At 63.8% G+C, this 48,594-nt stretch carries 44 protein-coding genes and 2 pseudogenes; 26 read left to right on the top strand and 20 right to left on the bottom strand.

The features are described from left to right. The 4 genes from AC0L2J_RS29290 to AC0L2J_RS29275 form a co-directional block, all read left to right on the top strand. A partial coding sequence (locus tag AC0L2J_RS29290) for a cadherin-like domain-containing protein (protein WP_473395317.1) occupies positions 1–1,749 on the top strand: 1,749 nt, incomplete at its 5' end. 52 nt (positions 1,750–1,801) lie between these two features. After that, complete coding sequence (locus AC0L2J_RS29285; protein WP_473395316.1) at positions 1,802–3,118, top strand: HlyD family type I secretion periplasmic adaptor subunit; 1,317 nt, start codon at positions 1,802–1,804, stop codon at positions 3,116–3,118. Positions 3,119–3,141: 23 nt separating this feature from the next. Beyond that, positions 3,142–4,194, top strand: a complete 1,053-nt coding sequence (locus tag AC0L2J_RS29280) for a M23 family metallopeptidase (RefSeq protein WP_473395315.1) — start codon at positions 3,142–3,144, stop codon at positions 4,192–4,194. 974 nt (positions 4,195–5,168) lie between these two features. Further along, a complete protein-coding gene (locus tag AC0L2J_RS29275; protein WP_007610412.1) occupies positions 5,169–5,924 on the top strand; it encodes a DUF7168 domain-containing protein in 756 nt (251 codons plus the stop codon). Positions 5,925–5,953: 29 nt separating this feature from the next. Here AC0L2J_RS29275 and AC0L2J_RS29270 read toward each other — a convergent pair whose 3' ends face one another. Further along, positions 5,954–6,199 (bottom strand): hypothetical protein, encoded by a 246-nt coding sequence (locus AC0L2J_RS29270; RefSeq protein WP_156527180.1) that lies wholly within the window; start codon positions 6,197–6,199, stop codon positions 5,954–5,956. A gap of 244 nt (positions 6,200–6,443) precedes the next feature. Next, the gene (locus AC0L2J_RS29265) at positions 6,444–6,698 is read right to left on the bottom strand and encodes a DUF3551 domain-containing protein (protein WP_007610411.1); all 255 of its coding nucleotides are present in this window, start codon (positions 6,696–6,698) and stop codon (positions 6,444–6,446) included. Positions 6,699–6,910: 212 nt separating this feature from the next. Here AC0L2J_RS29265 and AC0L2J_RS29260 point away from each other — a divergent pair. After that, a pseudogene (locus AC0L2J_RS29260) lies at positions 6,911–7,297 on the top strand (DUF7168 domain-containing protein); the annotation flags it as partial. Between the two features lie 38 nt (positions 7,298–7,335). On the opposite strand, the gene AC0L2J_RS29255 reads toward AC0L2J_RS29260, so the two are convergent. Then, positions 7,336–7,542 (bottom strand): hypothetical protein, encoded by a 207-nt coding sequence (locus AC0L2J_RS29255; RefSeq protein WP_007591053.1) that lies wholly within the window; start codon positions 7,540–7,542, stop codon positions 7,336–7,338. 319 nt (positions 7,543–7,861) lie between these two features. Here AC0L2J_RS29255 and AC0L2J_RS29250 point away from each other — a divergent pair, with 319 nt between their 5' ends. From AC0L2J_RS29250 to AC0L2J_RS29235, 4 genes are all read left to right on the top strand, one after another. After that, a complete protein-coding gene (locus tag AC0L2J_RS29250; protein ID WP_473395314.1) occupies positions 7,862–8,158 on the top strand; it encodes a hypothetical protein in 297 nt (98 codons plus the stop codon). A 188-nt stretch (positions 8,159–8,346) separates the two neighbouring features. After that, entirely contained in the window at positions 8,347–10,380 is a 2,034-nt protein-coding gene (locus AC0L2J_RS29245; RefSeq protein ID WP_473395313.1) for a VTT domain-containing protein, read from the top strand. Next, positions 10,380–11,075, top strand: a complete 696-nt coding sequence (locus tag AC0L2J_RS29240; protein ID WP_007610392.1) for an endonuclease/exonuclease/phosphatase family protein — start codon at positions 10,380–10,382, stop codon at positions 11,073–11,075. The genes AC0L2J_RS29245 and AC0L2J_RS29240 overlap by 1 nt, the downstream gene beginning before the upstream one ends. Positions 11,076–11,204: 129 nt before the next feature. Then, entirely contained in the window at positions 11,205–11,396 is a 192-nt protein-coding gene (locus AC0L2J_RS29235) for a hypothetical protein (RefSeq protein ID WP_007610384.1), read from the top strand. 49 nt (positions 11,397–11,445) lie between these two features. Here the strand turns inward: AC0L2J_RS29235 and AC0L2J_RS29230 are convergent, their stop codons facing one another. After that, a complete protein-coding gene (locus AC0L2J_RS29230; protein ID WP_007610373.1) occupies positions 11,446–11,670 on the bottom strand; it encodes a hypothetical protein in 225 nt (74 codons plus the stop codon). Positions 11,671–11,920: 250 nt separating this feature from the next. Here AC0L2J_RS29230 and AC0L2J_RS29225 point away from each other — a divergent pair, with 250 nt between their 5' ends. Next, positions 11,921–12,238, top strand: coding sequence for a DUF1476 domain-containing protein (locus AC0L2J_RS29225; protein WP_007610371.1), 318 nt, complete (start codon positions 11,921–11,923; stop codon positions 12,236–12,238). A gap of 18 nt (positions 12,239–12,256) precedes the next feature. Here AC0L2J_RS29225 and AC0L2J_RS29220 read toward each other — a convergent pair whose 3' ends face one another. Continuing rightward, positions 12,257–12,841 (bottom strand): TIGR00645 family protein, encoded by a 585-nt coding sequence (locus AC0L2J_RS29220; RefSeq protein ID WP_007610369.1) that lies wholly within the window; start codon positions 12,839–12,841, stop codon positions 12,257–12,259. Between the two features lie 159 nt (positions 12,842–13,000). Here AC0L2J_RS29220 and AC0L2J_RS29215 point away from each other — a divergent pair, with 159 nt between their 5' ends. Then, positions 13,001–13,303 carry a hypothetical protein gene (locus AC0L2J_RS29215; protein ID WP_007610367.1) on the top strand — a complete coding sequence of 101 codons (303 nt, stop codon included), beginning with the start codon at positions 13,001–13,003 and terminating at the stop codon, positions 13,301–13,303. Positions 13,304–13,977: 674 nt separating this feature from the next. After that, positions 13,978–14,913: a septal ring lytic transglycosylase RlpA family protein gene (locus tag AC0L2J_RS29210; protein WP_473395312.1), complete on the top strand. Its 936-nt coding sequence runs from the start codon at positions 13,978–13,980 to the stop codon at positions 14,911–14,913. Here the strand turns inward: AC0L2J_RS29210 and AC0L2J_RS29205 are convergent. Further along, positions 14,910–15,863, bottom strand: a complete 954-nt coding sequence (locus AC0L2J_RS29205; RefSeq protein ID WP_473395311.1) for an alpha/beta fold hydrolase — start codon at positions 15,861–15,863, stop codon at positions 14,910–14,912. The two genes, AC0L2J_RS29210 and AC0L2J_RS29205, sit on opposite strands and share 4 nt — an antisense overlap. Positions 15,864–16,014: 151 nt before the next feature. Here AC0L2J_RS29205 and AC0L2J_RS29200 point away from each other — a divergent pair, with 151 nt between their 5' ends. The 9 genes from AC0L2J_RS29200 to AC0L2J_RS29160 all read left to right on the top strand — a co-directional run bounded on the left by AC0L2J_RS29200 (position 16,015) and on the right by AC0L2J_RS29160 (position 25,827). Next, positions 16,015–17,277 (top strand): D-alanyl-D-alanine carboxypeptidase family protein, encoded by a 1,263-nt coding sequence (locus tag AC0L2J_RS29200; RefSeq protein WP_473395310.1) that lies wholly within the window; start codon positions 16,015–16,017, stop codon positions 17,275–17,277. A 2-nt stretch (positions 17,278–17,279) separates the two neighbouring features. Next, entirely contained in the window at positions 17,280–17,966 is a 687-nt protein-coding gene (gene tmk / locus AC0L2J_RS29195) for a dTMP kinase (RefSeq protein ID WP_007610357.1), read from the top strand. Then, positions 17,963–19,009 (top strand): DNA polymerase III subunit delta', encoded by a 1,047-nt coding sequence (locus AC0L2J_RS29190; protein ID WP_473395309.1) that lies wholly within the window; start codon positions 17,963–17,965, stop codon positions 19,007–19,009. The genes tmk and AC0L2J_RS29190 overlap by 4 nt, the downstream gene beginning before the upstream one ends. A gap of 109 nt (positions 19,010–19,118) precedes the next feature. Next, positions 19,119–21,137 carry a methionine--tRNA ligase gene (metG, locus tag AC0L2J_RS29185; protein ID WP_473395308.1) on the top strand — a complete coding sequence of 673 codons (2,019 nt, stop codon included), beginning with the start codon at positions 19,119–19,121 and terminating at the stop codon, positions 21,135–21,137. 13 nt (positions 21,138–21,150) lie between these two features. After that, the gene (locus AC0L2J_RS29180) at positions 21,151–21,927 is read left to right on the top strand and encodes a TatD family hydrolase (protein ID WP_473395307.1); all 777 of its coding nucleotides are present in this window, start codon (positions 21,151–21,153) and stop codon (positions 21,925–21,927) included. A 13-nt stretch (positions 21,928–21,940) separates the two neighbouring features. Further along, positions 21,941–22,738, top strand: coding sequence for an MBL fold metallo-hydrolase (locus AC0L2J_RS29175; RefSeq protein WP_063996347.1), 798 nt, complete (start codon positions 21,941–21,943; stop codon positions 22,736–22,738). A gap of 165 nt (positions 22,739–22,903) precedes the next feature. Further along, complete coding sequence (locus tag AC0L2J_RS29170; RefSeq protein ID WP_473395306.1) at positions 22,904–23,497, top strand: TRAP transporter small permease; 594 nt, start codon at positions 22,904–22,906, stop codon at positions 23,495–23,497. Positions 23,498–23,499: 2 nt separating this feature from the next. After that, positions 23,500–24,813, top strand: a complete 1,314-nt coding sequence (locus tag AC0L2J_RS29165) for a TRAP transporter large permease (protein WP_007610345.1) — start codon at positions 23,500–23,502, stop codon at positions 24,811–24,813. A 36-nt stretch (positions 24,814–24,849) separates the two neighbouring features. Further along, the gene (locus AC0L2J_RS29160) at positions 24,850–25,827 is read left to right on the top strand and encodes a TRAP transporter substrate-binding protein (RefSeq protein WP_473395305.1); all 978 of its coding nucleotides are present in this window, start codon (positions 24,850–24,852) and stop codon (positions 25,825–25,827) included. An 88-nt stretch (positions 25,828–25,915) separates the two neighbouring features. On the opposite strand, the gene AC0L2J_RS29155 is transcribed toward AC0L2J_RS29160, so the two are convergent. From AC0L2J_RS29155 to AC0L2J_RS29145, 3 genes are read right to left on the bottom strand one after another with little or no spacing between them, the layout of a single operon-like run. Then, complete coding sequence (locus AC0L2J_RS29155; protein WP_473395304.1) at positions 25,916–27,565, bottom strand: acyl-CoA synthetase; 1,650 nt, start codon at positions 27,563–27,565, stop codon at positions 25,916–25,918. A 23-nt stretch (positions 27,566–27,588) separates the two neighbouring features. Continuing rightward, positions 27,589–29,478: a TRAP transporter large permease gene (locus AC0L2J_RS29150; RefSeq protein WP_473395303.1), complete on the bottom strand. Its 1,890-nt coding sequence runs from the start codon at positions 29,476–29,478 to the stop codon at positions 27,589–27,591. 15 nt (positions 29,479–29,493) lie between these two features. Next, positions 29,494–30,513, bottom strand: a complete 1,020-nt coding sequence (locus tag AC0L2J_RS29145) for a TRAP transporter substrate-binding protein (RefSeq protein ID WP_473395302.1) — start codon at positions 30,511–30,513, stop codon at positions 29,494–29,496. A 456-nt stretch (positions 30,514–30,969) separates the two neighbouring features. On the opposite strand from AC0L2J_RS29145, the gene AC0L2J_RS29140 reads away from it, so the two are divergent. Continuing rightward, positions 30,970–32,166 (top strand): M24 family metallopeptidase, encoded by a 1,197-nt coding sequence (locus tag AC0L2J_RS29140; RefSeq protein WP_473395301.1) that lies wholly within the window; start codon positions 30,970–30,972, stop codon positions 32,164–32,166. A gap of 83 nt (positions 32,167–32,249) precedes the next feature. Here the strand turns inward: AC0L2J_RS29140 and mdoH are convergent, their stop codons facing one another. The 10 genes and pseudogenes from mdoH to AC0L2J_RS29090 all read right to left on the bottom strand — a co-directional run bounded on the left by mdoH (position 32,250) and on the right by AC0L2J_RS29090 (position 44,792). After that, a complete protein-coding gene (gene mdoH, locus AC0L2J_RS29135; protein ID WP_473395300.1) occupies positions 32,250–34,394 on the bottom strand; it encodes a glucans biosynthesis glucosyltransferase MdoH in 2,145 nt (714 codons plus the stop codon). Then, positions 34,382–35,890 (bottom strand): glucan biosynthesis protein G, encoded by a 1,509-nt coding sequence (locus tag AC0L2J_RS29130; RefSeq protein ID WP_156527308.1) that lies wholly within the window; start codon positions 35,888–35,890, stop codon positions 34,382–34,384. Before AC0L2J_RS29130 ends, mdoH begins: the two co-directional genes overlap by 13 nt. Before the next feature lie 238 nt (positions 35,891–36,128). Next, on the bottom strand, positions 36,129–36,956 hold the full coding sequence (locus tag AC0L2J_RS29125; RefSeq protein WP_473249079.1) for a hypothetical protein: 828 nt from the start codon (positions 36,954–36,956) through the stop codon (positions 36,129–36,131). A 69-nt stretch (positions 36,957–37,025) separates the two neighbouring features. Then, positions 37,026–37,244 (bottom strand): DUF6894 family protein, encoded by a 219-nt coding sequence (locus AC0L2J_RS29120; RefSeq protein WP_007610326.1) that lies wholly within the window; start codon positions 37,242–37,244, stop codon positions 37,026–37,028. A 253-nt stretch (positions 37,245–37,497) separates the two neighbouring features. Next, positions 37,498–38,787 carry a siderophore utilization protein FsrB gene (fsrB, locus tag AC0L2J_RS29115; protein WP_473395299.1) on the bottom strand — a complete coding sequence of 430 codons (1,290 nt, stop codon included), beginning with the start codon at positions 38,785–38,787 and terminating at the stop codon, positions 37,498–37,500. An 89-nt stretch (positions 38,788–38,876) separates the two neighbouring features. Next, positions 38,877–40,865, bottom strand: a complete 1,989-nt coding sequence (locus AC0L2J_RS29110; RefSeq protein WP_035975010.1) for a TonB-dependent siderophore receptor — start codon at positions 40,863–40,865, stop codon at positions 38,877–38,879. A gap of 514 nt (positions 40,866–41,379) precedes the next feature. Next, a pseudogene (locus tag AC0L2J_RS29105) lies at positions 41,380–41,601 on the bottom strand (DL-methionine transporter permease subunit); the annotation flags it as partial. 7 nt (positions 41,602–41,608) lie between these two features. Beyond that, positions 41,609–43,081: a DASS family sodium-coupled anion symporter gene (locus tag AC0L2J_RS29100; RefSeq protein ID WP_007610318.1), complete on the bottom strand. Its 1,473-nt coding sequence runs from the start codon at positions 43,079–43,081 to the stop codon at positions 41,609–41,611. A gap of 112 nt (positions 43,082–43,193) precedes the next feature. Then, the gene (locus AC0L2J_RS29095; RefSeq protein WP_007610317.1) at positions 43,194–44,000 is read right to left on the bottom strand and encodes an enoyl-CoA hydratase/isomerase family protein; all 807 of its coding nucleotides are present in this window, start codon (positions 43,998–44,000) and stop codon (positions 43,194–43,196) included. Positions 44,001–44,033: 33 nt separating this feature from the next. Further along, complete coding sequence (locus tag AC0L2J_RS29090) at positions 44,034–44,792, bottom strand: hypothetical protein (protein WP_473395298.1); 759 nt, start codon at positions 44,790–44,792, stop codon at positions 44,034–44,036. A 63-nt stretch (positions 44,793–44,855) separates the two neighbouring features. Here AC0L2J_RS29090 and nthA point away from each other — a divergent pair, with 63 nt between their 5' ends. The 3 genes from nthA to AC0L2J_RS29075 are packed head-to-tail and all read left to right on the top strand — an operon-like array spanning position 44,856 to position 46,521. Then, the gene (gene nthA / locus AC0L2J_RS29085; RefSeq protein WP_473395297.1) at positions 44,856–45,485 is read left to right on the top strand and encodes a nitrile hydratase subunit alpha; all 630 of its coding nucleotides are present in this window, start codon (positions 44,856–44,858) and stop codon (positions 45,483–45,485) included. Next, positions 45,482–46,141, top strand: a complete 660-nt coding sequence (gene nthB, locus AC0L2J_RS29080) for a nitrile hydratase subunit beta (RefSeq protein ID WP_473395296.1) — start codon at positions 45,482–45,484, stop codon at positions 46,139–46,141. Before nthA ends, nthB begins: the two co-directional genes overlap by 4 nt. Beyond that, positions 46,141–46,521 (top strand): nitrile hydratase accessory protein, encoded by a 381-nt coding sequence (locus tag AC0L2J_RS29075; RefSeq protein ID WP_018457832.1) that lies wholly within the window; start codon positions 46,141–46,143, stop codon positions 46,519–46,521. Before nthB ends, AC0L2J_RS29075 begins: the two co-directional genes overlap by 1 nt. Positions 46,522–46,637: 116 nt before the next feature. Here the strand turns inward: AC0L2J_RS29075 and queC are convergent, their stop codons facing one another. Beyond that, a complete protein-coding gene (gene queC / locus AC0L2J_RS29070) occupies positions 46,638–47,390 on the bottom strand; it encodes a 7-cyano-7-deazaguanine synthase QueC (protein ID WP_473395295.1) in 753 nt (250 codons plus the stop codon). 139 nt (positions 47,391–47,529) lie between these two features. Here queC and mazG point away from each other — a divergent pair, with 139 nt between their 5' ends. After that, positions 47,530–48,384 (top strand): nucleoside triphosphate pyrophosphohydrolase, encoded by an 855-nt coding sequence (mazG, locus tag AC0L2J_RS29065; RefSeq protein ID WP_473395294.1) that lies wholly within the window; start codon positions 47,530–47,532, stop codon positions 48,382–48,384. Positions 48,385–48,594 lie beyond the last annotated feature (210 nt).

Here is a 48,594-nt window from a genome sequence, read left to right as displayed (position 1 = left end):
GGCGGAGGGTCTTCGGACGACCACACCAAGTCCCACGGTGATGAGCCAAAAAAGCCGCCGCCGACAAGCAAGGACCCGTCGCCCGATCCGACGAAACGGGTCAACCATGCCCCGGTGAGCGCCGGGCCGGTCAATCTCGGCAGCGGGCTCGTCAACGAAGCCTTCATCATCTCGCTCGGCCAATTGCTAAACGGCGCCAGCGATCCGGACGGCGACAGGCTTTCGGTGCAGGCCCTGCAGGTCGATCACGGATCGCTACAGGCGTTGGGAGCGGACCGTTGGCTCTACACGCCGGAACACGATAATGTCGGCCCGGTCCAGTTTAGCTACCGCATCTCCGACGGCACCGTCGCGATCGTCCAGAGGGCGCATGCGGATCTGCACGCTGCGCCCGGCGAAGATATCCACGGTACCGAGGGCGACGATTTCCTGATCGGAACGCCTCTGGTCGACGTGATCGACGCCGGTCCCGGCAATGACATCGTCTACGGCCGCGAAAGCGCCGATACGATCTACGGGGGCGAGGGCAACGACCGGCTGGTGGGCGGCGCCGGCGACGACACCCTGTTCGGGGGACCGGGCAACGATGTTATCTTCGGCGGGGCGGGCAACGACACGCTGTTCGGCGAAGCCGGCGACGATACCCTCTATGGCGAGGACGGGAACGACCTCATGCTGGGTGGCGAGGGCGATGACTTTGCGTCCGGAGGGCAAGGCAACGACACGGTCCTCGGCGGTCCCGGTAACGACACTCTCCATGGCGATGACGGGAACGACAGGATCGAGGGCGAGCAAGGCGACGACCACATCGACGGCGGCGCCGGCAATGACGTTCTACTGGGCGGCGCCGGAAACGACTGCATCGCAGGGGGTGCCGGCGACGATACGATCCATGGTGGGGAAGGCAACGACCGCATCGACGGCGGCGCCGGGAACGACACGGTGCGGGGCGAGGCCGGAGACGACCACATCGCGGGCGGTACCGGTGATGATGACCTGGACGGCGGGACCGGCGACGACGCGCTGGCGGGCGGCGCAGGCGACGACACCCTGAAGGGCGGTGATGGCGACGACCACCTCGACGGTGGCGCCGGCAACGACGTGCTGGCGGGCGGCGCGGGCAACGACTGCATCGACGCTGGCTGCGGCGACGACGTGATCGTCCTAGGCATTGAGGCGGGCCACGACGTCATTCACGGCGGAGACGGCGCGGACACGCTGGATCTGTCGCAGATCGTGTTCGACGAGAACGTAGACCTGCCCGATGGCATCGTCGAAATCTGCGACGGGCAGAGCGCGCAGATCTTCGAGATCGAGAACGTCCATGGCGGCCACGGTCGCGACCGTCTGGTTGGCGACGCCCACGTGAATATCATGGAGGGGGGCGACGGCAACGACACCTTCGTCTTTCAGGATCTCGCTTCCCTGAAGAACGATGGCGGACCGCGCGACCACATCGTTGACTTCAGCGTCGGCGATCGGCTTGACCTGTCTAGGGTGGGACAGGAGCTCGACGACTTCTCGGGCAAGATGCTGTTCTTCGCCGGCGCCGACCAGGCCACGTTCGAAGAGGTCGGCGCCGTCACCTACCGCCATGAAATCGTTTCGGACCAGGAGATCACGATCGTGTCTGGCCATCTCGACGATGGCGCGGAGCACGATTTCGAGATCGTGCTGGACGGCAACCTCGACCTGAACGAGAGCGATTTTGTTTTCACTGCCCCACAACAAGCGAACGCGCCCCACTGAACGTGGTTCGGCAGACACGTGCCGGCTCGCCCTAACAATCGGAGATCTAGCGATGAACCTGAAGCCCACGGAACGGCCCGCGCGCGCCGCGGAGCAGTCGTTCGGGATCCGCTCGCGCGTGGTGATGGTGGCCGTTCTCGCCATCGCCCTGATCGGGGGATGCGGCAGTTGGGCGGTGCATGCCCAGCTGACCGGCGCCGTGATCGCGCAAGGCAAGGTCGCAGTCAGGAAGCAGGTGAAGCTGATCCAGCACCGCGACGGCGGCATCGTTGCCGAGATCCTCGTCGCCAATGGCGACGCCGTGAAGGCGGGCGATGTCCTCGTCAAGCTCGACGAGACCCAAACCAAGGCGGAACTCGGCGTGCTGAAGGGACAGCGCGCGGAGCTGGAAGGCCGCAGGGCGCGGCATCTGGCCGAGCGCGACGGGGCCGCGGCGATCAGGTTCGACTCCCGGTTCGAGCACGACCCGTTCACCGCGGAGATCGCGCGGGGCGAGATCCGGCTCTTCAACGAGAACTTGGCCGTGCGGGAGGCCAGGCGCGATCAGTTGTCGCTGCAGATTGCGCAGTTCGAGGAGCAGGTCCGCGGGCTGAGCGCGCAGCAGGAGGCCAACTCCAACGAGCGCAAGATGGTCAAGGAGGATCTCGAGCGTCTGACGCCGCTTTATAACAAGGGTTTCATAGAAATCGGCAAGATCCGCACCATGGAGCGCGATCTCGTCAAGATCGACGGCCTCAAGGGCGAGATCGACGCCAACATCGCGCGCGTCAAGGGGCAGATCAGCGAATCGCGGATCAAGATCATCGAATTCGATCAGCAGGCGCGAACCGACGGTCAGCGCGACCTGCGTGAAGTCGACGGAAAGCTCGCGGAGCTTCAGGAACGGATCGTGGCGTCGCTGGATCGGCTGTCGCGCATGGTAATCCGTTCGCCCATCTCCGGCGCCGTCAACGAGCTCGCTGTCAATTCGGTCAACGGCGTGATCGCTCCAAAGGAGACGCTCATGTCCATCGTCCCCGAGAGCGCCGACCTTGTCGTCGAAGCGAAGCTGTCTCCGACCGACATCGATCAGGCCACCACCGGGCAATCGGCGAGGCTGAGATTCTCCTCCTTCAATCAGCGGACCACGCCGGAAGTGGCGGGTACGGTCGAAACGATCGGAGCGGCGGCGACCCTGGACCAGGCCACCGGCCAGACGTACTATCTCAGCACAATCGCGATAGCAGGTGGCGAAAAGCAAGTGGCCGGCAAGCCGATCGTGCCCGGCATGCCGGTCGAGGTTTTTCTCACGACCGGCGATAGGACGGCACTGTCGTACCTAATAAAGCCGTTTACCGATCAGATGATGAAATCGTTCCGGGAGGAGTAGTGCACCTGTTCCCTGCTGCGAGAATGTTCAAGCTCCAGTCCCATTGGGCGGCGCATAGCCAATACCGGCTGGCGCCGGCGTTGCTTGGGATCATGATTCTATCGGCGGCGATCACTCCGGCGCGCGCAGACGACCAGTCGTCTCCCAACCTGGGGCTGCCTGTCGACTGCCGCTTGGGCGTGGACTGCTTCGTGCAGCAGATGCCGGACGTCGATCCGGGCGATCAGGCTTTAGATCCGCTCTGCGGCAATGCCACGTACCAGGGGCATGACGGTTGGGACATTCGCATCCGCACGCTCAAGGATATCGACCGCCAAACGCCTGTGATCGCTACTGCGGACGGTACCGTCGCGCGTGTGAGGGACGGCATTCCAGACCGCATCTACGATCGCGCCGAGGACAAGGATACCGCGGGAAAGGAGTGTGGTAACGGAGTCCTTGTCGAGCATTCGGGGGGACTCGCCTCGCAATACTGCCACCTCAAGCAAGGCAGCATCGTCGTCCGACCTGGAGCGCCCGTGAAGAAAGGCGACCAGCTGGGGTCGATCGGAGCATCGGGATTGGCCGAATTTCCCCACGTGCACTTGTCGGTCCGAAAGGATGGCAGGACGCTCGAGCCCCTGACGGGCCGGCCACTTGGAATCGGTCGAGAAGCGTGCGGTGCAACCGGCGGAAGCCTGTTCGAACCGGCCGTGCGGGATGCACTTTCCCGGTCGGCTTCGGCGATCCTGTCGGTCGGGCTATCCAATGCTCCGCCCGAGCTTCCGAGGCTCGTTCGCGAAGGTGAACCGGCCGTGCCCAAGGCTTCGCAACCGGTCATCGCTTGGGTCTGGGCGATCAACGTCGAGGCCGACAGTGTTTTCAGAATGCGCATCGTCGACCCAGACGGAAAAACGCTGATGCACATCGAAACCAAACCGCTCGAAAGGCGGAAGGCGAACTACATTGCCTACGCCGGAGGCAAGTCCGCGCAGCGAGCAGGCGAATATCGACTGCAAGTCGAAATGGTGTGGGGTGGCAAGACGAGCTCATCGGCCACGCGATCGATCCTGATCCGAGGCGAAGGGGAACGGTAGCTTGATACGCTGCGAGAACTAACTGCACTTGGAAGAGCTGCCGCCCAGAATTCTCTTCGACCGCGGAATAATCCGGCGCTCGTGGTTTTCTAATTCTATGACGCCAGGAACGCGCAATGAGCCGCCCATCATCCAGGACACCAGCGGGCCGATGGCTACCCGGAAATATTCGGATCATGGGGCTAAAGCTCGTGGCCCTCACGGATGCGTTCAGGGGCTTTGTTGAACAGTACGGCATCAGGTACGGCCAACGCAGCGAAAAGCTGCGGGGACCTATCCTTTGGCTTGGAGACGTGCGCAAGCGCAACGACGCGGGCCAAGGCCCCGATGCAGATCCTGCAGTTTCCGATCCTCCGAGCGAAAAGCAGCGTTCACACGCGCGATGATGCCCGGCGCCCGCCTGATTTGAACAACAACTATCATTTGCGAAACAATTGCTGGTCTCTTTGAGAGACCCCGGCTCGATGCGACCCGGTTAGACCAATGCCGCTAGGCAGCGGCCTTGGGATTCTCTCGTTCATAAGCGTGTTTCGCAGGCGTCGCAATTGATCGGGGGTCGAGATGTGCGGTCGGCGGTCGGTCGGATCGTTTCGCCGTGAGCACGAGGAATTTTAGATCGTCTTCCGGTGTCCAATGGTCGGTACCGGTGATTGCGGCGGACTAGTTGGTAAGCGCGCTGGGGCTCGGACCTCTTGGTCCTTTAACGGTCAAATCGAGGCCGCCCCGGTCGGCTTTGCCGGTATTCATCCCCACTGGCCGCTTCCAAGTTAAAAAGGCGCCGCGACCCGAGCCGCGCTTTTCGCGAAAAACTACGGTTCTGATGCCATGAGAATGACCGTTCTAAGGACCGTAGCTAGTGCCGCTCAGCTCATCTAAATTGATGTTAGAACAATGGGGTTGACAGGCCCCCCTTCCGCCAATCCATCCGACCGGACCGGAGTCTCTCGGTCAGGCTTTCCCCGGACAGGTGATCCGTGAATCAAACATCCAATCCAGCCGGGCTCGACAAGCTGAAGCTCCGCATTCAGGCGCTGCGCGCCAAGACCATCGCCAATGGCTGCACCGAGGACGAGGCGCTGTCTGCGGCCGCCAAGGTCGCCGAACTGCTGGATCGCCACGATTTGTCGCTCTCCGACGTTGAACTGCGCGCGTCCTCGTGCGAACGCAGGGTGTACGAGACTTTTCGCAAGAAGCGAATTCCACTGGACGACTGCATCGGCGCGATCGCTCATTTCTGCGATTGTCGGGTCTGGCGCGAGAAGAACGCGGCCGGCGAGAACCACTATGTGTTCTTCGGTCTCGGTGCGGATGTCGAGGTCGCGCATTATCTGGCCGAATTGATCGACGGGGCCGTGCGCGCCGAACTTGGCCGGTTCAAGACGTCGGTCGAGTACAGCAGGTTCCGGCACCAGCAACGGCATCTGGCCAATGCCTCCTTCGCGCTCGGGATGGTGGCGTCGATCGCGGACAAGCTGGTAGCCATCAAGGCCGGTCGCGATCAGGTCAACGAAAGCACCGGCCGCGGGCTGGTGGTTCTCAAGACCTCGGTGGTTGATGCGGAGTTCGACAAGCTCGACCTGAAGATGCGGACCCAGCGCAGCGCCAGCCGGATGGTGTCGATGACGGCCTATGAAGCTGGCGGCGCCGCCGGAGCGTCGCTCGCCATCAACCCCGGCCTTGGCAAGTCCCTTGGCGAGCCGCAGTCAAGGACCACTCCCAAAGGAAGCTGAACGCATTGGGGGAGGCCTACGACCTCCGGTCAGTGCAGCGTCGGTTGACCTTGGTCGCTTGGAAGTCGCAACCGAGCATGGCAGGCGTCGACTTCCGATTGATGGGGCGCAGGAAGCGCAGCGAAGTTTTCCAGCGCTTCAATCAATTCTGGCAGCCAAGCAGCGCTGGTGACGGCGGCTCTCGAACGTGCAGCGCCTGCTCCCTGGGTCTTCATCCCAGGAACCGAGGCCGAAATGACGCCCCCGTAGATCGCGTCCATAAGCATATTCAACATGATCGCCGTCCCCATTGTTGATTGGCAACGAGGCTAATCGCGGATTGTTTCGGGGGTGCTTCGTGGCCCTGCGAAATGGCTTCGTGGGCTGCCCTGCACACGGCAGCGCGGGCGGGGCGCCTGGTCGTTCCTTGAGCCGCGCAGATTGCCCGCGCGGGAAGCGGAAAATACGAGCAGCGGTCAGGTCACCCATGCCAGTCGCGCCCGGGGGCGGCGCCTTGTCGACTTCCCGCCGGACCAGCCACTAATGCCCGCGTCGTTCCTGCAGCTTCTTTGTGGTGGGCTGGGCCTGCTGGTTGAACCTCACGCGCGGATTGATGTCGCACGTCGTATTCCAGCGGCCGGATGCCGAAGCCATGCATTGCTCCCGGGTCTCGTACATGCACTCGCCGGGCCAGCTGAGATCGTCGCCAACGACACACCAGGGATAGTCGCGCTCTGCACGCGCGGCAGATAGAAATCCCAGAAGCATCAATAGGACGAGGACTGTGGTGCGCATCTGAATTCTCCGAGTATGAAGCCCTCAAGGAGAGCTTTAAGGTGGCAGAAGCTAATGGCAGGTCTGGGCCTTGGTTCCCGCAAGGCCCAAAGCTCACCCAAGCGACCGGGCACGTTAAATCACGTCCGCGCTATCGCGGCAGATAATCAGTGCATCAGACCTCCAATCCGGCCACGCTCGACAAGCTGAAGCTCCGCATCCAGGCGTTGCGCGCCGAATTGATCGACAGCGCCGTGCGCGCCGAACTTGGACGCTTCAAGACCTCGGTCGAGTACAACAGGTTCCGGCACCAGCAGCGGCATCTGGCCAATGCCTCGTTCGCGCTCGGGATGGTGGCGTCCATCGCGGACAGGTTGCTGGCGATCAAGGCCAGTCGCGATCAGGTCAACGAAAGCACCGGCCGCGGGCTGGTGGTTCTCAAGACCTCGGTGGTCGATGCGGAGTTCGACAAGCTCGACCTGAAGATGCGGACCCAGCGCAGCGCCAGCCGGATGGTGTCGATGGCGGCCTATGAAGCCGGCGGCGCCGCCGGAGCGTCGCTCGCCCTCAATCCCGGGCTTGGCGAGTCGCAATCAAGGACCGCTCCCAAAGAGAGCTGAACGCGTCGGGGGGCGTGCAGCGTCATCGCCATTGCAGTTCAGTCGATGGACTTTTCGAGCTTCTGGGCTGCGCGGAAGTCGTCCATATGCTGCAGGTTCGGCCCATAGGCCGCCTCCTTGGTCAGCAGGTGGTAGATGCGGGCCACGACGGTTTGCAGATGTTTCATGCGTCCACGCGGCATCGCCCGGGCCTTGCAAAGCGCCCGGACCGCGTGCGCTCGGAAATAATCAAAAGCGTCTGACATCGCGGACTCAACGTCCCGCTCAATGAATGGTTCTTGGATTGGTTCTTGGATTGGTTCTTGTTCGCGCCTCCCAAAACCCTCCAGGAACGCTGTCGAATGGGAGAACTTAGCCCGTCACCAAGCTATGGGGATGGGCGAGCCATGTTCTTCTTTTTCTCGAACCGGCTGGGATGTCTCGGCTCGCTGCTGGTCTCGGGGTTGATCACGCTCGCGCTGCTGTTCATGTTCGGGATCGTCCGGTTCTAAACGCCCGCGCGTTCAGGAACCTGGCCCTCGCTGGCCTGTTGTTCGCACTCTGGTCCAGCCACGGAGGGCGCCCTTGGAAAGCACGATCATCGGAGAATTCGACACGCGCCGCGGCGCCGAGCTTGCGGTTGAGCATGTCGTGCAGGAATGCGGCGTGCCGCGAAGCGACGTCTTCGTCCAGGCCGCCGGTGGCGCGAACACGTCGGGGACACGCCCGGCCGGTCCTGACGCCAAGACCGCGCCTGCGCCGGAGGGGCATCAGAAGCTGGAAGGTCTGATCGAGGTCTCTGTGGATTTTCACGGCGATGCGCCCGAGAAGATTGCCGATGCCTTGAAAGGCGCAGGTGCAAAGGCGGTCCGAACCAAGTAGCGGCGAGGGGAGACTGTGGCGCCAGAATCCTCACACGCTGAACATTGACCCATGGTTCTGAGTTGGGGAACACGTTGCGTGCTCAGCGCGTTTCAACGGCGAACGCAAATTGCGAGGTCTCCCTGCGTCAGAGCTCATCGACCCTGATCCCCGGCGACACCGTCTGGCGGCGGTGCGAGGCGCGGCGTGTGGCGGTTCTCAACGATGCCGCCGCTTATTTCGCGGCCCTGCGGGAGGCCCTGCTGCAGGCGCAGGATCTCGTTTATATCGTCGGTTGGGATATCCACAGCGAGACCAGGCTGGTCGGAGAGTCCGGGCGAGCGGATGATGGCTTGCCGGAACAGCTCGGCCCATTCCTGGGCGCGCTGGTCCAGCGACGTCCGACCTTGCGGATCAACATTCTCGTCTGGGACTTCGTCTCGTTCTACGCTTCCGAGAGGGAATGGAATTCCGCGGCCAAGTTTACCGCCGACACAGATGGCCGCGTCCGGTTTCAGCTGGATTCCACGCTTCCATTTGGTTCGGCCCAACACCAGAAGATCGTCTGTGTCGACGGTTCGCTGGCGTTCGTCGGCGGACTCGATCTGACGATCAGGCGCTGGGACACCAGTGATCACCGCGCCGATCACGCATCGCGCTGTGATCCCCAGGGCAAGCCATACCTGCCGTTTCATGATGTTCAATGCGTGGTCGACGGGGATGCGGCGGCGTGGCTGTTCGACCTCGTGGAGCAACGCTGGCGCGCGGCAGGCCAACAGATTGATGATCGGGGTCCGCTGAAAAGCTTGCGCTGGCCGGCGAATGTGCCGGTCGAGGCTGAGCATATGCCGGTGGGTATCGCCAGGACCGAGGTGGTTTGTCCGGCAGGTTCGACGCTCAGGGAGGTCGAACGCTCATTGATCGCAGCGATCCGGTCCGCGACGAGCTTCGTGTATATCGAGAACCAGTTCACCAGCGCCACCAGGATCGCGCGCGAACTGGCGGAGCAGATGCTGCGCGTGCCTTCGCTTCGGGTTCTGGTCGTCACGCCAAAACTGCATTCCTCATGGTTGGAATCCCAAGCCATGCAGAACGGCCGGGGCGCTTTCATCGATTGCTTCAGTTCGGCCGGCGTCGCCGATCGCATCCGCTTCGTCTACCCGGTGTCGCGGAATGGGGACTCGGAAGCGGCCGTGATGGTGCACAGCAAGCTCATGATCGTCGACGATCGGATCTTGAGGATCGGTTCGGCCAATCTAAACAATCGATCGATGGGCGCCGACAGCGAGTGCGACCTGATCTTTGAAGCCGCATCAGACGAGCACCGCGAGTTCATCTCCTCGGTCCGCCGTCGCCTGATCGCCCATTTCTGCGATCTCGACGAACAGACCGTCGCGCAAAACGAAGATCGTCTTTTTGCGCTCCTGGACGACGTCTCGAGAACCGGTGGGACGAAGGCGCTGCGGCAAGTGGAGTCCTCGGTGCTGACCAGCACTCTGGCCACGATGGTTCAGCCCGTGGCGGACCCCGAGCGGCCTCTGCATCTGGAGCGGGCGGCATCGCGCATGTGGAGCACGAAGACGATCATCGGGATGGTCGCGATAGCCGTCGCGCTTTTGGGACTGGCGATGGCCTGGTCTTACACCTCCTTGAGCGATTTCGCCGACGCGGGCCGGATGTCGACATTCCTGTCCGCCTACGCGCACTCCATCTGGGGACCGCCATTCGCGATTGCAGCTTTCGTCGTCGGCGGGCTGGTGGTGTTTCCGGTTCTCGTGCTCATTGCGGCGACTGCTGCCGCACTCGGACCATGGCTGGGCTTCGCCACCGCCATGACGGGCGTCTCGCTCAGCGCCTTTGTCCTGTTTGCGATCGGACGGGCACTCGGCCGCGAACGTCTCCAGCGTTTGCTGGGGCGACGTACCGCGCGCATCCAGGAGCGTGTTGTCGGCAAGGGCATTCTGGCCGTCGTCGTCATCCGGATGATTCCGATCGCGCCGTTCTCGGTGGTGAATGTCGTGGCTGGCGCGAGCACGCTGCCGCTGCGTGACTTCCTGGTCGGAACGCTGCTCGGCATGACCCCCGGCATTCTCGCCATGGCAGTTCTGGGTGCTCAGATCGCAGATCTCGCCAATAACGCGTCCTGGGTCAACATATCGCTCCTCGCACTGGCGTTCCTGGGCTGGCTCGCGATCTGCGCAGGCGCGCAATTCGTCGCGACGTGGCTCGCCGGGAGGCGCTGATGCGCTTCATGACGTGGAATGTGCATGGCACCTTCAATCTCAATCCGAAATTCGATCTCGAGGGTATCTGTTCCATCATTCGCAAATGGGCTCCCGATGTCGTCGCGCTTCAGGAGGTGGATTCGCGATCGCGATCAGACGATCCGTTTGCGAAGCTGGCGAGTGTCGTCGGCGATCACCGTGTTCACGCCAAATCGATCGTCACGGCCGATGGCGACTACGGCCAGACGCTGCTGAGCCGCTTCCCATTCTCCGGCCCGCCCGAGATCGTCGACGTGTCGTATCGTGAGCGCGAGCCGCGCCGAGCGATCGCCGCGGGACTGCTGACGCCCGTCGGCGAGGTCCGCGTGGTGGCCACGCATCTCGGCTTGAGCATCCACGAGCGCCACGCGCAGGCTCAGGCGCTGGTGAGCCTGGTGAAGCCTGGAATGACCGTCGTCCTCGGGGATTTCAACGACTGGTTCTGGATCAAATCGGTGCGGCGCGTGCTCGCGCAGGTCTGCCCAAACCGGACGCGGCTGCGAACTTTCCCGTCGCGTTTGCCCCTGCTGCGGCTTGACCGGATCTATGCGACGTCCGACAGCCCGATCGGGAAGGTTTGGACCGACCAAGAGGCGAGGGCCTATTCAGACCATTTGCCTTTGATTGCAGACATCGAGATCGCTGCGGGGTCAAACGCATCAAAAGCGCGATAAAAAAGTGCTGTCTGCAGAAGGACTTGGCTACTGTGCATGGGGTTGTTTTCGCACATTTATGCAGTCCGCCCACACTGCCGCCCGGCGGGACCAAGGGGAACCCTTCCCTGACCTCCGCGTTATCTGGCCATGACGGAAGACATTTCCTACCGGCGCAAGCCCTTGACCCCCGAACAGCGGCAGGCGCGCGATGCGACACGCCGTATCGAAGCCGAAAAAGCCATGCGCGAGCACGAAGCGGCGCAGAAGGCGTTCTATGCCAACAAGGAACGGCTGAGGGCCGAACGGTTGGCTCGTGAACAGACGGAGGCGAAGGGCTGACCGCACGCGGTCGCCCCGTCAAAGATGTCCTTGCCCGCGAGCGCCAACCTCAGTGCCGGTGCGGGATGCGCGTCACGCTCAAAGCCTGCTTCAGCGCCTGAACGGCACTTGCAAAAGGTCTGCGAGGCGATTGCGCCTCGATCGCTTCGGCCGCGACGCGACAATCGTCGGCGACCTTGAGCAACCCGCTTCGCGCGAGGTCCATGGTGGAGAGGGCTGCCTGCTCCAGGCAGACCCGTTCAAGTCGTCGAAACTCCCGCAGTTCTTTGTTCATGCGTCAGCTCTCGATGTCCCCGGGCCATGCGGCGCTGAGTCTGCTTAACGAATAGTAAATATCCCTGCCTAGCCGAGCTGGCTGGCGTAGAGCTGGTCCGTGTCCTGCACGGGCCCGGTGGGCGCAGCCGAGCGGGCTTGACGGCGTTTGGCTTCCGCCGGAGACTTCATATGATCCTGATTTGAACCACGGAGACGTTCGCTTCCAGCCAGTCCGAACCCGATCAGCGAAAATGACAATGGAGCTGACCATGACCACGTTCGACAAGCGCGAGCAGGGCTTTGAGGCCAAATTCGTCCACGACGAGGAGCTCATGTTCAAGGCCACGGCCCGGTCCAACAAGCTGCTCGGGCTCTGGGCCGCAACCGAGCTCGGCCTCAGCGGCGATGCCGCAGCCGGCTACGCGACGGCGTTGGTGACGGACCATCTGGAGAACCGGACGATGGACGAGATCCTCGACAAGGTGTCAGGTGATCTTGCCGCCAAAGGCGTCGCCCGCGAACAGGTCGCAGCCAAGCTTCAGGAATGCTTGCACCAGGCGTTGCAGCAACTCGAAGCGGACAAGTAGCAAGCCGGCGCTCGAGGCTCACTCCGCATGGTTACGCGCCCCGGAGTCGCTCAGTCGGTCGACATAGGCAATGCCGATCGCCGAGACGACGAAGGTGAGGTGGATCAGCACCTGCCACATCACGCCGGTCTCGGTAAAGCCGGCGCGGTTCGATCCCAGATTGCCGGCCTCGATGAAGGTCCGCAGCAGCGCGATCGAGGAGATGCCGATGATGGCCATGGCGAGCTTGATCTTCAGGACGCTCGCGTTGACGTGGCCGAGCCATTCCGGCTCGTCGGGGTGGCCCTGGAGCTCGAGCCGAGAGACGAACGTCTCGTAGCCGCCGACGATCACCATCACGAGCAGGTTGGAGATCATCACGACGTCGATCAGCGCCAGCACGCTCATCATGATCTGCTGCTCGGTGAGGTCGAGGGCGTGCCAGGAGAGATGCCAGAGCTCCTTGAGGAACAGCGCGATGTAGACGCATTGCGCCACGATCAGCCCGAAATAGAGCGGCAGTTGCAGCCAGCGCGAGCCGAAGATCACCATTGGGATCAAGCCCAGGCGCGGCAACGGCAGGCGCGGTTCGGTGCGGAGTTCGGGTCCGGGCTCAACCGACATTCAGCAGCATCCTCGCACCAAGATCATCCTCCATTCCTGTAACCCGACAAGGTGGCCCGCGGAAGACGTGAGGCGCGTGTCGCTTTCCGAAGACCGTGCTGTTTCGTGCTATCGTGCCCGAGCGGCCTTCGTGCGACGGCCAGGATCGGGAGGCGGGGTGTGGCTTGCGGAGTATCTTGGAGCGGCTTTGGCAAATGGCCCGGCGCGATCGCGCTCGCCGTTGCGATCCTGGTCGGCTGCAGTGGCGCTGAGGTATCGGCCACACCGCTGACGCCATTTCGCTACGAGGCGCAGGCGCAGCGTCATTGCCCGCACGACCGGGTCGTCTGGCTCGATTTCAGCAAAGGTATCTACTACGGCAAAAGCCAGAAGCGGTACGGCCAGGGTTTTACCGGCAGCTTCGTCTGCCTGAACGAAGCCCGTGACAGCCTCTATCGGCGTTCGCTGCTTGGACTGCGGTAAACGTATTTCTCGGGAATTGCTGGGGTGCTCAGGCGAAGGCCAATGCCACGAGGCTGGAGCACAGCAGGACCAAACCACCGGCGGTCAATGCCAGGAAGCCATCGGATACGAGGTCATGGTTGCGCATGGGACACCTGCCGCTCTCGTCTGCGATGCTCGATCGGATCGATTAAAAATCTCCGAACGTGCCGTCTTGAAAGGGTGATGCTTGCCGTCCGCGCGAGCGCCTCAGGCCCTCGTGCGGTAACCTTCGAACGCATGGGCCAGGAAGATCCCCGCGCTTACCAAACCCATCAGTGCCGAAACCGTCTCGATCATCGTCTCATTCCATTCCGCCCTGCACGCGAGAAAACGCGGGCGGCCTTGCACAGTCAAAAGAATTCCAGTGAGCGGCGCGACAATGGGGGTGGAGTGAGGATTTGGCGCAACAGAATGTCCGGCCGCGGCACGGAGCAGGGTGCCCGTGCCCCGTAGTTCAACGGGGCGAACGCATACGCCCCGTTTACCATCCCGGCGTGAACGCTGTGCGCTCCCCATTTCCGCCGTGTTCGGGTTGCGTTATCGTTACCACGTTCGACGCGGTGGTGGGCCGCCTCGGAGCAAAGGACCGGACAGCGCTGCCCCGTAGCCAAAGCGGGTTAGGTACGCCTCCGGCAAAGTGGTATTTGGGGCGAATGGGGATCCGACGGTCAGATTCGGTGTTGCGGGTCGCGCGCGCTGCAGCGATGGCAGCGATCTGCCTTGCGCTCGCCAATTGCGCGTCCTCCAACAAATTCGCCAGCCGGGTCGATCCGAAATACGGCGTGTCCTCGAGCCCCCGGGTCGTGGCTTTCGGTGATCCGGTCCCGAAGGGCGGCGGCGCCTACCGCGTCGGCAAGCCCTATGTGGTGGGTGGCCGGACCTATGTGCCCGAAGAGGACGTCAACTACCGCGCCGAAGGCATGGCGTCCTGGTACGGCGACGATTTCCACGGCCGCCTGACCGCCAATGGCGAAGTGTTCGACATGGGCTCGCTGACCGCGGCGCATCCGACCCTGCCGATGCCGTCCTATGCGCGGGTCACCAACGTTTCGAATGGCAAGTCGCTGATCGTCCGCGTCAATGACCGCGGGCCCTATCACGGCAACCGGCTCATCGACGTCTCGAACAAGGCCGCTGAACTGCTTGAATTCAAAGGCAATGGGGTCGCCAAGGTCCGCGTCGAATATGTCGGCCGGGCGCCGCTGGAAGGCTCCGACGACCGCCAGTTGATGGCCACCTTGCGCACCGGGACTCCGGCGCCATCACCCTCGATGGTCCGGGTCGCCTCGGCGAGGCCCTTCGTGCCGGAGCTGCCATCGTCGAACCGCGGCGCCATGCGCGGCGAAATTCCGACCCCGGAGGGACGGCCCTACAATCTCGGCAACACCTCCGCCGACATGGCTTCACTCAATGCGACCTCGGAAATGTCGGCCTCGAGCCGCAACCGGGGCCGGGCGCTCCAGAACGCGCGCGCCGTGTCCTATGACGGGGACGGCCGCTACGCGAGCGAGAGCGCACCGTCCGGCGCCTACGCCTCGGACGGCGCCGCCGAGGCCCGCGGCATCCTGAGCGGCCGCGGCCTCTACTAGGCCGCGCTTTCCTTCAAGAACTTCACCAGCGCCGCATTCACCTCCTCGGGCCGCTCCTGCTGGACCCAATGGCCGGCGCCCTCGATGATCAGCTTTCGCTTCAGATTGGGCAGCACGCGCTCGAGCTCGTTGACACGCTTGGCTCCGATCAGACCGGTGATGACGGCGTCTTTCGAACCGGCAATGAAGAGCGAGGGCTGGTGGATTTGCGCGTCCTGCCAGGGCGCCGTCAGCTCCCAATTGCGATCGAGGTTGCGATACCAGTTCAGCCCGCCGCGGAAGCCGGACTTACGGAAGGCTTCGGTGAAATAGGCAAGGTCAGTCTCGCCGAGCCAGACCGGCAGAGGCTCCTCCGGATTACCGTGGCCGAGGAATCCCTTGCCCTCCAGCACGAACATGGCTGCGGAGGGATCGGCAAGACCGCGCCCGCCGAGCACGATACGCATGGTGCGCGCGACGTCACGCTCGAACTCGGCTTCGGCAACGCCGGGCGCCTGGAAATACTGCCAATAGAAATTGGTGATGCCGCCCTGGCGCAGGAGGTCGAGCGGCTTGCCGCGGCCGCGGAACGGCGGCGGCACGCTCAGGCCGGCGACCGCCGTGAAGATGTCCGGCCGGAACAGCGCCGCGTGCCAGGCCACCGGTGCACCCCAGTCGTGGCCGACCACCATGGCCTTGGTCTCGCCAAGCGCCTGCACGAGGCCGACGATATCGCCGACCGTGTCGAAGATCGAATAGGCCGTCGCTTCGGGCGGCGCTGAGCTCTGGCCATAGCCGCGCATGTCGGGGGCGACGACGCGAAACCCGGCCTGCGCCAGCGCCGGGATCTGGTGGCGCCAGGAGTAGCAGAGTTCCGGCCAGCCGTGGCACAGCACCACCAGCGGCCCCTGACCGGCTTCGCGGATGAACAGGTCGACCCCGTTAGCCTTGATCACGCGGGTGGAGGACATCGCTTTTCCGCCTTGTTTCAGGGGTTTGGTCAGAAAATCTGAGGTGCCACGATAGGGGCCGGACGAGAATCGTGCAATCTCCGGACAAGCGGCCACCCCGTGTTGTTCGCACCGGCTCCAACTGTTAGAACGCCGCTCTCAGGGCTTGGCCATGGAACTTCATCTTTCCTCGTTGGGGCGCAGCCGGTTCACCGCCGGAGCGCTGGCGCGTGGGCTGATCGCGACGGCTCTGGTGGCGACCATTGGCTGGGGCGGGGCGCTCTACGCGGCCAACCAGAGCGTCCAGGGCGCCAAGAAAACAGATGATGCCGGCTTCGACGGCGACGCCCCGACCGCGATCCTGATCGAAGCCTCCAGCGGCAGCGTGCTGTTTGAGAAGAACGCCGACGAGCTGCGCGCGCCCTCCAGCATGATGAAGCTGATGACCGCCGAGGTCGTCTTCAACGCGATCAAGAAGGGCGACATCAAGCTGACCGACGAATACCGGATCAGCGAGAACGCCTGGCGCAGGGGCGGCGCGCCCTCCGGCGGCTCAACCATGTTCGCCGCGATCAACAGCAAGGTCACAGTCGACGACCTCCTGCACGGGGCGATCATCCAGAGCGGCAACGACGCCTGCATTGCGCTCGCCGAAGCCATGGCGGGCAACGAGCGGATTTTCGCCGCCGACTTCATGACCAAGCGCGCCCGTGAGCTTGGCCTGACGAAATCGACCTTCGGCAATTCCAACGGTCTGCCCGACCCCGCCAACAAGATGACGGTGCGCGAGCTCGGCATTCTTGCCCGGCACATCATTCTCGACTTCCCCGAATTCTACAAACTGTTCGGCGAGAAGGAATACACTTGGAACAAGATCCGCCAGCCCAACCGGAATCCGCTGCTCAATTCCATGGAAGGCGCCGACGGTCTGAAGACCGGCTACACCAAGGAAGGTGGCTACGGCATGGTCGGCTCAGCGGTCCAGAACGGCACGCGGCTGATCGTCGTCATCAACGGGCTGGAAGACCCCGAAGATCGCGCGACCGAAGCCAAGAAGATGCTAGAATGGGGTTTTCGCAATTTCGAGACCCGCACGCTGATCGCGGCCGATCAGCCCGTCGGCTACGCCAAGGTGTTCGGCGGCGAGAGCCGCTCGGTGAAACTGGTGGCCAAGACGCCCGTGAAAGTGATGGTGCACAAGAACGGCAGCGACAAGCTGATCGCGCGCGTCGTCTATAGCGGTCCGGTGCGCGCGCCGGTCGAGGCCGGCCAGAAGGTCGGGCTGGTCAGGGTCTGGCGCAGCGGCAACATCGCGGTGGAGACGCCGGTCTATGCCGCTGACGCGATCGGCACCGGCTCGACCGTGCGCCGTGCGATCGACGGCGCCAGCGAGCTTGTGATCGGCATGTTCCGTGCGGGCGCCGAGAAGCTCTGATCATGAGTGAAAGCGCGGTAAAGTGGCCGTCCGGACGCGGGCGTTTCGTCACCTTTGAAGGCGGCGAGGGCACGGGCAAGTCGACCCAGATCAAGAAGCTCGCCGACCGTCTCAAGGCGGCCAGGATGCGCATTCTCGTCACGCGCGAACCGGGCGGCTCGCCGGGCGCCGAGATCATGCGCCATCTGGTGTTGTCGGGCATGGGCAAGCTGCTCGGACCCGAGGCCGAGACGCTGCTGTTCGCGGCCGCCCGCGACGATCATGTCCGCACCGTGATCCAGCCCGCGCTCAACCAGGGCACCTGGGTGCTGTGCGATCGCTTCGCCGACTCGACGCGGGCCTATCAGGGCAGCCTCGGCCAAGTGCCGGCGGCGCTGATCAACGCGATGCAGCGGGTCACGATCGGCGATCTCAAGCCGGACCTCACCATCATCCTCGACCTGCCGGTCGAGATCGGCTTGCAGCGCGCGGCCGCACGCCGCGGCAGCGGCACGCCAGACAGGTTCGAGGCCGAGAAGCTCGGTTTCCATCAGGGCCTGCGCGAGGCCTATCGCAAGATCGCGGCGGACGATCCCGCGCGTTGCGTGCTGATCGACGCCAATTCCGATCCCGACACGGTTGCCGGACGCATCTGGAACGCGCTGCGTGATCGCCTGCTTCCAACGCCGGCATCGGTGGTGTCCATATGAGCCCGCGTCAGACCGAGCGCGAAACCGCCATTTCTCATCCGCGCGAGACGAGCCTTCTGTTCGGCCATTGCGAGGCCGAGACCGCGCTGCTCGCTGCCTATCGCAGCGGGCGCATCCCGCATGCCTGGCTGATTGGCGGGCCGCAAGGCATCGGCAAGGCGACGCTGGCGTATCGGATGGCGCGCTTCGTGCTCGCGCACGGCCAGCCTTCGGCGCCGTTCGTGCAGCGCGCCGAAGATCTCGCCATCAATCCTGATGACGCCGTGGCGCGGCAGGTTGCGGCGAGCTCGCATGGGGGCCTGCTGACGCTGGAGCGCACCGCCAACGATCGCGGCGTGATGCGCACCGTGATCACCGTGGACGAGACGCGCGAGACGATCGGTTTCTTCGGCTCGACCGCAGCGGCCGAAGGCTGGCGTGTCTGCATCGTCGACACCGTCGACGAGCTCAATCCGAATGCCGCCAACGCGCTGCTGAAAATTCTCGAGGAGCCGCCGCAGCAATCGCTGTTCCTGCTGGTGAGCCATGCGCCGGCACGCGTGCTCGCCACGATTCAGTCGCGGTGCCGCAAGCTGCGCCTGCGCGCCCTCGCAACCGACGATGTGATTGCCGCAGCCGCAACCGCGGCCGATCTCGACCCGAACGATCCGGCATTGCGCGAGGCGGCCGAGGCTTCCGAGGGCAGCGTTGCGCGGGCGCTGACGCTGCTCGGCGGTGACGCCCTGAAGCTCCAGCAGCGCACGGCCGCGCTGCTGGCGCGACTGCCGCAGGTCGATCCGCGCGAATTGCACACGCTCGGCGATTCGCTCGGCACCAGCGACCGCGTTGCGCTTGCCGCCTTCATCGACGGCATCGATCGCTGGATCGCGGAACGCCTGCACGCCGACGAAGCCAATGCCAACCAGAATCTGCCGCGCCTTGCGCGCCTAGCTGAGGTATGGGAAAAGATCGTCCGCGCCGCGCGCGACACCGAAACCTACAATCTGGAGCGAAAGCCCTTGGTTTTCTCGGTGTTCGGCTGGCTGGCGGACGCAACGCGCTAGAGCATGATCCGGGAAAGTGTGCAGCGGTTTTCCGATGGGATCACGCTCAAGACAATAAACTAACGCAGATTCGTTTCCCAATTTCGAGAAGCCGGTAAAGGAATTCGTCGTGGCAGCGCGAGCTAAGAAAATCGCTAAAGGCAAGAGCAGCAAGAAGAAGGCTGCCACGAAGGCCGTCAAGAAAGCCGCGAAGAAGGCCGTGAAGGCGCGCGCGCGCAAAGCTGCCAAGAAGGTCAAGAAAGCCACGAAGACCAAAAAGTCGGCCGCCAAGAAAACCGGGAAGAAGGCTGTGAAGAAGAGCGCCGGGAAGACGGCAAAGAAGGCAGCGAAGAAGCTGGTCGTCGCCAAGAAGACGGTCAAGACAGCGACCAAAAAGCCTGCCAAGGCTTCGGCGAATAACAAGGCTTCGGCGAAAAACAAGGCCCCGGCGAAGACGATAGCCAAGACGGCGAGGGTGGCTGCGCCTGCCGTGACCACCACACTAGCTCCTGTCGCCACACCGCCGAAAATTGCCAAGCCCAAGGCCCCGCGCGCACCGAAGTCCGACGCCGGGCCGCAGGCCACCACGCCCGTGGCCGTGCCCGCGCGCGACAACGTCTTCTACATCACGACCGCGATCGCCTATCCCAATGGCAGCCCCCATATCGGCCACGCCTATGAGGCGATCGCGACGGATACGTTGGCGCGCTTCGCGCGACTCGACGGCAAGGATGTGTTCTTCCTGACCGGCACCGACGAGCACGGCCAGAAGATGGTTCAGACCGCGGCCAGCGAAAAAATGTCCGTCTCGGAGCTCGCCGCCCGCAATGCCGGCCGTTTCAAGCAAATGGACGAGCGCCTGAACGTGTCGTTCGACCGCTTCATCCGCACCACCGAGGAGCAGCATCATCGCTCCAGCCAGGAGATATGGCGGCGCATGGAGGCGAACGGGGACATCTATGCCGACATCTATGCCGGCTGGTATTCCGTGCGCGACGAAGCCTATTACGCCGAGGACGAGACACGCCTGAACGAAGACGGCGTGCGGCTCGGGCCACAGGGCACGCCGGTCGAATGGGTCGAGGAGAAGAGCTACTTCTTCCGCCTGTCGGCCTATCAGGACAGGCTGCTCAAGCTCTATGAGACGCAGCCCAATTTCATCGGCCCCGACTCCCGCAAGAACGAGGTGGTGAGCTTCGTACGAGGCGGCCTGCGCGATCTCTCGATCTCGCGCACGACGTTCGACTGGGGCGTCAAGGTGCCCGGCGACGAAGAGCACGTGATGTATGTCTGGGTCGACGCGCTCACCAACTACATCACCGGCGTCGGCTTCCCCGAGGAGAGCGACAACAACTGGCGTTATTGGCCTGCCGACGTGCACATCATCGGCAAGGACATCATCCGCTTCCATGCGGTGTACTGGCCGGCTTTCCTGCTGTCGGCCGGGATCCCGCTACCGAAGCGGGTCTATGCCCATGGCTTCCTGTTCAGCAGGGGCGAGAAGATGTCGAAGTCGGTCGGCAACGTGGTCGATCCCTTCAACCTCGCCGACCAGTACGGCGTCGACCAGATGCGCTATTTCTTTCTGCGCGAGGTGCCGTTCGGCCATGACGGCAACTACAATCACGAGGCCATCGTCGCGCGCATCAATGCCGATCTCGCCAACGATCTCGGCAACCTCGCGCAGCGCTCGCTGTCGATGATCGCCAAGCAGCTCGGCGGCGTGCTCCCGGATCCCGGCGAATTCAGCGACAACGACAAGGCGATCCTGTCACAAGCCGACGGCATGCTCGCGGCGTCCCGCGAAGCGATGGCGACGCAGCAAATCCATCACTGGCTCAATGCCGTGTGGGCCGTGGTCGCGGAAGCCAACCGCTATTTCGCGGGCGAAGCGCCGTGGGCGCTCGCCAAGACCGATCCTGTCAGGCAGAGGACGGTGCTCTACGTCACCGCCGAAGTCGTGCGCCAGATCGCGATCCTGGCCCAGCCGGCCATGCCGACGGCCTCGGGATTGCTGCTGGACAGCCTCGGTATCCCCGAAGGGGAGCGCAACTTCGCTGCGCTCGGCGGCGCGACCCGCATCGCGCCCGGTACGACGCTGCCCGCGCCGACGCCGGCCTTCCCGCGCTACATCGAGCCGGCAGCCTAAGGGCGTTCGCACCATGCTGGTCGACAGCCACTGCCATTTGGATTTTCCGGACTTTGCGGAGGATCTCGACGGGATCGTGTCGCGGGCGCGAGCGGCCGGCATCGGCCGCATGGTCACGATCTCGACGCGGGTGAGAAAGCTGAACCAGCTTTTGGCCATCGCCGAGCGCTACGACGACGTCTATTGCTCGGTCGGCACCCATCCGCACAACGCGGATGAGGAAGACGGCATCGCGCCGGACGAGCTGATCGCACTGACGCAGCATCCAAAGGTCGTCGCGCTCGGCGAGGCCGGGCTCGACTATTTCTACGACAACGGCTCGCCGGAGGCGCAGGCGAGGGGCTTTCGTGCCCACATCGCCGCGGCCCGCGCCACCGGCTTGCCGCTGGTGATCCACACCCGTGAGGCGGACGAGGATTGCGGCCGCATCCTTGAAGAGGAGACGGCAAAGGGATCGTTTCGCGCCGTGTTGCATTGTTACACCGGCGGGCGCGAGCTGGCGCTGAAGGCGGTCTCGCTCGGGCTCTATATCGGTTTCACGGGCATCCTGACCTTCAAGAAGTCCGAGGCCTCGCGCGCGCTTGCGGCCGAACTGCCGTCCGACCGTATTCTGATTGAAACAGACTCGCCCTACCTTGCGCCGGGCAAGTTCCGGGGCAAGCGCAATGAACCGGCCTATGTGGTCGAGGTCGCAAAAGTGCTCGCCGAAACACGCGGCGTGTCGTTTGACGAGATCTCGCGCCAGACAAGCGACAACTTCTTTCGCCTGTTCTCCAGGGTGAAAGCTTAGAACTGGGAGCCGCATGACGCTGACGCTGACGATCCTGGGCTGCGGCTCCTCCGCCGGCGTGCCGCGCCCGGCACTCGGCTGGGGTGCCTGCGATCCCAACAATCCCAAGAACCGCCGTCGCCGCTGTTCGCTGCTGGTCGAGCAGACCTCGGACGAGGGCACCACGCGTATCGTGATCGACACCTCGCCGGACCTGCGCGAACAATTGCTCGCGACCAATGTCGACCACATCGATGCAGTATTCCTGACCCACGAGCACGCCGATCAGACCCACGGTATGGACGATCTGCGTTCGGTGGTGATGCACATGCGCCGGCGGATTCCGACCTATCTCAATCAGACGACTGCGAACGACATCATGTCGCGGTTTTCCTATTGCTTCGTCTCGCCGGCGGGCAGCGACTATCCGCCGATCCTGACGGCGCAGTCGATCGAGGCCGGTGAAAGCCAGACGATCCAGGGGACAGGCGGCGCGGTGACGATGACTGCCTTCCTGGTGCAGCACGGCAACATTCCCGCGCTGGGCTATCGCATCGGCGATGCCGCCTACACTCCCGACCTCAACGACATCCCGCGCGAGAGCTGGGGCGCCCTGGAAAATCTGGATCTCTGGATCGTCGATGGCCTCCGCTACACCAGCCATGTCAGTCATTTCAGCATCAACGACGCGTTGTCCTGGATCGAGCGCTTCAAGCCGAAGCGCGCCGTCATCACCAACATGACGGCCGATGTCGATTATGAGGTGATCCGGCAGTCGCTGCCGGCGGGCGTGGTGCCCGCGTATGACGGGCTGCGGCTGGAGACCCGCTGAACCTGCGGTGGAAATTCCGGCGAGAGCCGGCATACTCCTTGCTTGCGCTGGGCCCATCATGTTGATCTAACGTCTGAAAGACAGGCGCTGGGCAGGGGCGATATTCATGCAGAACCGGCGCGCGACGTGCGATCGCCGGGACCGTCTGAATCGCCTCGTGTGAGGATGGGGATCGCGTTGGCAGGGGACGATGTCACGAGCCGTGGACCGGTGCGACGCGCGCTGGATCTCCTTTATCTCGGTGCGGGCTACGCCGCCGGGGCCTTCATGGTTGCGATCTTTGCAATCATGATGATCATGTCGATCGGGCGCCAGTTTGCGGTCAACATTCCCGCCGGCGATGATTTCGCCTCCTGGTGCATGGCCGCGATGGCTTTCCTCGGCCTCGCTCACACCTTCAAGCGCGGGGAGATGATCCGCGTCGGCCTGCTGCTGGAGCGTCTGCATGGGCGCTCCAAGCAGGTTGCGGAGGTCGTGGCCCTCGGCATCGCCGCCGCTTTCATCCTCTATTTCACCCGGCATGCCGTGCAGATGACCTACGATTCCTGGCGCTTCAACGACGTGGCGCAGGGCGTCGTCGCGCTTCCGCTCTGGATTCCGCAGCTCGGGTTTTCCGGCGGACTCGTGATCCTCTCGATCGCGCTCGTTGATGAAATGATCAGTGTCATCGGCGGCAACCGGCCGAGCTACGAGAAGGGCTCGCCGGACGAGACCCCGGACGAATTCATCGAGCGGATCTCACAGGGCGGCGGAGGTTGACGATGGCCAATCTCGGCATGATCGAACTGTCGTTTATTCTGCTCGGCGTCATGATCGTGCTGCTGGGAAGCGGCATCTGGATCGCGGTTTCGCTCGGGCTCGTCGGTTTCGTGGCGATGGCGCTGACCACGAGCCTGCCGCTCGGCTCGGTGCTTGCGACCACGACATGGAGCGCAAGCTCGTCATGGACGCTGGCCGCGCTGCCGCTGTTCATCTGGATGGGCGAGATCCTCTTCCGCACCAAATTGTCCGAGGAAATGTTTCGAGGCCTGTCACCCTGGGTTCAGTGGCTGCCGGGGCGCCTCACTCATGTCAACGTGATCGGCTGCGGCATCTTCGCGGCGGTGTCGGGCTCGTCGGCGGCGACCTGTGCGACCATCGGCAAGATCGCGCTGCCCGAGCTCGACAAGCGTGGTTACGACAAGGGCCTCAGCCTCGGATCGCTCGCAGGCTCCGGCACGCTCGGCCTGCTGATCCCGCCGTCGATCCCGATGGTGGTCTATGCGGTCACGGCGAATGTCTCCGTGCTTCAGGTCTTCCTCGGCGGCTTCTTGCCGGGCGTGCTCGTGATGGTGCTCTACTCCGGCTACATCATCATCTGGTCGCTGCTCAATCCAAAAAAGGTCCCACCGCGCGACCCGCCGATGTCGTTTCGCCGGAAGCTGCAAGAGTCCGCCAAGCTCGCCCCATGCCTGCTTCTGATCCTGGCGGTATTCCTCTCGCTCGTGCTCGGCTTTGCGACCGCGACGGAATGCGCCGCCTGGGGCGTTTCGGGCGCGCTGCTGCTGGCGTGGTGGAGCCGCACGCTCACACGCAAGAACTTCCTCGAAAGCATCATGAGCGCGACGCGCCTGACCTGCATGATCATGCTGATCCTGGCAGGCGCGGCCTACACGACCGCAGCGATGGCCTATACGGGCATTCCGGCAGCGCTCGCCACCTGGGTCCAGGGCCAGCAGCTCACGCCGGGCATGCTCGCGCTGTATCTGAGCATCATGTACATCATCCTGGGATGCCTGATCGACGGCATCTCGATGATCGTTCTCACTGCCGTGATCGTGCTGCCGATGGTCAAACAGGCCGGCCTCGACCTGGTCTGGTTCGGCGTCTATCTCATCATCCACGTCGAGATGGCGCAGATCACGCCGCCGGTCGGTTTCAATCTGTTCGTGCTCCAGAACATGAGCGGCCGCGATACCTTGACGGTCGCCCGGGCAGCATTCCCGTTCTTCGTCCTGCTGCTCGCGTCCGTGTTCATCATCACGGAATATCCGCAGATCGTGATGTTCTTGCCCAAGCTTGCTTTCCCAGACTGAGCGTACGTTTTGAAATTGACTGTGAGGAGAAGCCCCATGATCTCTCGTTTATTCCGCGCATCCCTGATCGCCGGCGCCGTGCTGGCCGCGACACCCGCTTTGGCGCAAACCAAATGGAATCTGCCGGCAGCGTATCCGGCCGACAATCCGCACTCCGAGAACCTGGTCGCGTTCGCCAAGGACGTCGAAGCCGCCACGTCCGGCAAGCTCCAGATCACGGTTCATCCGGGCGCCTCACTGTTCAAGGCGCCCGACATCAAGCGCGCGGTGATGACCGGGCAGGCGCAGATGGGCGAAGTCTTGCTGTCGATCCACGAGAACGAGGATCCCGTGTTCGGGATCGACGTCGTGCCATTTCTGGCGACCAGCTTCCCGGACGCCATGAAGCTGTATCAGGCCTCGAAGCCGTTGATTGCCAAGAAGCTGGACGCGCAGGGGCTCAAGCTATTGTTCGTCGTGCCGTGGGCGCCGCAGGGCGTCTATGTCAACAAGCCGCTTGCGAGCATCGAGGACATGAAGGGCCTCAAATGGCGAGCCTATAACGTTGGGACTGCGCGCATTGGCGAACTGGTCGGCGCGCAGTCCGTCACCATTCAGGCCGCCGAGTTGCCGCAGGCGCTTGCCACCGGCGTCGTGAACTCCTTCATGTCGTCGGGCGGCACGGGCTACGATGCGAAGGCATGGGAGTCGCTGAAGTACTTCTATGACGTGCAAGCCTGGATCCCGAAGGACTACACCTTCGTCAACAAGGCCGCGTTCGAGGCGCTCGACAAGCCGACCCAGGAGGCTATCCTCAAAGCCGCCGCGACCGCGGAAACCCGCGGCTGGAAGGCCTGGCAGGACAAGAGCACCTGGTACATCGACCAGCTCAAGGCCAAGGGCATGACGGTCGAGCCGCCGAGCCCGGCGCTGAAGGCCGGCTTCCAGAAGATCGGCGAACAGCTCACCGCCGACTGGCTCAAGAAGGCGGGAGCCGACGGCCAGGCGCTGGTTGAAGCCTACAAGAAGATGTGAGGACGACGGGACTCGGCGAACCCGACCTCGCCGAAACTGCGCAACGACTTCGCGGCGACGGGCCAAACGCCGCGGAGTCGAGACAAGCTCAGGCCGAGATCGCCTTCGCCGATCCCGCTTCGTTGCGCAGCAGGAATTTCTGAATCTTTCCCGTCGACGTTTTCGGGATCGGCCCGAACACGACAGCCTTCGGCGTCTTGAAGCCGCTCATATGCGAGCGGCAGAAGGCGATGATGTCGGCTTCGCTCGCGCTCGCGCCGTCCTTCAGCTCGACGAAGGCGCAGGGCACTTCGCCCCATTTCGGATCGGGCTTTGCGACCACGGCGGCGAACAGCACGGCCGGGTGCTTGTAGAGAATATCTTCGACCTCGACGGAGGAAATGTTCTCGCCGCCGGAGATGATGATGTCCTTGGAGCGATCCTTGATGATGACGTAACCATGCACGTCGAGCACGCCGAGGTCTCCGGTGTGAAACCAGCCGCCCTCGAAGGCTTCCTGCGTCGCCTTGTCGTTCTTGAGGTAGCCCTTCATCACGATGTTGCCGCGAAACATGACCTCGCCGATGGTCTCGCCGTCGCGCGGTACTTGCCTCATGGTCTGCGGATCGATGACGGTGACGGCTTCCTCGAGCGGGTAGGGTACGCCCTGCCGCCGCTTCAGGCTGGCGCGCTCGGCTGCGGGCAGATCATCCCAGCCAGGCTGCTCGGCGCAGACGGAGGCGGGGCCGTAGACCTCGGTCAGGCCATAGACGTGCGTCAGCTTGATGCCGATGCTCTCGGCGCCTTCGAGCACCGCGACCGGCGGCGCGGCGCCGGCGATCAGGCCGACGACGCGCCGCGCGGCATCGCCCTTCGGTGCATCGGGCGCGTTGATCAGCGTGTTGTAGACGATCGGCGCGCCGCACATGTGGGTGACGCCGTGCTGCTTGATCAACTCGAAGATCTTGGTCGGCTCGACCTTGCGCAGGCAGACGTTGATGCCGGCGGCCGCCGCAATGGTCCAGGGGAAGCACCAGCCGTTGCAGTGGAACATCGGCAGTGTCCAGAGATAGACCGGATGCTGGCCGAGTTGGCCCGCGAGGATATTGCTGACGGCATTCAGATAGGCGCCGCGATGATGCGTGACGACGCCCTTGGGATTTCCCGTGGTGCCCGAGGTGTAGCTCAGCGCGATCGCGTCCCATTCGTCGCCCGGCAGGATCGCGGCGAAGTCGGGATCGCCTTGCGCGAGCGCGGCCTCATACTCGATCTCGCCGATGCGCCTTCCGCCCTTGAACGCGGCGTCGTCGACGTCGATCACGAACGGTTTTGGGCCGGTCATCTGCGCGAGCGCGTCGGTGATCACGCTAGAGAATTCCGGATCGACCAGAATGATCTTTGCGCCGCCATGGTCGAGCTGAAATGCGATCGAAGGCGCATCGAGCCGGATGTTCAGCGCGTTGAGCACGGCGCCGGTCATGGGGACGGCGAAATGCACCTCGTTCATCGCCGGAATGTTCGGCAGCATCGCCGCGACGGTGTCGCCGACGCCGATGCCCTTGCCGGCAAGATACGAAGCAAAGCGCTTGCAGCGCTCATGCGTCTCGCGCCAGGTGAAGCTGCGCCCCTCGTAGACCGTGCTGACATGATCGGGATAGACTGCGGCGCTGCGTGCCAGGAAGCTCAACGGGCTCAGCGGCACGTAGTTGGCGGGCGTCTTGTCGAGGCCGATATTATACTGGCTCTGCCGCTCGCTCATCGACACCTCCCTTACGCGCCGGTTTACAGGAATCCGATGGAGATCCACGGAAAGACGGCGACGACGATCAATCCTACCAGCAGCGCCAGCAGATAGCCCCAGATCGGCCTGATGCCTTCGGCCGGATCGACGCGTCCGATGGCGCAGGCGGCATAATAGCCGACGCCGAAGGGCGGCGCGAATAGCCCGATACCCATGGCGAGAATGATCACCATGGCATAATGCACCTCGTGCACGCCGACGGCGCGCGCAATCGGAAACAACAGCGGCCCGAACAGCACGATCGCAGGGATCCCCTCCAGCACGCTGCCGAGGATGGTGAAGGCCAGGATCGAGACGGCGATGAAGGTCGCCGCGCCGCCCGGCAATCCGGTCATGGCGGACGCCAGCGAGCGCGAGAAGCCTGATTGCGTCAGGCCCCAGGCCATGCCGGTCGCCGTGCCGATGATCAGCAGGATCGCGCCCGACAGCGCCGCGGTCTCGACCAGCATCGGGAACAGCCGCCGCCAGTCGAAGCGGCGGTAGACGAGGAGGCCGACCAGTGCGCCATAGACGATGCCGATGGTGGAGACTTCGGTCGCGGTCGCGATGCCTTCGACCACGGCGTAGCGGATCACGAAGGGCAGCGCGAGCGCGGGCAGGGCGATGACGAAGGTCTTGCCGATCTCGCCCCCTGTGGCGCGGCGGACATGGCTCATGTCCTCGTGGCGGTAGCGCCACCACACCAGCATGCACAGCGTGATCGCGAGCACCACGCCGGGCAGGAGACCGCCGGTGAACAGCGCGGCGATCGAGACGCCGGTGACCGATCCGATCGTGATCAGCACGAGGCTCGGCGGAATGGTTTCGGTCTGCGCGCCCGTTGCCGCAAGAAGGGCGACGAGATCGCCGGGCTTGGCGCCGCGCTGTTTCATCTCCGGGAACAGCACGGGCGCGACCGCCGCCATGTCCGCGGCCTTGGCACCGGAGATGCCGGAGACCAGGTACATGGCGCCGACAAGGACGTAATGGAGTCCGCCGCGGACATGGCCGAGCAGGCTCGCCAGGAACGCCACCATGGCCCGTGCCATGCCGGTCATTTCGATCAGGAGCCCCAGGAATACGAACAGTGGCACCGAGAGCAAGATGAGGTGGCTCATGCCCTCGTCCATCCGGCCGACCAGCACCATGACCGGCGTGCGCGTGGTCAGTGCCAGATAGCCGAAGATGGCGAGCCCGAAGCCGAACGCGATGGGAACGCCTGCAAAGACGCAGAAGCCGGCGACGCCGACGAAGAAGATGACGAGGTTGAGATTGCCGAGCGGTCGCAGATAAGGCTGCGCCAGCCAGAACAAGCCGACGACGACGGCAACGGCGACCGCGGCCGTCAGTACCATGCGGTAATCGGCTGCGCGCAGCAGCCGCAACAGCGCGAACACCGCCATCAGGCAGATGCCGGCCGGAAGCGCCGCGGCGCGCCACATATTGGAGATCTGCAGCGCCGGCGTGGTGATGAAGCTTTCCTCGTAGGCGTAGTCCCAGGACGGCCAGACGATCAGCGCCAGGAAGGCCAGCGCCGCGCAGGTCGCCACGAGATCGAGCCAGGCCCGCGTGGCCGGCTTGGCGCTGGCGACGACCGCGGTCATGCGCATGTGCTCGGAGCGGCGGAACGCGACCGCCGCGCCCAGCATGGCGAGCCACAGGAACAGGATCGAGGCGAGCTCGTCCGACCAGATCAGCGGCCGGTGCAGGCCGTAGCGCGCGACCACGCCGGCAAACAGGATCGCGATCTCGGCGACCACCAAAATGGCCGCCGGGATTTCGACGAGGAGGCCGAGCGCGCGCTCCGTTGAGGCCAGCAGCGAAGATCGGCGAGGGGACCGTACAGCCGCCTCGCCCGCCACTCCGCTCACTTCGACCTCGATATGAGCCATGACGGCTCCAACGCGTTACGACAGCTTGCCGACGGCCTTTTCCAGCAGGTCCCAGGCCTGGTCGCCATATTTGCCCTTCCACTCGGCATAGAAGCCGGCGGACCGCAGCTTGTCGCGGAACGGCGCGACGGTGGGCTGGTTGAAGGTCAGGCCCTTGCCCGCGAGCTCCTGCTGGAGATTGGCATTGAGCTTGGCGGTATCCTCGCGCTCCTTGAGCGCTGCGGCATTGATGTTCTTGGCAACGATGGTGCGCACATCCTCGGGCAGGCTGCTCCACGCCTTGCGGTTGGCCAGGAACCAGAAGCCGTCCCACATGTGGTTGGTCAGCGAGCAGTATTTCTGCACCTCGTAGAGCTTGGCGGTCGAGATGATCGCCAGCGGGTTTTCCTGGCCCTCGACGATCCTGGTCTGCAGCGCGGAATAGACCTCGGCGAAATTGATGGAGGCGGGCGCCGCATCGAACGCCTTGAACATCGAGGTCCACAGCGGCGACACCGGCACGCGGATCTTGAAGCCCTTGAGATCGTCCGGATGGGTGATCGGCTTGCTCGACGACGTGGTCTGGCGGAAGCCGTTGTCCCAGATCTTGTCCATGACCTCGAGCCCGGCCTTCTTGATCTCGCCGCGGACGAAGGCGCCGAGATCGCCGTCCATGGCCTTCCAGACCGTGCCGTAGTCCGGGAACGCGAAGCCGATGCCGTTGATGGACGCCGCCGGTACCAGGGTCGACAGGATCAGCCCCGACAGCGTGAAGAATTCGACCCCGCCGGAGCGGATCTGGCTCAGCATGTCGGTGTCGGACCCGAGCTGGTTGTTCGGGAATATCTGGAGGTCGAACTTGCCCTTGGTTTCGGCCTTGATCGCCGCCGCCATCTCCTTGGCGCGTACGTTCAGCGGATGGGTGTCCGGCAGGTTGTTGGCGTATTTGTAGGTGAACTCGGCGCTCTGGGCGCGGGCCACATGGGGCGCACTGAGGCCGCCCAGGACCGCGGTCGCGGCGGAGGCCTTGAGAAGCGTGCGGCGGGAAAAGCTCATGGGTCTGCTTCCTCGGAAAGTTTGTTGTTGTTCTGAGATGCAAACCTATACGGACGGAAGGTCAGAAGGTCATCTGCGATCTCGCGAAGCCTCGCTTATTGCAGCCGGACATCGTCACGGCAATATCGGCTTTCGGAGGCATGGGCCGGATTCAAAAAACGCGAAAACAACCCCATGCACAGTAGCCGTCGAAAGCTGGGGCAACGTGCGACGGTCGGCCCTGAAAAGAACGAGGAACCAAGGTCCCATGAGAGGAATTCTAGCTAAATAATTGATTTGATTGTATATAAATATATTCCATAATATACCTTATGCGAATCATGGATGTGGCTGTGCAGGTCAGGCCAGATCATTCCGCAGCTACCCAGAACCCCTCTTTCGGCTCACACTTGGTGCCAACAATCCCCGGGCAAACCGACGCAGCGGTTGAGGCCACGGAGCATTGGGAGGTTCGTCATGCAGGAGAACGTCGCCCGCGCAGACCGCTCGCGCGCCATTCCATTCGACGCCGCCAAGCTCGACCGCCTGATGGAGGCTGCCGGCCTCGATGTCCTGGTCGCGACCTCCAAGCACAATGTGCAGTACCTGCTGGGTGCCGAGCGCGCGATCTTCTTCGACTACATGGATGCGCTGGGCGTCAGCCGCTATCTGCCGGTGCTGGTCTATCCCAAGGGCGCGGCGGAGCACGCGGTCTATGTCGGGCACCGGCTGGAGACCCATCAGCGCGCCGTCGCGCCGCCATGGGTGGCACAGGTCCGGACCGAGTCCAACGGCTCGGTCGATGCGATCACGCGGGCCGTCAGCCTGATCCGCGACGCCGGCGTGCCCCTGAAGCGGGTCGGGGTCGAGATGGCGTTCCTGCCGATGGATGCGGGCCGGGCGCTTGCCGACGCCCTGCCCGGCGCCGAGCTCAAGGACGCGCTGTTGGTGCTGGAGCGACTGCGGGCGGTCAAGTCGGCGGACGAGCTCGCAAAACTCAAGACGGCGTCCGAACTGGTGATCGCCTCGATGCTGGCGGTGATCGCCGGGCACGGCCCGGGCACGACCAAGCAGCAATTGTCGGACGCCTTGCGGATCGCCGAAGCCAATCGCGGGCTGACCTTCGAATACTGCCTGCTCGCTTGCGGCAGCAGTCACAACCGGGCGCCGTCGGCGCAGCGCTGGGAGCAAGGCGAGGTGCTGTCGCTCGATTCCGGCGGCAATTATCACGGCTATATCGGCGATCTCGCGCGCATGGCCATGCTCGGTGAGCCCGATAGCGAGCTGAAGGACTGTCTGGCCGAGATCGAGGCGGTCCAGCGCGCGGCCTTCGCCGCGGTCCGGCCCGGCGCCATGGGCGGCGACATCTACGTCGCGGCCGAGCGGCAGCTCGCGAAGATCAGCCAGCGCGACTGCACGGAGTTTTTGGCCCACGGCATGGGCCTCGTCAGCCACGAGGCCCCTCGCCTGACCGCCAAGGGTCCGATCCCCTATGACGACACCGACGCCCGCCTGCCGCTTGAAACAGGCATGGTGGTATCGATCGAGACCACGATGAAGCATCCGAAGCGTGGGTTCATCAAGCTCGAGGACACGGTCGCGGTGACGGCGACGGGGTATGAGATTTTCGGCGAGGGTGGGCGTGGGTGGAATTTGGGTGGCAGTTCGCTGTAGGCTGGGACCGCGCTCACAGCAGACATCTCGCCCTCGGCCAAGCACCACCGGATCGTCAACGCCCTCACCTACACCGCCATGACCTAGACGTCCGCGGAAGCGGTCGCTCGCGGCATTCGCATGACTTGCTCAAGCGCGTGTCGGTGCTTCAGCACGGCAAGGATCTCGCGCGCGCTGAGGCTGCTGACGGCTTCCTCGAAATCGTCGCTCTGCTCAATCTTGGCACGGGCGATCGCGAGATCTATGTCGATCTGGCCCGATTTGCGCGGCGGCGCTTCGAGGGACTGCATGTGCGGTCCCAGCAACGCGGGGTTCTGTCTCAATTCGATCAGAGCCGCGCGTGACTCGATCCGATCCAGGCTGGCAAGCTCTCTCGCCCTCTGCAGCAGTGCCGGCGCGCGATTGTCCTCCGGGGTCGCAAACAGGCGCGCCATTCGCGGTGCCGTCGATGTGATGAGACCGATCGGAATGGCGCAAACCAAGCCGATGATCACCGGCGACATCCAGAGCAGCAGCGGAAGCGACACGGCATAGGCGCTTGCCGCCATGGCCAGCCCGCATAGGGTCGGCACCGTGAATTTGCGATAGACTTCATCGCGCGTGATCCTGCCATCACTTCGCCGTTGCACTTGCCAGCCCGCATCACGCCCCAGCAGGATCTCCGCCACAGCGGTGGATTGAAAGATCATCATGGATGGGGCGATCAAGGCGGCAAGGAGGCTCTCGGCGACCACCGCCAGCAGCACGCGAAATCCGCCGCCGAATGCCTGCCGTTCCGCACGCCTGGTGAGCAGAACGAGGTAGGCCAGCAATTTGGGCAGGATAAGGAGCCCCATCGTCGCGGCAAAGACCCAGGCGGCGAGCACGGGATCCTGTGCGGGCCACGTTGGAAACAACGAGAAGCCCTTGGGAAAGTACTCCGGCTTGACGAAATAGGCCTGCAAGGAGATCAGGATTCCGAGCAATAGAAACAGCAGCCACAGGGGCGCGGTGAGATAGGAGCCGATCCCGGTCAACAGGTGAAGCCTTGAGACCCAGTGCAGGCCTCGGGCCGGCAGAACGGCAAGATGCTGGAGATTGCCCTGACACCAGCGGCGGTCACGCGCCGCGAAATCCAGCAGCGACGGTGGCACCTCCTCGAAACTCCCACCGAGATCGGGAGCCATGAAAATCCCCCACCCCGCCCGCCGCATCAGCGCGGCTTCGACAAAATCGTGGCTTAGGATGTGGCCGCCGAAAGGTTTCCTTCCGCGCAATTCGGGCAAGCCCGCCTCTTGGGCAAAAGCCTGCACCCGGATGATGGCATTGTGTCCCCAGTAGTTGCCCTCTGAGGCATGCCACCAGGCGTTCCCGGCCGCGATCAGCGGGCCGTATAAACGACCCGAGAACTGCTGAAGCCGGCTAATCAGGGTTCGCGCATTGACGACGATCGGAAGCGTTTGGATCAGCGCGGCCTGCGGGTTTGCTTCCATCGCGCCCGCCAGCCGAACGATGGTCTCTCCGCTCATCAGACTGTCCGCGTCGAGAATGATCATGTAGTCGTAGGCGCCACCGAACCGCCTCACCCATTCGGCGATGTTGCCGGACTTTCGGGCGGTGTTGTCGGATCGGTGACGATAGTAGAGATGGCCCGAACCGCAGTTGCGCTGCAGTTCCAGAAACGCAAGCTCCTCGGCAATCCAGATGTCCGGATCGGTGGTGTCACTGAGCAGAAACCAATCGAACAACGGGGCCTGTCCGGTTTCGCCGACCGACTCGTACATGGCGCGGAGTCGCGCCATGAGATGGTGCTGATCCTCGTTATAGGTCGGCAACAGCATCGCCGTTCGGCCGGTGATCCCGGGCAGCGGACCGTGGCTGTCAATTGGCAGCACATCCGGTCGGCCCCGCAGGAGCACAAAAAAACCGGCGACTGAAGACACGAACGAAAACGCGATCCAGGCGAGCAGCACGAGAAACAGCCCGAACACCATGCCTTCAAGGACCGTGACGCCACCAACCTTGAGAACATCGTACATCTCAACAGCGCCCGCAGCGGTAATCGCGGCCGTTCCGGCGAGAATGAACAGGCGCCGCGCTGCAACGGCAGGGGTGGTCCGCAGTCGCGCCGGATAGGCACGATTTGTCCCGTCCAATCGACAGGGCAGCATCGGGAGAGGCGTTTCGTCGGGAAGATACCGAATGCCAAGCTCAGGCGAAAGCGCAGGCGACGACTTCAGGGCGCCCATCGGTAAACCCAGACTTCGGAGATGGGTTGATCCCCCAGCATCAAGACCGCCCTCAACTCGATAGGCGCGTCCTTCACGGAGCATTGAAAACTCAGGCGCCAGCCGCCGGTTTCCGGGTTTGGCTGCGTGACGACGTTCTTGATCTCGGATTTGTCGGCGCTGACGGCGCCCCTCACCTTCTCAGGATCGACCTCCTTCAGCTTGTCACCAACGAGCTCGAGCACGAATAATTTGCTGTCCTCGCCCCGCGCGCCAACGCCTGTGCGGGTGAACCGGGCTAGTGAATTGGGCTTCGGCGCGTCCGGACCCCAGTGCAGACGATAGGTGTAGTTGTTTTCGCTCTTGGCCTGGAGTGCTGTTTTCGGGCGCCAGAAGGCGGCGATGTTGTCGTGAACTTCCTCCTTGGTCGGGATCTCAAAGAGGACCACACTGCCCTCTCCCCAATCTCCGATCGGTTCGACCCAGAGGCTCGGGCGACGCTCAAAGCGCGATTCGAGGTCCTCGTAGGCGAAGAAATTTCTCTCCCGCTGCATCAGGCCGAAGCCGCGAGGATTGAGATCATTGAATGTGCTGGCCTGCAGATCGTGTGGATTGTTGAGAGGACGCCAGAGTTGCTCGCCCTTTCCATTGAACATTGCGAGCCCATCGGAGTCGTGCACGGCAGGGCGGAAATCGTCGACATCGTGTCGGTCGTTCGGACCGAAAAAGAACATGCTCGTCATGGGCGCCAAGCCGGCATGTTGCAGCTCGATCCGCGGATAGAGCGACATCTCCACGTCGAAGACCGTCGAAGCGCCCGGCCTGATCGTGAAGCGATAGCTTGCCGTAGCGCTCTTGCTGTCAAGCAGCGCATGGACCACGACAGATGTGGCCCCCGGCGCGGGCTTCTCCAGCCAGAAGGCCTTGAAGAACGGAAATTCCTCCCCCTTGCTCTCGCCGGTATCGATCGACAGACCGCGCGCGGACAGGCCATAGGTCTCGCCTTTGGCGACCGCACGGAAGTAGCTGGCGCCGAGAAACGCGCAAACCTCGTCGTAATAGTCGGGGCGATTGATCGGGGCGTGAATGCGAAAGCCGGCAAATCCGAGATCAGCGTCCGGTACCTGGCCGATATTGTCGCCGAACGCAAAATCGTCGCGCCGGTACCTGATCGGTACGGCTCGTCCGCCGGAGACCTCGTAGATGTCGACCCTGTTCTTATAGAAAAAGCCGCGGTGGAAAAACTGGACCTCGAAGGGCAGCTTCTCGTTGCGCCAAATTGCGCGCTCCGGCAGAAAGCGAATTGACCGGTACTGATCGTAGGTGAGATCACTAAGCGCGTCCGGGACCTTTTCCTCTGGCGGCGCAAAGGGCTTACTCGCCAAATTGCGGGCAAGGTCGCGGACATAAGAGGGACCAAACGGCAACTCCGCCGCTGATCCCGCAGAGACTGCGCCAGGTAGTAATGTCGCCAATGGCGTCAATGCCGAGGCTTCCAGGAATTGGCGGCGATTCAAGTTTGCTACCCGTTCGGTTCCAACCGCAGTGCAACCCCCTCGTCGCGAACGAGTTCCACGGACCTCGCCAAATCCGAGGATGATGTTGCCGACGATCTCGTCGATGCGGCTTGGGGCGATTTCGCACTGCTCGGGCCTCGGTTGCATCCGCAGGAGGAGCTGCAATTTCCGATTGCGCATTCTCGAGCGATGGCGCCCCGCGCCACGCTGCAGCCCCGAAGGCAACTGGATAATCGCTCTAGCGCAGCGGCAGCAGCTCCAGCTGGCTCTGCGCTTTCTTGACGGCCGTCGCATACCAGCTCTGGCTTGGTGCCGCCTTGGAGAAGCACGCCGTGTACGCGGTCATCGCATTGTCTTCGCGGGTGATGTCGCCGCGGGGGTCCTTCTTGTCGATGGGCCTCGCCATCATCTGCTTCCAGACCTTCTCGCAAGCCGGGATCTCACCCGTCTTCACCGCATCGCTTGCGGCGAGAAAGAAGACCTTGTCGCCCTGGATCGCGACGACGTCGATTTCATGCGGCGGTCCCTTCAGATCGCCGTTGCCGCGGACGCCCAGTACCGCAACCGCCGCGCTTGTGCCCGCGGGCTTCGTGATCGGCAGCTCGGCATATTTGGCGAAGGCGGAGTCCTGGATCGCCTGATAGTAGAAGCGGTCCGACTTGAACGCCGCGCCGATCTCCTGCGGCATCCCGTCCTCGCGATGCTCGCGCAGCCAGTGCTTGAGCAAGCCGGTCGTGGTCGCCACCGCTTGCATCTTGTCTCCTTCGGACGCGAAGCCGAGGCCGTCGAGATGGCCGAAACCGGAATCGCCCTTGAAGAGCGTGTCCGCGTTCGTCTTGCCGTCGGCCGGCAGTCCCTTGATCGCGACGGGGCCCACCAGGCCGCGCAGGACGTCCGTCAACTCCTTGAGCGCCGCATCGTGCTGCTTATAGGTCTCGTCGTTCTCCTTGGCTTTCGAGAATTTTGCGATGTAGCGATCGCGCAGATCGAGATAGCGCTGCTCCGGGCCAGCCGCATGCGCGGACGTGGCGAAAACGAGCAGGCAGAGCAAGGCAAGGCACTTCATAGCGATCCCGGGAGGCACGAGCTGTCTTCTGCCTTTGTGCCTCCGTTGCACCGGAAGGTTCATCCATGGTCAACTGGTCTTTGAATAGACCGGTTCGCGATGAACTTCCCGACCGTTCTCGTCGATGACGACGATCCGGAGATCCGGATGTCCTCCTGGCCTTGTCGTGCGAACGTCTTCCGCCAGGTTCTTGCTGTGGGCAATGGCGGCGCCATCGCTTCCAAACTCCAGACCTGACTTGTCCCGAGCCGGAACGCCATCTCTCACATCGAAATAGTACGTGCGCATCAGCATCCTCTCACGTCCACCTGGAGTGATTGGCGATCCTGTCGAAGAGGAAGGGCAAACAGGGGCACAAAGCCCTGGGGGACGTTTACTGCAAATCGGGTTAAACACGCAGCGACGCTAGCGAAGGTTGCTCAAGGGCAGTTTGATTCCGATCAAATTCTTCTGTCATGGCTCAGCCTCTGTCATTGCCCGGCCTAGACACGAAGCGTGCCTCGCAAGGCAATTGAGCTCGGGCAAAGCCGCGCGAGCGTCCCTACTCCGCCGGCGTGAGCTGCCGGTTCAGCCGCATCGCAGCCGTTTCCCGCACCCGGACGCGGGCGCGGCGCTTGCGCCACCAGATCACGATTCCGGTGACCGAGAGCGCCGCCACGACCAGCCCCATGACCGAAATCAGGATGCGGCCGAACAGCCCGACGATGCGGCCCGAATGCAGCGGGAATTGCGCCTGCACGAAGATGTCGGCGGCGGTGCCGACCCAGGGCAGCCGTTCGCCGATCGGACGACCGTCCTCGCTGTCGTAGTAGAGCTGCGCCGGACCGACACCGCCGGCGCCGTGATCGTCGCCCGGATGAAAGAAAGCCGCGGCATAGACACCATGGGCCGGGCCGTAATTGACCGAGCCGACCGGGACGGTCCACCCTCGCCCCTTGGCGTCCGCCGCCGCGCGCGCGGCGATGTCGGCGAAGCTGACCTTGGGCTCGATGGGATCGTCGAGATCGCGATATGGCCGCTGCTCATAGGGCGTCGGCGTGTAGTTCGACACCATCTTCATCAGCGGCGAGAACACCTCGAAATAGAGGTTCAGCGAGAACGCCGTGAAGGCGATGATGAACAGCACGCCCCAGGTCCACAGGCTGAAGGCGCGGTGGATGTCGAAATTGATCCGGTAGGCGCTGCCCGAGGTCTTGATGGTCCACGCCGGCGCCCAGCGCGCCCAGAAGCCGCGTTCGAGCTGGCGCGCGACTTGCGGCGCCCGCGCCGCCCTGGCGCTCCGGCGCGAGGGCAGCGTCAGGTAGAAGCCGACGAAGCAGTCGATGGTCCAGATGATGGCGATCACGCCGAGCACGCGCATGCCCCAGCGGTCGCTGCCCCAGAATTCCGGGATGTGCATGGTGTAGTGCAGCTTGTAGAGGAACGAGACGAAGTTTTCGCGCGTCACCGGCCACACCGCGCCCCAATAGCGGCGGCCGAGCTCGGCGCCGGTATTGGGATCGAGGAAGATCTGATTGTAGTCGAGCGCGTAGCGCTTGCCGGTCGCGGGATCGATCCGCGGCATGACGAAGAACCACAGCGAGTGGCCCTCCTCCGGCGTCATGAACAGATAGACCACGCGCGCACGGGGGTCGCGCTGCTCGATCATCTTCGCGAGATCGATCGAGGGAATCGCCGGGCCCTTGCTGCTGACGTCGAACAGATGGCTGTTCAGGACCTCGTCGATCTCGTGATCCCAGGAGATGATCGCCCCGGTGATGCCGGAGAAGAACAGGAATCCGGCCGTGAGCAGCCCCGCCCAGCGATGCAGCTTGCCGAATATCGCTCTCATCGTTCAGATCTCGCCAAGTAAGACGTGGATGGCCGGGACAAGCCCGGCCATGACGACCTCTCGTGGGCCCTCACCGTCCTCATTCGACCTCACCACCGATACGTCAGCTTGCCGATGGCCTTGCGTCCCTCTGCGTAGAAGCAGCCCGACAGGCTGTAGCAGGCGGCGACGTAGCGGGTGTCGGCGAGATTGGTGACGTTCAGCGACAGCCGCCAATTGTCCCTGGTGTAGGCGAGCAGCGCGTCCAGCACGGTCGCGGATCCGACCTTGAACGTGTTGGCGTCATCGCCCCAGGTCGCGCCGACATAGCGGAGGCCGCCGCCGAACTGCAGGCCCGCGAGCGGCCCGGTCTGAAGCGTGTAGTCGTTCCACAGCGAGGCGCGGTTGAGCGGCACCGTGACCGGTGCCTTGCCGACATTCACCGGATCCTGCGTCACCGTTGCATCGACATAGGCATAGGCCGCCCGCAGGTTCCAGCCGTCGGCGAGCGACATGCTGCCTTCGAGCTCGATACCGCGCGATTTCACCTGACCGGTCTGTTCGGCGAGATAGCTCGGAGGCGCAAAGGTGACGACGTTGTCGCGCGTCAGGTCGAAGGCGGCGAAGGTGAACAGCGCGTTCCAGCCGATCGGCTGGTACTTGACGCCCACCTCGTACTGCACGCCGGTCTCGGGATTGAGCAGCTGTCCGCTCGGGCCGGTCGCGAGCACCGGCAGGAAGGATTCCGAATAGCTGAAATAGGGCGCGATGCCGTTGTCGAAATTGTACATCAATGCGGCGCGGCCGGTGAAGGCCGATGCATCCTTCGCGACTGACGTGTTGAAGATGCCGCTGTCCACCTGCGTCGTCACGAAGTCCTGGCGGCCGCCGAGCTGGAACGAGAGCCGGCCGAGCTTGATCTGGTCCTGCGCGTAGAGGCCGACCTGCGACTGCTTGACGCCGGTGTCGTCGCTCATGGCGCCCATGGTCCAGTCGTAGCTGTAGACCGGATTGAAGACGTTAATCTCGGGCGCGGACGTCGTGACGCCAAAGGCGGTGTCGCGGAATCTGGTGTTGCGATAGTCTATGCCCACCAGCGTGGTGTGGCTGAGGAAGCCCGTGGTGAACTTGCCCTGGAGCTGATTGTCCACCGCGAAGGAGTTGATGTAGGAGTTGCTGTAGCTGCCGAAACGCGCGAGCCGCCCTGCGGCCTCGTCGGTATAGCCTCCGCCGTAAAACACCTTCTCCTCGTTGTGCTGATAGGCGTAGCGCAGATTCTGCCGGAACGTGATGTTGTCGGTGAAATTGTGCGAAAGCTGGTAACCGGCGGTCGCGATCTCGGTGTTGAACGCGTTGAAGCTCGGCACGCCCGCGAAGAACGAGACCGGGATGGTGCGGCCGTTGTTCGGCCACACCGTGCCCGAGGCCGGCAAAAACTGAAGACCCCACCCTGCCCGGTCGCGCTGGTAGTTGGCGAGGATCGTGATGGTGGTGTCCTCGTTCGGCTTGAACGTGATGGCGGGCGCGATGAAGACTCGGTTGTCCTTGGTGAAGTCGACCTGGGTTTCGCCGTCGCGCACCACGCCGGTCAGGCGCCACAGCACCGTGCCGTCCTTGTTGGCGGGACCGCCCATGTCGAACTGGCCCTGATAACGGTTGAAGCTGCCGCCGGAGATCGAGACCTCGCCGAACTGCTGCGCCGTCGGCAGCTTGGTGACGTAGTTGAGGATGCCGCCGGTGCCGCTGCCGCCATACATCGCCGAGGACGGACCCTTGAGGACCTCGAGACGCTCGGCGCCGTAGGGATCGAGGCCGTTGAAATGCACGTAGTTGCTGGAGGGTACCCGCAAGCCATCGACGTAGAGGCCCGACATGGTGGTGTCGAAGCCGCGGATCTGGAGGGCGCCGAAGCGGGTGTCGGAGCCGCCGTTGACGTCGCCGCTGACACCCGCGGTGTAGCGCAGCGCCTCGCCGATCGAGACCGCACCCTGATTCCTGACCTGGTCGGTCGTGACGACGGAGACGGACTGCGGGGTTTCGATCAGAGGCGTATCCGTCTTGGTCGCGGTGCCGCTGCGCGTCGCAACGAAACCGCGCACCGGACCGTTGGCGCGTTCACCCGTAGCGCCGTTCGATGATGCTGACTGGGTTGGCGCGGCTTGCTGCGCCGGAGCGCGACGATTGGCGCGTGCGGTGCGTGTCGCCCCTGAGCCTCGCCTTGAGGCGACCGCCGCAGGCCGGGCGCGCTGGGCCGGGGCTTCGACGGTGACGGCGGGAATCTGCGTCTGCGCCTCCACGGCACCGAAGGGAACGACAAGAGCAAATGTGCTGGCCGCTCCGAGGAAGAGAATCTGTATCTGTCGACGACGCGTGTCGGAACGCGAAGAAAGTTGTAAGTCGGTCACGTCGAGGCCCCACGCACTGCCGGCTTTGCCGGTATCGTTTTTGATGCCTCGCCCTAACGCAGGCGATTTCGGAGTGCGATAGGAACTGCGTTAGAATTTCTCCAGACGCGTGTGCAACGCGTGCGACGAATGCGCTCAGTCGTGTCTCGAAGTTTGGAATGCTTCCAGACCGACAAGAACCTGCTTGTTCGAAATGTCTAAAACGGCGTCAGCGATGTCGCAGCCGGCGATTGACCCGGCGCGCGAGATAATCGCCGGCGCTCTGGACCAGCTGCACCAGCGCGATCAACACCACGACGACGGCCAGCATCATCTCCGGCATGAAGCGCTGATAGCCGTAGCGGATGCCGAGATCGCCCAGGCCCCCGCCTCCGACGGCACCGACCATGGCGGAATAGCCGAGCAGGCTGACCACCGCGAGCGTCAGCGCGCCCGGCTCAGTGGACCCGCAACCAGGGCCATACGATCAGCAGGAGCCCCGCGAAATACAGCACCCCGAAGATCAGCCCAAAACCCCAGAACTGACCTTTGCCGATATAGCCGCTGCCGAAATACATCGGCGCCGGCCCCGTCGCGTAAGGCGAGATCACGCCCATCAGGCCGAGCGAGTACATGCAGAGCATGGCAAGCGTCGTGACCGGCAGGTCGGGGATGCCGGATCCAACCGCGAGCACCACGGGCAGCACGGCGGCGGCATGCGAGGTGATGCTCGAGAAGAAATAGTGGATCCAGAAGAACAGCGCGACCAGCAGGAGCATCGCGGTCGACGGCGACAGCCCGGCGAGCGGCTTTGCATATTCGGTGGCGAACCATTTGATGAAGCCGATCTCGTTGAGACCAGAGGCCAGCGTCAGCAACGAGGTGAAGTAGAAGAACACCTCCCAGGCGCTCTTCTCGGCGACGATGTCGGCAAACTCGATCACGCCCGTCACCAGCATCAGCGAGATCACGATGAACACGACGGTGGTGGCGTTGACGAAATTCGAGCCCAGGAGCGGCACGCGGATGTCCGGGCTGGAGCCCGCGATCCACAGGAACATCGCGAGCAGGATCAGCGCCAGCATGATCCACTCGTTACGCGACATCGGGCCCATCTCCGCGAGCTCCTTCGATGCCCATTCGGAAATTTCCGGGCTGCTCTTCACCTCGGGGCGGCAGACCGCGTAGCTGAGCAGCGGGACCAGCACCATCAGGAGGAGGCCGAGCGGCGCAAAGCCCATGAACCATTGCGCCCAGCTGACGTCGATTCCGACGGTCTTCTTGGCGATGGCCAGCGCCGCCGCATTGGGCGCGAGCGCGGTGAAAAACAATGAGCTGGTGACGGCGGTCGACGCGAACGCGGTCCACATCACATAGGTGCCGATTTTGCCGGCGGTCGGTCCAGGCTCGGAGCCGTAGATGCGCGGGATGTTGCTGATGATGGGATAGACGATGCCGCCGCTGCGCGCGGTGTTGGACGGCGTCGCCGGCGCCAGCAAGAAGTCCGACATCGCCACCGCATAGCCGAGGCCGAGCGTGTTGCTGCCGAGCTTTTGCACCAGCACGAGCGCAATACGCCGGCCCAACTGGCTCTTGCGATAGCCGATCGAGAACACGAAGGCGCCGACGATCAGCCAGACCGTGCTCTCGGCAAAGCCCGCCAGCATCCATCGCAGCGACTTGGTCGGGTCGGGATCGATATAACCGCCGACGCCGGCAACCGTCAGCCCGATCAGGCCGACCGCGCCGACCGGCATCGATTCCAGGATGAGACCGGTGATGACGGCCGCGAAGACGGCAAAATAGTGCCACTGATTGACGTTGAGCCCTGCCGGCACCGGCAACAGATAGATCACCAGCCACACCGCGAGCGGCGCGATCAGCTTCCAGCGAAACCCTTTCGCCTCAGGCGCCTGCGAGCTAGTGGTCATGGGCCCTCCCCCTCGATCGTCATGGTCGTCGGCCGGCCCGTTGATCGGGCCTATTTTGTCCCAGCGCCGCGTATACGGATAGACCGCGGCGCAATCAATGCCTGGCCGGCTTCTACCGCCCTCTGAACTTCGGTTTGCGTCGCGTCAGGAACGCCTCGACGCCCTCCCTGTGGTCCTCGCTGAGGCTTGCCAGGGCGAACTGGTCGACGTCCATGTGGCTGGCGAGATTATCCAGCGCATGCGCCAGACGGTTGACCGTGAGTTTTGTCATGGCAACGGAGAGCGGCGGCTGCGCTGCCACCTTGCGCGCAAGCTCCATGGCGGCATCGAACGCATGGCCGGGATCGACCACCTGCTCGACCAGGCCCCACTCATAGGCTTCATCCGCGCTGATGCGCTGATCGGCCAGGATGACAGCCTGCTTGGTGCGAGCCGGGCCGATCAGGTGCAGCATGCGCGGAATGCTCTGCCAGCTCATGTTCATGCCGAGCCCGATCTCGGGCACGCGCAGATGGGCATCGCGTCCCATGACGCGGAAGTCGAGCGCGACGGCCAGCGCCACGCCGCCGCCGACGCAAAAGCCCTCGATGGCGGCGATCGTGATCTGCTCCATCTCCTGCCAGGCGTGGGTCAGGCGCGGTCCGAGCTTGAGATGCCGCCGCAGCGTGCCGAGGTCCATGTCCTTGCGCGAGCGCCCTTCGGCATCCTTGAGGTCGAAGCCGGCGCTGAACGCAGCCGCGCTGCCGGTCAGCACCACGACAGAGGTTGCGGAATCATCCTCGAAACTGCGCGCGGCCGCGGTGAGCTGGCGCAGCGCCTCCGGCGACAGCGCGTTGATGCCGTCGCCGCGGTCGAACCGCACCACCGCAATCCGCCCCTCCGGCCCGAGGCCCTTCTCGATCTTCACATAGTCAGGCAACGCAATCTCCCCTGGTCTTGGTCTTCCTGGTGCTCACAGATGCCCGGTACGCCGATGTTCGGGTTCGCTTCCTTGGACCGGAAACCGGATCGTGGTCCCGATGGTGATCCAGTTGGCATTTTCGCCGGTGATGTTGCGGCCGTAGATCAGATCGACGGAGAATATCTCGTTCGGTCGGTAACGGACACCGGTCTGGAAACGCGGCTGCACGACGCTTGCGACCTCGGAGGCGCCGGCCTGCCCGTACGCCTCGATCGTCCATTGCAGGGTCTCTGTGAATTTCCAATCGAAGCCGATGCCGTAGGTCAGGTAATGGCGATCCACCGTGCGATCCCAGAGCCAGCCGCCGTTGACGTTGATGCGCATGGTCTCCGACAGGCGGAAGGTCGCGGGGACGACGGCAAAGGCGGATAGCGCCTCGCCGGTCGCCGCGTCGAATGATCCACCGCCATAGGCCGACAATCCCCACCGGCCGATCCCGGTCGGGATCAAGTTCGTCTTGCCTTTCGGAGCAATTGTCGTGCTCCAGTCGCCGTCGCTCCGGGCCCGGATGGACTGCAGGCTCAGCTCGATCGGCCTGAAGGGATCGACGACACAGGAGGGATTGGCGACCGCCGAAAAATCCGCGTTGGTCGCCGCCGACAGCCAGCTTTCCACCTTGCAGGAGCCGACCTCGGAAATGTCGGCGGCATCGACCGCATAGGCGCCATTCGCGGCGCGCGCATCCTGCCCCGCGAATGCGCCAAGAGCCGCGATTGCGGCGGCTATTCCGGTTGTTGCAGCCCAGCCCATGGTGCGACGTTAGCAGAGTCTTCGCCTCGACAACGCCAGGATTCTGGGACTATCTTCGCCCCCGTGAGCGAGCATCATCATCATCACCACGATCACGACCATTCCGAGCTGTCGGAGACCGAGCTGCGCGTGCGCGCGCTCGAGACGATCCTGACCGAAAAAGGCTATGTCGAGCCGGCCGCGCTCGACGCCATCATCCAGGCCTATGAGACCCGGATCGGCCCTCATAACGGCGCACGCGTCGTCGCCAAGGCCTGGAGCGATCCGGCGTTCAGGACGGCACTGCTGGAGGACGGCTCGAAGGCGATCGGCACGCTCGGCCATGTCAGCCGCGTCGGCGACCACCTCGTCGTGGTCGAGAACACACCGCAGCGTCACAACATGGTCGTGTGCACGCTGTGCTCCTGCTATCCCTGGGAAATGCTGGGGCTGCCGCCGGTCTGGTACAAGGCCGCGCCCTATCGTTCCCGCGCGGTGAAGGACCCGCGCGGCGTGCTCGCCGATTTCGGCGTGCAGGTCGCCAAGGACGTTGAAATCCGGGTCTGGGATTCGACCGCCGAAACGCGCTTTCTTGTGCTGCCGATGCGCCCGGCGGGGACCGAAGGCTGGAACGAGGAGCAGCTCGCCGAGCTGGTCACGCGCGATTCCATGATCGGCACCGGCTTTCCCAAGGTGCCCGGAGCGCCGTCATGAACGGCGTGCACGACATGGGCGGCATGGACGGGTTCGGCAAAGTCGAGCCCGAGCCGAACGAGCCGGTGTTCCACGAGGAATGGGAGTCGCGTGTTCTCGCCATGGTGCGCGCGATGGGCGCGGCCGGCGCTTTCAACATCGACACCTCGCGCTTCTATCGCGAGACGATCCCGCCGCACGTCTATCTCTCGAGCTCCTATTACAAGAAATGGTTTCTCGGGCTCGAGGAGATGCTGATCGAGAAAGGCTATCTCACTCGGGAGGAAGTCGCCGCCGGCCACGCGATGCAGCCGGCCAAGGCGCTCAAGCACGGCAAGTTCGATCTCGGCCAGGTCGAGCGCATCATGGTGCGTGGCAAGTTCGCCCGCCCTGCCCCGGCACCGGCGAAATTCAAGATCGGTGACAAGGTCCGTGCGAAGAACATTCATCCCGCGACCCACACCCGCCTGCCGCGCTACGTGCGCGGTCATGCCGGTGTCGTCGAGCTCAACCACGGTTGCCACGTGTTTCCGGACTCGGCGGCGATGGAGCTTGGCGAGAATCCGCAATGGCTCTACACGGTCGTGTTCGAGGGCCGCGATCTCTGGGGCGCGGACGGCGATCCGACCTCGAAAGTCTCGATCGATGCCTTCGAGCCGTATCTGGACCCGGCGTGATGAGCAGCACGGCTGCTGCTGCCGCGACGGCAGCGATCCCGAGCATTCCGCGCGATGATGACGGCCCGGTGTTCCGCGCGCCTTGGGAAGCGCACGCCTTCGCGATGGCGCTGACGCTGCACGAGCGCGGCGTGTTCACCTGGCCAGAATGGGCGGCAGCCTTGGCCTCCGAGATCAAGCGGGCGCAGGCGGCCGGCGATCCCGATACGGGCGAGACCTACTATCTGCATTGGCTCGCCACGCTGGAGGGGCTGGTCGCGCGCAAGGGCGTTGCGTCTGCGGAGACGTTGCATCGCTACCGCGACGCCTGGGACCACGCGGCAGATCGCACCCCGCACGGCAAGCCGATCGAGCTGAAGGCGGAGGATTTTGCGCCGTAGTCGCTTTGCGCGCCTGGGTACGCTCTCGCCCCAACCAACCCTGTCATTCCCCGCGGAGGCGGGGAATCCAGTACGCCGCGGCCTGTCGATTATCACGACCGTCTCGGAGTACTGGATCACCCGCTTTCGCGGGTGATGACACCGAGTCTGTGGGGGCACCGCCCCGCCACATACTCCCGCCACCCCTTTGCCCGCAGGCTGCAGGCCGGGCACTCGCCGCAACCGTAGCCCCAATCATGCTGCGCGCCGCGCTCGCCGAGATAGCAGGTGTGCGACTGCTCGCGGATGAGATCGACCAGCCCATCGCCGCCGAGGTCATGGGCGAGCTTCCACGTCGCGGCCTTGTCGATCCACATCAGCGGCGTATGCAGCTCGAACTTGCGGGCCATGCCGAGCGACAACGCGGCCTGCATGGCGCGGATGGTGTCGTCGCGGCAATCGGGATAACCGGAATAGTCGGTCTCGCACATGCCGCCGACGATATGACTGATGCCGCGCCGGTAGGCCAGCGCCGCGGCGAAAGTCAAAAACACCAGATTGCGGCCGGGCACGAACGTGTTCGGTAGGCCGTCAGCGCCCATCGCAATCGCAACGTCGCGCGTCAGCGCCGTCTCGGACACCGCCGCCAGCGTCGGGATCGACAGGGTGTGGCTCTCGCCGAGCCTGGAGGCCCAATCCGCGTGCAGATCCTTGATGCCGTCGAACAGTCGGTCACGGCAGGCCAGCTCGATGGCGTGGCGCTGGCCGTAATCGAACCCCAGCGTTTCCACGCGCGCAAAACGGTTCAGCGCCCAGGCAAGGCAGGTGGTGGAATCCTGGCCGCCGGAAAACAGCACCAGCGCGGTTTCGGATGAAAATGCGTCACTCATGGCCCGCGCTTTAGCACTGCGCACGCTGCTCGCCAATCTGGCCCGCCAACCGGTGGAAATCGGCCCGTTCCACCGCGCCGCGCTGGGAACGGGGGCCCGCTTTTGGCATAAGGCATGAGAGCCAGGAGACTGCCCCGCAATGACCCCTTCCCGCGACATTTCCCGCCTGATCGAGATCATGGCGGCGCTGCGCACGCCGGTGACCGGCTGTCCCTGGGACCTCGAGCAGAATTTTGCGACCATCGCGCCCTATACGATCGAGGAGGCCTATGAGGTGGTCGAGGCCATCAGCCGCGGCGATCTCGACGATCTCTGCGAGGAGCTTGGCGACCTCCTGCTGCAGGTGGTGTTCCACGCCCAGATGGCGTCGGAGCAAAACGCGTTCGCTTTTGGAGATGTCGTTGAGGCCATCACGCGAAAAATGATCCGGCGCCATCCTCACGTCTTCGCCGACAAGGACGGCAACCTCGCCTCCTCCCACGTCAAGGAAGTCTGGGATCGCATCAAGGCCGAGGAGAAAGCCGAGCGCGCCGCGCGCCGTCCGCCGCAGGAAGCGCCGTCCCACAAATCGCTGCTGTCAGGCGTGAAGGCCGGCCAGCCCGCGCTGACGCGCGCCATGGAGCTGCAACGCAAGGCCTCCACTGTCGGCTTCGACTGGAACGACCCGCGCGCGGTGCTGGCGAAAATCCGCGAGGAAGCCGACGAGATCGAGGCCGCCCTCGATCGCAACGACAGCGATGGCTTGGCGGAAGAGACCGGCGACCTGATGTTCGCGCTGGTCAACCTCGCCCGCCATGTCGATGCCGATCCGGAAGCCGCGCTGCGCGCGACCAACGCGAAATTCGAGCGGCGCTTTGCGTTTATCGAGCGGGCGCTGGAAGCGCAGGGGCGCACGCTGGAGCAGGCGTCGCTGGCGGAGATGGACGCGTTGTGGAACGAGGCGAAGGGTGAGGAGCAGTCGGCACCGGAAGGACGCAATAGATCCCACCGCTAACTCCGACGTCGTCCCGGCGAAGGCCGGGACCCATAACCACAGGGAATAGCTCTGCGAAGACACAGAATTATGCAGTCGTCGGTATGAAGACCGCTCTCCCTCGATAAATCACGCGGTATGGGTCCCGGCCTTCGCCCTAGGGCATGCACATATCTGGTGCGGCGGATTGACTCAGATCGGCATCTGGGGATTCCAGAATCGTGAAACCGT

This window comes from Bradyrhizobium sp. MV1.5 (assembly GCF_055807615.1).
The sequence above is the reverse complement of the archived record's forward strand: the minus strand, read 5'-3'. Positions and strand labels throughout refer to the sequence as shown.

What these genes read in the sequence shown, in the direction of transcription:
- AC0L2J_RS29285 (WP_473395316.1), top strand. Translation starts at nt 1,802, where the DNA reads ATGAACCTGAAGCCCACGGAACGGCCCGCGCGCGCCGCGGAGCAGTCG.
- AC0L2J_RS29280 (WP_473395315.1), top strand. Translation starts at nt 3,142, where the DNA reads ATGTTCAAGCTCCAGTCCCATTGGGCGGCGCATAGCCAATACCGGCTG.
- AC0L2J_RS29270 (WP_156527180.1), bottom strand. Translation starts at nt 6,199, where the DNA reads ATGTTGAATATGCTTATGGACGCGATCTACGGGGGCGTCATTTCGGCC.
- AC0L2J_RS29265 (WP_007610411.1), bottom strand. Translation starts at nt 6,698, where the DNA reads ATGCGCACCACAGTCCTCGTCCTATTGATGCTTCTGGGATTTCTATCT.
- AC0L2J_RS29255 (WP_007591053.1), bottom strand. Translation starts at nt 7,542, where the DNA reads ATGTCAGACGCTTTTGATTATTTCCGAGCGCACGCGGTCCGGGCGCTT.
- AC0L2J_RS29240 (WP_007610392.1), top strand. Translation starts at nt 10,380, where the DNA reads ATGCGCTTCATGACGTGGAATGTGCATGGCACCTTCAATCTCAATCCG.
- AC0L2J_RS29235 (WP_007610384.1), top strand. Translation starts at nt 11,205, where the DNA reads ATGACGGAAGACATTTCCTACCGGCGCAAGCCCTTGACCCCCGAACAG.
- AC0L2J_RS29230 (WP_007610373.1), bottom strand. Translation starts at nt 11,670, where the DNA reads ATGAACAAAGAACTGCGGGAGTTTCGACGACTTGAACGGGTCTGCCTG.
- AC0L2J_RS29225 (WP_007610371.1), top strand. Translation starts at nt 11,921, where the DNA reads ATGACCACGTTCGACAAGCGCGAGCAGGGCTTTGAGGCCAAATTCGTC.
- AC0L2J_RS29220 (WP_007610369.1), bottom strand. Translation starts at nt 12,841, where the DNA reads ATGTCGGTTGAGCCCGGACCCGAACTCCGCACCGAACCGCGCCTGCCG.
- AC0L2J_RS29210 (WP_473395312.1), top strand. Translation starts at nt 13,978, where the DNA reads ATGGGGATCCGACGGTCAGATTCGGTGTTGCGGGTCGCGCGCGCTGCA.
- AC0L2J_RS29205 (WP_473395311.1), bottom strand. Translation starts at nt 15,863, where the DNA reads ATGTCCTCCACCCGCGTGATCAAGGCTAACGGGGTCGACCTGTTCATC.
- AC0L2J_RS29200 (WP_473395310.1), top strand. Translation starts at nt 16,015, where the DNA reads ATGGAACTTCATCTTTCCTCGTTGGGGCGCAGCCGGTTCACCGCCGGA.
- tmk (WP_007610357.1), top strand. Translation starts at nt 17,280, where the DNA reads ATGAGTGAAAGCGCGGTAAAGTGGCCGTCCGGACGCGGGCGTTTCGTC.
- AC0L2J_RS29190 (WP_473395309.1), top strand. Translation starts at nt 17,963, where the DNA reads ATGAGCCCGCGTCAGACCGAGCGCGAAACCGCCATTTCTCATCCGCGC.
- AC0L2J_RS29180 (WP_473395307.1), top strand. Translation starts at nt 21,151, where the DNA reads ATGCTGGTCGACAGCCACTGCCATTTGGATTTTCCGGACTTTGCGGAG.
- AC0L2J_RS29175 (WP_063996347.1), top strand. Translation starts at nt 21,941, where the DNA reads ATGACGCTGACGCTGACGATCCTGGGCTGCGGCTCCTCCGCCGGCGTG.
- AC0L2J_RS29170 (WP_473395306.1), top strand. Translation starts at nt 22,904, where the DNA reads ATGGGGATCGCGTTGGCAGGGGACGATGTCACGAGCCGTGGACCGGTG.
- AC0L2J_RS29165 (WP_007610345.1), top strand. Translation starts at nt 23,500, where the DNA reads ATGGCCAATCTCGGCATGATCGAACTGTCGTTTATTCTGCTCGGCGTC.
- AC0L2J_RS29160 (WP_473395305.1), top strand. Translation starts at nt 24,850, where the DNA reads ATGATCTCTCGTTTATTCCGCGCATCCCTGATCGCCGGCGCCGTGCTG.
- AC0L2J_RS29155 (WP_473395304.1), bottom strand. Translation starts at nt 27,565, where the DNA reads ATGAGCGAGCGGCAGAGCCAGTATAATATCGGCCTCGACAAGACGCCC.
- AC0L2J_RS29150 (WP_473395303.1), bottom strand. Translation starts at nt 29,478, where the DNA reads ATGGCTCATATCGAGGTCGAAGTGAGCGGAGTGGCGGGCGAGGCGGCT.
- AC0L2J_RS29145 (WP_473395302.1), bottom strand. Translation starts at nt 30,513, where the DNA reads ATGAGCTTTTCCCGCCGCACGCTTCTCAAGGCCTCCGCCGCGACCGCG.
- AC0L2J_RS29140 (WP_473395301.1), top strand. Translation starts at nt 30,970, where the DNA reads ATGCAGGAGAACGTCGCCCGCGCAGACCGCTCGCGCGCCATTCCATTC.
- mdoH (WP_473395300.1), bottom strand. Translation starts at nt 34,394, where the DNA reads ATGGGCGCCCTGAAGTCGTCGCCTGCGCTTTCGCCTGAGCTTGGCATT.
- AC0L2J_RS29125 (WP_473249079.1), bottom strand. Translation starts at nt 36,956, where the DNA reads ATGAAGTGCCTTGCCTTGCTCTGCCTGCTCGTTTTCGCCACGTCCGCG.
- AC0L2J_RS29120 (WP_007610326.1), bottom strand. Translation starts at nt 37,244, where the DNA reads ATGCGCACGTACTATTTCGATGTGAGAGATGGCGTTCCGGCTCGGGAC.
- fsrB (WP_473395299.1), bottom strand. Translation starts at nt 38,787, where the DNA reads ATGAGAGCGATATTCGGCAAGCTGCATCGCTGGGCGGGGCTGCTCACG.
- AC0L2J_RS29100 (WP_007610318.1), bottom strand. Translation starts at nt 43,081, where the DNA reads ATGACCACTAGCTCGCAGGCGCCTGAGGCGAAAGGGTTTCGCTGGAAG.
- AC0L2J_RS29090 (WP_473395298.1), bottom strand. Translation starts at nt 44,792, where the DNA reads ATGGGCTGGGCTGCAACAACCGGAATAGCCGCCGCAATCGCGGCTCTT.
- nthB (WP_473395296.1), top strand. Translation starts at nt 45,482, where the DNA reads ATGAACGGCGTGCACGACATGGGCGGCATGGACGGGTTCGGCAAAGTC.
- AC0L2J_RS29075 (WP_018457832.1), top strand. Translation starts at nt 46,141, where the DNA reads ATGAGCAGCACGGCTGCTGCTGCCGCGACGGCAGCGATCCCGAGCATT.
- queC (WP_473395295.1), bottom strand. Translation starts at nt 47,390, where the DNA reads ATGAGTGACGCATTTTCATCCGAAACCGCGCTGGTGCTGTTTTCCGGC.
- mazG (WP_473395294.1), top strand. Translation starts at nt 47,530, where the DNA reads ATGACCCCTTCCCGCGACATTTCCCGCCTGATCGAGATCATGGCGGCG.